Here is a 45,011-nt window from a genome sequence, read left to right on the forward strand (position 1 = left end):
GCGATCGATGACGTGGTCAGGGCCGTGGACCCGGAAACCGGCGAGGAGGGGGCCCGCCCGGTCACCGCATTGATCACCGGTGTCGGAAACAAGAAGCTCGTCGAGATCAGCGTCGACTCGGACCGGGACAGCAGGGCCGGCGGCACCCTGACCGCCACTGACGGGCACCCGTTCTGGGTCGACAACCGGCGGGAATGGCTGAGCGCGGAGGCCCTGCGGCCAGGCGACGTGTTGTTGAATCCTGACGGAGTTCGCGTCAGCGTGATCGCGGTCGTCGCGTACGGAGCTGCCGCGACCGTCCACAACCTCACCGTCGACGACATCCACACTTTCCTCGTACGAGCCGGCGATGACCCGGTCCTCGTCCACAACTGCGGGGGCAAGCATCGTGCCAAGGGAAAGTCGAGTCAGGCCGCAGACTACGAGCCGACTCACGGCCGGGATCTGCGCAGTCACGGGGCACCGAGTCTCGCTATGCGACTGCTGCCCCCCTGGGTGCGCGCAGGGCTCAACGGAGCTGTCGAGGGCGCCTCGGAGGTCTACGACAGGAGCACCTACAACAAGCTCGTGGCTTGGCTGCCCTCCAACCATTGGTCCAAGCAGGCGGCGGAGTACGGAGGTCGGGCCTATTACGCGGCCCGCACCGCGAAGAAGAGCTATCAGGCTGCCGGTGGGGGCTACGCTGCACACCGCAAGCCCAAGGTCTACCGCGGGACGCACCGTTACGCACCGCAGCATCGGGTCACGTACAACCCGTTGAAGATGACGGGTATCTAGCCACGGCCGGCCAGCCAACCAGGCACTTGATCAGGGTGCGGGGGACGGGGGGATCGTGACCGTCACGATCGGCGGTGGCCTCTACGCGGTGCTACGTCGCGCCGCAGGCGAGGCTGCCCGGCTCAAGCAGGTCAGCGTCGGCACCGACGACCTCCTCTTCGCGCTGCTGGGTCGGTATCCGCGGCTGCGTCCGGCGGTTCCGGTACGGGCACAACCGCGGGAGCCGGCGGCCTCGGATGCCACGGACGACGTGTCCGGGCTGTCGGTCGAGGTCTCGTTCGAGCTGGTTCGAGCGCTGCGCGAGGCGTACTGGCGCTCATTCGGGTGGCCGGGTCCGGCCGCTGACCGACTCGCCGGAGCAGTGGGGTGGGAGCTCGAGGCAGGGGCCGTGCTACGGATGGCCGCTCAACTGGCCCTACACCGTCGGGCTCGGTGGGTGGGCAGCGACCACCTGCTGGAGACGCTTCTGGAGGGGCCTGGTGACCGGGCTCAACGTTACGTCGACCTGGATCGTCTGATCCCTGGTCGGCTCGACGACGCGGTGGCACAGACCTGGCCCCACGGTGACCAGGAGCCGCCGTGGTTGGGGTTGGCGACACCACTGCAGCAGCTCGGGGTGCTCACCAGGCCCGAAACCGAGGCCGTGCGGCGCGGGCGGCTCGCGACGCGCCTGATCTCCTCGGCCAGCCGGTTGCTCAGCCAGACTACGCCCGCCCTTGGCTGGTTGGAGTTGGAGGCGGTGGCTGAGACGGTACGTGTCGGACACGACAGGACCTCACCGGCCCATCTGATCCTGGCCGTGTTGGTGCTGGAGGAAGAGATGCGCGCTGGGGAGCTGCGTCCAGCAGGGCCCTCCGGCGGCGCGAACGAAGCCCTGCTCGATCAAGTTGGGCTCACACGGCAGGAAGCAGGTCTTGTCGTGGCGGCGGCGAGGTACGGAGGGGAGTTCGCCGGCCCACAAGCCAAGCGGGCCTGGCGCACCGACCGGACCAACCCGCCGTGGACGGTGGCGGCGGCCCGGATCGCCGAGCGTGCGCGTGAGCTGAGCACACTCGGCGCCCGACTGCCGGCCGGCAGCATCCACCTGCTGCACGCTGCGCTGACCGACCCGGACGAGGAGGCCCGGCGGTTGCTCTTTGAGCTGGGCGTAGACCCGTCCGTGGTTCGCGACCTGGCGGCTCGCCGTCTCGGCCTGGTCGAACCTTGAGCCTGCCCGCGCGTGTCGCTAGCGATCGGACGTGGTTTCGAGGTTCGCGTCGCGTGGTGCGGGAAGTGCCGGCGTGGTGGGCCAGGGGATCTCGGGTGCGCGGTGGAAGGTGATCCCGGCCGTTGCCCAGCGCGGGCCCTGGCCGGCCAGGCGGTCGCGGAAGTCGACCCAGTCGTGGCGTGCCCGGGGTGACCAGCCCAACTCGGCGATGGCCGGGAGGCGGGGCAGGAGCAGCAGTTCGATGTCGGCCAGCGAGGTGACCGATTCGGTCCAGAGCGGGGCCTCCACACCGAGAACCGCCTCGGTGGGTACGCCGGCGACGTGCGTGCCCGGATCCCAGTCGTACGCCTTCCGCACGTCGATGAGGCCGGCCCAGTCGTGCCCGATCGGGGTGTCCGAGGCGTACTTCATGTCCAGGTAGGCGTGGTTGCCGGGGGAGACGATCAGCCGAGCGCCCCGGCGGACGGCGTCGACGGTGGTGGGGTCTTCGCCGTTCGTGCCCCACCACTGCAGAACCCGCCCGTCGAGGTGGGCGGCCGGCGCGAGCTGGTGCCAGCCGACGACGGTCTTGCCGAGGTCGGCCACGATGCGCTGGACCCGCTCGACGAAGCCGGTGTAGACCTCGCCCTTGACCTTGAACGCCTCGTCGCCGCCGATGTGCAGCCAGGGGCCGGGGGTGAGCGCGGCCACCTCGCCCAGCACGTCGGCGACGAAGTCGTACGTGCGCTCGTCGGCGGGGTCGACGTAGCTGAAGCCGACCTCGGTGCCGGTGTACGGCGGCGGGGCGATCTTGTCCGGTGCCAGCTCCGGGTACGCGACCAGCGCGGAGTTGGTGTGCCCCGGGAGGTCGATCTCCGGGACGACGGTGATGTGGCGGGCTGCCGCGTAGGCGACGATCCGCGCGTACTCGGCCTTCGTGTAGTGCCCGCCGGGGCCGCCGCCGACCTCGGTCGTGCCGCCGATGCTGGTCAGCTTGGGCCAGGAGTCGACGGTGATCCGCCAGCCCTGGTCGTCGGTGAGGTGCAGGTGCAGGTGGTTGAGCTTGTATCGGGCCAGGTGGTCGACCACCCGCAGCACGTCCTCGACGGCGAAGAAGTGCCGGGCGACGTCGAGCATCGCGCCCCGGTAGGGGAACCGGGGTGCGTCGGTGATGGTCCCGCCGGGCAGCACCCACCGTTCGGTGACCGGAGTGGGGCTCTCGATCGCCGCTGGCAACAGTTGGCGCAGTGTCTGTACGCCGTGATGGAGGCCGGCGGCGGTGGTTGCGGTGACGTTCACCCCGTCGGTGGCGATGTCGAGGCGGTAGCCCTCCGCGCCGAGGTCGGTGCGGTCGTCGAGCACCAGCGCGATGCCACCGGCGGGCTCCGGCGTGGTGGCGTCGGTGACCGGCAGCGGGTAGCCGGTGGCCGGGCGCAGGAGCTGGGCGAGCTGCTCGGCGACCGCCAACGCGGCGGGGTCGGCGCTGGACACGATGACGGCTTCGGCGTGCAGCGCCCAGTCGGCGGTCGGGTCCGGCTGGACCTGCTGTGGGGCGGGCACGACATCGGTCAGCCGGTGGGGGGCGGCCGGGGCCAGCAACGCGCCCGCGGTCTGCTCGGCCGTGCGGGCCAGCGTGGCCGCGTCCGGCTCTCCCGTCGACCGGGGCGCGGGGACGGGGGTGGGGCCGGGGGAGGAGGTGGTCGACACGGCGGCGACTCCGGGGGTGTATTCGCGTCGGTTATGGCAAAAGTGAGGTTCACCGGCTGGCGTGGCGTCAAGCGTACGACGCTCGGCCGGGATGCGTGATGGTGCGCATGGAAGCGTTCCCAAAAACCGGTACGAACACGGATAGTCGTGATAGCTGTGCCAATTGTCACCGAACGGTCCCAGGTCACTCGATGGTCGCTTAACCTTCGCCCACCGATCGACGTCGACCCCGGGATTACCGGCGGTCCGTCCCGGGGAAGAAGAAAACTGAACCTTCGTTAAGTGTCAGTCCGGCGCGTGTGTTGTGGAGGCTCTGGTGGCAGCGCAAGAGACCGTCGATCACAAGTACGTCTACGACTTCTCCGAGGGCAACAAGGAGCTCAAGGAGTTGCTCGGCGGCAAGGGGGCGAACCTCGCCGAGATGACCAACCTGGGCCTTCCCGTTCCGCCCGGCTTCACCATCACCACCGAGGCGTGCCAGGCGTACCTCGCCACCGGACGGGAGCCGGCCGGGCTCGCCGACCAGATCGAGGCGCACCTGGAGTCGCTGGAGCGCGCGATGGGCAAGCGCCTCGGTGACCCGCAGGACCCACTGCTGGTCTCCGTCCGCTCCGGTGCCAAGTTTTCCATGCCCGGCATGATGGAGACCGTCCTCAACGTCGGCCTCAACGACCAGAGCGTCGACGGACTCGCAGCCCAGGCCGGCAACAACGAGCGGTTCGCCTGGGACTCCTACCGGCGACTGATCCAGATGTTCGGCAAGACCGTCTGCGAGGTGCCGGGTGAGGAGTTCGAGCACGCGCTCGACGAGGCCAAGAACGCCAAGGGCACCCACAACGACCTGGATCTCGACGCCGACGACCTGCGTGGGCTGGTCGACGCGTACAAGAAGATCTTTTTGAAGCACACCGGCCGGGAGTTCCCGCAGCAGCCGCGCGAACAGCTCGACCTGGCCATCCGGGCGGTCTTCGAGTCGTGGAACGCCGAGCGCGCCGTGCTCTACCGCCGCCAGGAGCGCATCCCGGCCGAGCTGGGCACCGCGGTCAACGTGGTGACGATGGTCTTCGGCAACCTCGGGCCCGACTCCGGCACCGGTGTCGCGTTCACCCGTGACCCGGCCAGCGGCGCGCAGGGCATCTACGGCGACTACCTGGCCAACGCCCAGGGCGAGGACGTGGTCGCCGGCATCCGCAACACGGTGCCGTTGCAGGAGCTGGAGCAGCTCGACAAGGCGTCCTACGACGAGCTGCTCGGGATCATGGCCCGGCTGGAGGAGCACTACCGGGATCTCTGCGACATCGAGTTCACCATCGAACGCGGCAAGCTGTGGATGTTGCAGACCCGGGTCGGCAAGCGCACCGCCGCCGCCGCGTTCGTCATCGCCGGGCAGCTCGTCGACGAGGGCCTGATCGACCTGGACGAGGCGCTGCACCGGGTCAACGGCGCGCAACTGGCCCAGCTGATGTTCCCGCGCTTCCAACTCGACCACGAGTTCCAGCCGGTCGCCACGGGCATCGGCGCGTCGCCGGGTGCGGCGTCCGGCACTGTGGTCTTCACTTCCGCCCGGGCCGTCGAGCTGGCCGCCGAGGGGAAGTCGGTGATCCTGGTGCGCCGGGAGACCAACCCGGACGACCTCAACGGCATGATCGCCGCGAAGGGCATCCTCACCTCGCGCGGCGGCAAGACCAGTCACGCCGCGGTGGTGGCCCGGGGCATGGGCAAGACCTGCGTCTCCGGTGCCGACGAGATCGAGGTGAACGTGCCGGCGAAGCGGTTCACGGTCGCCGGCCAGACCGTCGCCGAGGGCGATGTGGTGTCCATCGACGGCACCACCGGCAAGGTTTACCTCGGCGAGGTGCCGGTCATGCCCTCCGAGGTCGTGCAGTACTTCGAGGGCAGCCTCGACCCCGAGCACGTCGACAACGCGCTGGTCCGGGCCGTACACCGGATCATGACGCACGCCGACGGCAAGCGGCGGCTGGCGGTCCGCACGAACGCCGACACCGGCGCGGACGCCGCCCGGGCCCGGCGCTTCGGCGCCGAGGGCATCGGGTTGTGCCGCACCGAGCACATGTTCCTCGGTGACCGACGGGAGCTGGTCGAGCGGCTGATCCTGGCCCGGGCTCCGGGTGAGCGGGAGGCGGCGCTGGCGGCGCTGCTGCCGTTGCAGCGGGCCGACTTCGAGGAGATCTTCCGCGAGATGGACGGCCTGCCGGTCACCGTCCGGCTCATCGACCCGCCGTTGCACGAGTTCCTGCCGCCGTTGGAGCAGCTCGCCGTCAACGTGGCGGTCGCGCAGGAACGCGGCGAGGACGTGGCCAAGGAGGAGGCGCTGCTGGCCGCCGTCCGGCGGATGCACGAGGAGAACCCGATGCTCGGGCTGCGGGGCGTACGCCTCGGCCTGGTCATCCCCGGCCTGTTCGCGATGCAGGTCCGCGCCATCGCCGAGGCGGCCGTCGCGGTCACCCGGGCGGGTGGCACCGCCTGCCCGGAGATCATGGTGCCGCTGGTCGGTGCGGTGCAGGAGTTGGAGACGGTTCGCGCCGAGGCCGAGAAGATCATCGCCGAGGTGGTCGGGGAGAGCGGGGTCGAGGTGCTGATCGGCACCATGATCGAGGTGCCCCGGGCGGCCCTGACCGCCGGGCAGATCGCCGAGGCCGCCGAGTTCTTCTCCTTCGGCACCAACGACCTGACCCAGATGGGCTGGGGCTTCTCCCGCGACGACGTCGAGGGCGCGTTCTTCTGGCGCTACCTGGAGTTGGGCATCTTCGGCATCTCGCCGTTCGAGTCGATCGACCGGGACGGTGTCGGCCGGTTGGTGCGGATCGCCGCCGAGGAGGGCCGGGCCGCCCGCCCCGGCCTCAAGCTCGGTGTCTGCGGTGAGCACGGCGGTGACCCGGATTCGGTGCACTTCTTCCACGAGGTCGGCCTGGACTACGTGTCCTGTTCGCCGTTCCGGGTGCCGGTGGCTCGGCTGGAGGCCGGTCGGGCGGTCGTGGAGACCGGCGGGTCGGACAGCCGCTGACGCACGCCGGCGGCGGCCCGGTCACCCGGCCGCCGCCGGCGCTCAGATCGGCGGACGACGCCAGGTCGGTCGGGACGATCGGCGCAACTGCGCCGGCAGGGTCGCCATCGGGGTACGCGTGGCCAGCGGGGCGTGCGCGTCCGGTACGGCTGTCGCGCCGATGCCCCCGCCGCGAATGTCCAGGAACGACCCTGCCCGACGGGCCACCGCCCGCGCCTCCGCGTGCAGCGCCTCCAGGTCGTCCGCCGCCGATGCGGTGACGAGGGTCAGCAGGGCGCTGCGCCCGGCCGGGTAGGTGACCACGCAGCCCGCTGTGGTGCACACGACCGATTCCCGGAACTCACCACGCCGGACGGTGTCGGCGACCCGGTGCCCGAGCCCGAAACTCGCGGCGGCGAGCGCGGCGAGGTGGGTGGCGTCGGTGCTCGGTAGGTCGCTGGAGATGAGCAGGCCGTCGGTGCCCGCGAGCACCGTGCCGGCGATGTCGGGTCGGCGCTGGCGCAGCCCGCGTAGCTCCGGTCCCACCACCGTGTCTGCGTCCACGAGCGTTACCCCTCACCGGTTGGCTCTGCGTGTCAGTCGGCTCGTCACGTTCCGCGCTGGGAACGCTACCGGTGGCGACTTCCGTCCGCGAGACCGTAACCCTCGGCGATCGGTCGGCAACTGGGGGCCAATCGGTGGTTGTGTGCCGTTCGTCGATGCGTCGTGAGCGGGTCGGGCAGTGGTGGCGGGCGTAACCTTGGCTCGCTCGCACACGGCCGATTGGGCGCCGCGTCGAACGGGAAGAGGTGACTGCATGACGAGTGTCTGGGAGAGCCTGACTGTCGACGCCCGCGATCCGGCCCGACTGGCCCGTTGGTGGGCCGAGGCGCTCGGCTATCAGGTCGTCACCGAGAAGCCCGACGAGGTGGAGATCCGCCGGTCCGCCGACCGCCTGCCCGGCCTGGTCTTCGTGCCGGTGACGGAGGGCAAGGAGCGCAAGAACCGGCTGCACCTCGACCTGCGCCCCGCCGATCTGGAGGCTGAGGTCGAGCGCCTGGTCGACATGGGCGCCCGACACGTCGACATCGGCCAGGGCGACGTCGAGTGGACGGTGCTGGCCGACCCCGAGGGCAACGAGTTCTGCGTCCTGCGTGGGAAGTGAGCCGGGGGCGGCGGAAGCCCGGTTGGTCGAGGAGCCGCCCAAGGACACCGGGCATCGCCGGTCGCCGTACGAGCGCGACCGGGCCCGGGTGCTGCACTCGGCGGCGTTTCGCCGGCTGGCCACCAAGACCCAGGTGCACACCGCGGGCACCGACGACTTCCTGCGTACGCGGCTGACCCACTCGTTGGAGGTGGCCCAGATCGCCCGGGAGATGGGTTCCCGGCTGGGCTGCGACCCGGACGTGGTGGACGTCGCGGGGCTCGCGCACGACCTCGGGCACCCGCCGTTCGGGCACAACGGCGAGGCCGCGCTGGATCTGCTCGCCACGCCGTGCGGCGGCTTCGAGGGCAACGCGCAGACCCTGCGGGTGTTGACCCGCCTGGAGGCGAAGGTGCTCGCCCCGGACGGCTCGTCCGCCGGGCTGAACCTGACCCGGGCGTCGCTGGACGCGATCGGCAAGTACCCCTGGCCGCGCCGGCCGGGGGAGCGCAAGTTCGGGGTGTACGCCGACGACGCGGCCGTCTTCGACTGGATCCGGGCCGGCGCACCCGGCGACCGGCGGTGCCTGGAGGCCCAGGTGATGGACTGGGCCGACGACGTCGCGTACTCGGTGCACGACGTGGAGGACGGCATCCACGGTGGTTATGTCACGTTGCACCCGCTGCTCACCGACCCCGACGAGCGGGCGGCGCTCTGCGCCGACGTGGCCGCCGCCTACTCCGGGGAGTCGGCGGCGGACCTGGCCGAGGTGCTCGTCGATCTGCTGGCCGGTCCGCTGCTCGCCCCGCTCGCCGGCTACGACGGCAGCCATCGCGCGCAGGTCGCGTTGAAGGCCACCACCAGCGGGGTGACCGGGCTGTTCGTGTCCGCGGCGGTGGCGGCGACGGAGGAGCGCTTCGGTCCGGGCCCGCACCGCCGCTACGCCGCCGACCTGGTGGTGCCCCGCCTGGTGCGGGCGCAGTGCGCGCTGCTCAAGGGCATCGCGTTGCGGTACGTGATGCGTCGCAGCGGCTTCCGGGGCCGCTACGAGCGGCAGCGGACGATGCTCGCGGAGTTGGTCGCCGCGCTGGTCCGGCGTGCCCCGGAGGGGCTCGACCCGATCTTCGTCCCGCTGTGGCGGGCCGCCCCGGACGACCGGGCCAGACTGCGGGTGGTGATCGACCAGGTCGCCTCGCTCACCGACCCGGCGGCGGTGACCTGGCACACCCGCCTGGTCGGCAAGGGGACACCCCCGGCCGACCACCAGCCAACTTAGGCTAACCTAACCGACATGACGGAACGCCCCAGGAACGTCACCTCGGCCCGGGTGCTGCGCACCGAGCGGCCCACCCCGCACCTGATCCGGCTCGTCCTCGGTGGGGACGAACTGGTCGGCCTACCGGTGGGCGAGTTCACCGACCACTACATCAAGGTGGTGTTCCCGCAGCCGAACGTCGCGTACCCGCAGCCGTTGGACCTCGCCGCGATCCGCCGGGACCTGCCCCGGGAGCAGTGGCCCCGGCTGCGCGCGTACACGGTGCGGCGCTGGGATCCGCTGGCCGGGGAGCTGACCGTCGACGTGGTGCACCACGGCGACGAGGGGTTGGCCGGCCCGTGGGCCGCCGCGCTGCGTCCCGGCGATCCGGTGCACTTCGTCGGCCCCGGCGGCGCGTACGCCCCGGACCCGGACGCGGACTGGCACCTGCTGGTCGGTGACGAGAGCGCCCTGCCGGCGATCGCCGCCGCGCTGGAGCGCCTTCCGCTGGGCGCCCCGGCCCACGTCTTCGTGGAGATCGCCGACCCGGCGGAGGAGCAGAAGCTGCTCAGCCCGGGGGCGGTCGAGGTGACCTGGCTGCACCGCGGCGGACGCCCGGTGGGCGAGGCGCTGGTCGCGGCGGTCCGCGCGTTGGAGTTCCCGGGTGGCCAGGTGCACGCGTTCGTGCACGGTGAGGCCGCCTTTGTCCGGGAGTTGCGCCGGCTGTTGCGCGGCGAGCGGGGCGTACCCCTCGACCGGCTCTCCATCTCCGGTTACTGGCGGCGCGGCATGGACGACGAGGGCTGGCGTTCCACCAAGGCCGACTGGAACCAGCAGGTGGCGGCCGAGGAGACGAGCGTCGCCGAGCCGGCCGGGGTGGCCTGAGCGCCGCTCATCCCTCGGGCGTCTGGTTCGCCTGGCCGGCCTTGGCCAGTCGTCGGCTGACCAGGACGGCGTACCCGACGACGGCCAGGGAGAGCAGCGACAGCATCAGCCTCGGCTGGTGCACCCTCGCGGTGATCAGCGAGACCGAGACCACCCCGTAGACGGCGATCGCCAGCCGGGCGCGGCTCGGCCGGGCCCAGAGCCAGTAGAGGGCGAGCCCGCAGAGCGTCCAGATCACCATCGACGCGCCGAGTAGCAGCCGCAACTCCAACGGCAGGTGGTTGGCGTTGTCGTCGACCAGCCGGACCACCTGCCCGAGCGACCAGCCGAGCAGCAGCAGCGCACCGCCCAGCGGAATGTGCAGGTAGCTGTACGCCTGGCCGCCGCGTAGCCGGGGCTGGAGCAGGCGGGTGGTGACGAAGGTGGTGTAGACCCACCAGACGGCCGCCGGGATCAGGAAGGCCAACGCGGCGGTGAGGATCATGTGGGGCGGGGGATGGTCCGGCACGGCGAAGAGCAGGCTGGCCAGCGCGCTACCCAGCACGATGATGGTGAACTGCCCGATCCGTTCCGGCAGGTGCCTGTTGTCCACCGGCCAGCGGTTGAGCCACCGCGCCCCGACCCAGGGCGTCGCCAGTTCGATCAGCATCGCGACGATCCACAGGACGGGCCGCAGCTCGGTGGGCACGATCAGCGACACCAACCAGATCAACCAGCCCGACCCGAAGCCGATCAGGTAGATGGTCGTCACCATCCGGGCCATCGGGCTGGTGGAACGGGCACGTAGGTACAGCAGGAGCAGCACACCCCGCACGATCAGGTACCCGATGGGCAGGAGGACGCTCTCCGGAACCTCGTCGACCCCGAGCGTCATCGCGCCCGCGCCCACGAGCGCGACGAGCACCAGCACCCGGTGCAGCGCGTCGTCCGGGTCGAACCGGGTGTCGTAGTAGACCTGTCCCATCCAGGCCCACTGGATCACCACGAAGAGCCCGGTCACGGCCAGTACGTCGGTCGGTGACGGGCTCGGCTCGTCACCCAGCCGCGCCACCACCGCCGCCAGCGCGTACACGAAGATGAGGTCGAGGAAGAGCTCCAGCCAGGTGGCGTGGCGGTGTCCGGCCTCGTCCGCACCCGGGGTCTGATCGGGTAGCCCGACCCGGCCGGCCAGCCATCTCGGCAGGCGGGGGGCTTGGCTGCGTACCCGGCGCATCTGGTCATGGTCCCCGCGCGGACCCGGCCGGCGGGCCGGAACCGCCCAGCCGGTAGCGGCCGCCGCCACACCGGCGTCCCCCGGCCGGCGTGTCGTCGGTCCGGCAGGGCAGGATGTACGGCGAGGGGGTGGCGCATGGCTGGGCGGATCCGGGACGAGGACATCGCACTGGTCCGGGAACGCACCTCGATCGGGGATGTGATCTCCGAGACGGTCACCCTGAAGTCCGCCGGCGGCGGCAACCTCAAGGGCCTGTGCCCGTTCCACGACGAGAAGAGTCCGTCGTTCAACGTGTCCCCGGCCCGCAACGTCTGGTACTGCTTCGGCTGCGGGGCCGGCGGGGACGCGATCAAGTTCCTGATGGACGCCGACCATCTCAGCTTCGTGGAGTCCGTCGAGCGGCTGGCCGGTCGTGCCGGCATCCAACTGCGCTACATCGAGGACGACAAGGGCGCCCCGCGCCCCCGACCACAGCAGGGCCAGCGGCAGCGCCTGGTCGCCGCGCACGCCGCCGCCGTCGAGTTCTACAGCGCGCAACTGAGCACCGCCGGCGCGCGGCCGGCACGGGAGTTCCTGGCCCGCCGGGGCTTCGACCGGGCCGCCGCCGAGCGCTACGGCTGTGGATTCGCGCCGGAGGGGTGGGACCCGCTCACCAAGCACCTGCGCCAGCAGGGCTTCACCCACCAGGAGCTGGTCACCGCCGGGCTGTCCCGGGAGGCCCGGTCGGGCTCGCTGATCGACCGGTTCCGCCGCCGGCTGCTCTGGCCGATCCGCGACCTGGCCGGCGACGTGATCGGTTTCGGCGCGCGCAAGCTCTTCGACGACGACGACGGCCCGAAGTACCTGAACACCCCCGAGACGCCGATCTACAAGAAGTCGCAGGTGCTCTACGGCATCGACCAGGCCAAGCGGGAGATCGCCAAGCAGGGTCGGGCGGTGATCGTCGAGGGTTACACCGACGTGATGGCCTGCCACCTGGCCGGGGTGACCACCGCGGTGGCGACCTGCGGCACCGCCTTCGCCGCGGACCACATCTCCGTCCTGCGCCGGCTCCTGTTCGACAGCGACGAGGTGGCCGGCGAGATCATCTTCACCTTCGACGGTGACGCCGCCGGGCAGAAGGCCGCGCTGCGCGCCTTCGAAGACGACCAGCGCTTCGTCGGGCGCACGTTCATCGCGGTCAGCCCCGACAACATGGACCCGTGCGACCTGCGGCTGGCCAAGGGCGACCTGGCGGTCCGTGACCTGGTCGCCCGCCGCGAGCCGCTCGTCGACTTCGCGCTGCGGCACGTGATCAGCCGCTTCGACCTGGACACCGTCGACGGCCGGGTCGAGGCGATGCGCCACGCCGCGCCGCTGGTCGCGCGCCTGAAGGACCGGGAGAAACGCCCGGAGTACGTCCGCAAGCTCGCCATGGACCTCGGCATGGAGATCGAGCCGGTGCAGCGGGCGGTGCTCGCCGCCGGCAACACCGCGCCGTCCGGCACCCGCGAGGCCACCCCCGCCGCCCGGCCGACCCCGGCCCGCCCCGAACCGGCGGTGGACAGCCCGCAGTCGATGGTCGAGCGGGAGGCGCTCAAACTCGCCCTCCAGCAACCGGTCCTGGCCGGGCCGATGTTCGACACGGTCGAGGCCACCGAATACCGCCACCCGGTGCACGTCGCGGTGCGTACGGCCATCGCGGCGGCCGGTGGTGCCGCGTCGGCGACCGGCGGCGCGGTCTGGATCGAGTCGGTCCGCGACGCCTGCGACGACCTGGCGGCCGCGGCGCTGGTCGGTGAGTTGGCCGTCGAACCACTGCGGATCGACGGCGAACCGGACCCGCGCTACGTGTCGATCACCATGGCCCGCGTGCAGTTCGGGTCGGTGACCGCCCGGGTCCGCGACCTCAAGTCACGCATCCAGCGGATCAACCCGGTCAACAACAAGGACGAGTACTTCGCCGCGTTCGGTGAGCTGCTGTCCCTGGAGCAGCACGCCCGGGCGTTGCGCGAGCAGGCTGCGGGAGGCCTCTAGATGGGACTGTTCAGCCGCAAGCCGAAGCTGCCGCCGGCCGACCGGCCGCCGCTGGACGCTGACGAGCGGGTGCTCGCCTGGGCCGCAGCCGGAAACGGCGAGGGCGACGGGGTGGTGGTCGCCACCAATCTCGGGTTGTGGCTGCCCGGTCGAGGGCACCGGTTCGGTTGGCACACCATCCTCAAGGCGGTCTGGTCCGGCCGGGAGTTGACGGTCACCCCCGCCGAGCCCGTCGTCGAGCGCGACGGCTACACCGTGGTCGCCGACGGGCCGGCCGAGACGTACCTGCTGCTCGACCCGGGGGAGTTGCCGCACCAGGTGCGGGCCCGGGTGACCCGTTCGGTCGCGTACACCGAGCACCAGCCGGTGCCCGGCGGCGCGGCGCGGGTCGCGGCCCGACGCGTGGCCGGGGTCGACGGTCTGACCTGGACGGTCCGACTCGACCCCGGCACCCCGACCGACGACGAGGCCGTGCTCGCCGACACCGACCGGCTGGTCGGTGTGGCCCGCGCCGCCACCGCGCCGGCCGACGGCTGACCGGTCGGGTCAGTTCGCGCCCAGGTCCTTCAACGCCTTCTCGGCGCCCCGGTGCAGCGGCACCGGCAGCGTCCTGCGGGCCTTTTCCAGCGAGATCCCCTTGGCCGCCGGGTTGGCCTGGGCCAGAGCGTCGCGCTTGTCGAACACCGTCTTGGTGATCGCGCAGGCCACGTTGGCGTCCAGGTCCTTGCGGACCAGCAGCACGTTGGGTACGACGATGGTCGGGGTGTCGCTCGCCGTCTTGTACGCGTCCCGGCCGATCGTGCCTTCCTGGTAGCCGGGGCTCAGCGCGGTCATCTTCGGCAGCAACGGTGCGATGTCGACGAACTTCACCGAGCCCCCGGCCGTGGTGAACAGGTCGGTGATGCCACCGGTCGGCAGACCACCGGACCAGAAGAAGCCGTCGACGCTGCCGTCCTTGATCCCCTCGACAGTCTTGGTGAGGTCCAGTCGCTGCGCCCGGATGTCCTTCGCCGGGTCCAGACCGGCGGCCTGCAACAGCCGGTTCGCGATCACCTCCGTGCCGGACTTCGGTGAGCCGGTGGAGATCCGCTTGCCGCGCATGTCGGCCACCGAGGTTATCTGCGAGTCGTTGCGGACCACCACCTGGGTGTAGTTGTCGTAGATGCGGGTCAGCGCCTGCACCGGCTGTGGCGCGGTGAAGCTGCCCGTGCCCTCCACCGCGTTGACCGCCGTGTCGAACAGTGAGAACGCCACGTCGTACTGGCCACCGACCAGTTGCTCGACGTTCTGCACCGAGGCGCCGGTCTCGGCGGCGGTGCCGGTGAGCTTGCCGCCGGTGGCCCCGGACAACTGCCCGGCCAGAGCGTTGCCGACCACGTAGTAGACGCCCGTCGCGTTGCCGGTGGCGATGCCCACGCGGGTCTCCTTGGTCACTTCGCAGGTGACCTCGCTGGCCGTGTCGTCGGTGGCCGCGCCGCCCTGCTGACCTCCGCAACCCGCGACGAGGGCGAGCACGCCCAGGCCCGCCGCGAGCCGTACGTCGATTCGTCTCACAGTTGTTCCTCCACAGGATCGGACGATGAACGGCTGGCGGATCCGCGTCGGACGAGGACACCCACCGCCGCCACGGCGGCCAGCGCCGTGCCGACCGTGACCGGCACGGGTTCGAGCCAGAGCAATGTGACGCCGGCGAGCGCGCCCAGCACCCGCTCCGGCACGCCGGCCGGGCCCACACCGGGCAGCCAACCGCCGGCGGCGACGGCGAGCACCGCCACGCTGAGCGCGGTGACGCCGGCGGCGAAGGCGATCCGTTGGACGCCACCGATGCCGAGCAGACCGAGCCCGGCCGGCGTGATGACGAACGCGATCGGGGTCAGGTAGGCCGGCAGCGCGTACCGCAGGGTCTGCCACATGGTCGGCACCAGCCGGCCGCCGGTGACCGCGGCGGCGGCCACCGCGGCGAGCGCGGTCGGTGGGGACACCTCGGACAGCACCGCGAAGTAGAAGACGAACATCGCCGCCGCCGGCGCGGTGACGCCCAGGTCGAGCAGGGCCGGACCGACGATCACCCAACCGATCACGAACGACGCGGTGACCGGCACGGCCAGGCCCAGCAGGCTGAGCGCGACGGCGGCGAGCAGCGCGGTGAGCACCAGCACCAGGGTCGGGTCCGACGTGGCCGCCTGCGCCCCGCCGATCAGCAACGCTGCCGCCTGCGGGCCGAGGCCGGTCTTCGTGGTGGTCGCCGTGATGATGCCGGCGGCGGCGCAGACCGCGGTGACGGCGAGGACGCCGCGTACGCCGGTGACGAGCGCGGTCACCAGCCGGCCCGGGGTGAGTCGATGCGTGCGGTCCAGGTAGGAGAGCACGACGGCGAGGACGATGGCGAACACGACGGCGCGCGTCGCGGACAAACCGATGGCGAGGAACACGATGATGGCGATCAGGGAGGCGAAGTGGTAGCCGAACCGGGCCAGCAGCCGCCAGGGCGAGCCGACGTCGATCACCACCGGGCGTACGCCGGAGCGGCGGGCGTCGATCTCCACGGCGAGCAGGATGCCGAGGTAGTAGAGCACCGTCGGCACCGTTGCCCAGCCCAGCACCTGGAGGTACGACACGCCCAGGTACTCGGCGATGATGAACGCCGCCGCACCCAGGGTCGGCGGGGAGAGGATGGCGCCCACCCCGGCCGCGGCCAACATGCCGCCGGCCCGCTCCGGCGGGTAGCCGGCGCGGCGCAGCAGCGGCCAGGTGACCGCGCCGATGCTCACCGTCGTCGCCGCGCCGGAGCCGGAGACGGTGCCGAGCAGAAAACCCGAGGCCACCGCCGTCCGGCCGGCGGCGGTCCGGGAACGTCGGAACGCCGCGGCCGACAACTCGACGAAGAACCGCCCGGCCCCGGACAACTCCAGCACCGCGCCGTAGATGGTGAACAGCACGATGTACGAGGCGGCCACGTCGAGCGGCGTGCCGTAGAACCCGCTGTCGGAGTTGTAGAACGCGTCGACCAGTTGACTGAAGTCGAGCCCGGCGTGCGCGACCGGCCAGGACTGCGGCAACAACCCGCCGTAGTAGCCGTAGCCGAGGAACAGCAGGCAGACCGCCGGCAGGATCCAACCGGTGGCACGTCGGCACGCTTCGAGCAGCAGGAGCAGCAGGACGGTGCCCAGCACCAGATCCGTCGCCGCCAGCAGACCCTGCCGATCGAGGAACGCGTTGTAGCCGCCGCCACCGCTGCCGATCCGGATCGGCAGGACGGGGTAGAGGCAGGCCGCAACCGCCAGGGCGCTCAACGCCCAGTCGGTCACCGTGGGCCGCGTCGACGCGGGTGCCGGGACGCGGCTGTCGCTGTCGCTCCCGGTGGCCTCGGCCCGGTTGGCGCGTGGTCGTCGGGCGCGTGGTCGTCGGGCGCGTAGGCGGGCCGGCAGTCGCAGCTCGGCCGGGTAGGCGAGGAAGACCAGCGGGAGTACGCCGGCCAGGAAGATGATCAGGTAATACTTGCTGCCCTGCGACAGGGGGCGGAACACCTGCCACAGGGCGAGAGCGCCGACCGCCAGCGCCGCCCCGGTGAGGAGCAGACCCGCCGGCCCGGAGAGCACCCGCCCTGGTTTCTCGTCCTCGAACTGGGCGGCCAGGTCCCGAGTCGCCTGCTCGGCGACGCTCGGCTCGGTCGGCTCGGTCGGGTCGCTCGGGCCGCTCGGGTCGGTCGGGTCGCTCGGCTCGGTCGGCTCGGCGTCAGGTCGCGGTCGGGGCGGCCCGGCGGGGCTCGCTGCGGGCCCCTCAACGGAGGAGTTGGCTGGTAGGGCACGTGACTGGGAACCATCGGGCGAGCTGATGGGCGGCACAAAAGGACGATACACGTCGATTGGCTGACGGGTGGGGCATCGATCGGCGTTTCGCCGTCGGTGGTCCGGAAACCGGGGTGATCGGCCGGCCGCCGGCGAATAAATGCGTGCAGGGGTGTCGGACCGGGCGGTTAGGGTCGGGCGGTGACTGCGGGGCGACCACTGATTCAGGCTCGTGGGCTGGTGAAGCGGTTCGGCGATTTCACCGCCGTGGACGGCATCGACGTCGAGGTTCGCCCGGGTGAGGCGTTCGGCTTCCTCGGGCCCAACGGCGCGGGCAAGTCGTCCACCATGCGGATGATCGGCTGCATCTCCCCACCGAGCGCGGGTGAGCTGCGCATCCTCGACCTGGATCCGGTGGCTGACGGGCCGGCCATCCGGGCGCGCCTCGGGGTCTGCCCCCAGCTGGACAATCTCGATCCGGAGCTGACCGTCCGGGAAAACCTGACCGTCTACGCCCGCTACTTCGGCATCTCCCGCCGGGCGGCCCGGGAGCGCGCCGCCGAGTTGCTCGACTTCGTCCAGCTCACCGAGCGGGCCGACAGCAAGGTCGAGCCGCTGTCCGGTGGCATGAAGCGTCGACTGACCATCGCCCGCGCGCTGGTGAACGATCCGGAGATCGTGCTGCTCGACGAGCCGACCACCGGGCTCGACCCGCAGGCCCGGCACCTGGTGTGGGAGCGGCTGTTCCGGCTCAAGCGGCAGGGCGTCACGTTGGTGCTCACCACCCACTACATGGACGAGGCCGAGCAGCTCTGTGACCGGCTGGTGGTGATGGACGGCGGCCGGATCGTCGCGGAGGGCTCGCCCCGCGCGTTGATCGAGCAGCACTCGACCCGTGAGGTGGTCGAGCTGCGCTTCGCCGCCGAGTCACAGGAGCCCTTCGCTGGCAAGCTCGACGGGCTGGGGGAGCGGGTCGAGGTGTTGCCCGACCGGGTCCTGCTCTACGTGCCCGACGGCGACGCGGCGGTCACCGAGGTCACCGCGCTGGGGCTCCAGCCGGCTAACGTGCTGGTCCGGCGCAGTGGCCTGGAGGATGTCTTCCTGCACCTGACCGGCCGCACCCTGGTCGACTGATCCACTCGGTTTCCTGCAAGTCGGGGTCATACGGCGGCTTTGACACCGCGACTTCCTGAAACCCGAGTCGATCACGCACCGGCCAGGACCGTAGGGTGACGGCCGTCTGTCGTTCCCCGGGGGAGTTTCATGTCTGATCTGGTCACCGCCAACCGACGTCAGGCCGGGCTGACCGCCCTCTACCTGGGCATCTTCGCGATGGTCTGGTTCAGTGTGCCGGCGGCGGAGCAGCCGCTGCGTGCCCTGCTCGTGGTGGGCAGCATCGCCGCACTGCTCACCGCAGTGCTGGGCGGTGTGCTGGCCTCCCGACTGCGGCGGGCCGGCAGCCCTCGGGACCGGGCCGCCGACCGCCCGTACCTGCTCATCGTCGTGGCCGAGTTCGTCGCCGCCGGCCTGGGTGCCGCCGTGCTGGTCGCCGCCAACTGGTCCGAGTACGTGTCGGTGCTGGTCTGCCTGGTGGTCGGTCTGCACTTCTTCCCGCTCGCCCCGCTCCTGCGGGATCCGTTGCTTCGTCCGCTCGGTGCCGCGCTGTGCCTGGTGGCGGTGGCGGGCCTCGTCACCGGCCTCGCCTCGGCGGTCTCCGCCGGTCTGGTGGTCGGCGTCGGCGCGGGCGTGCTGCTGCTCGCTTACGCCGTGCAGGCGTTGATCCGCGGCTACCGGCCGGCCTGACCGGCACAGCTCGCCGAGGTCGGGGCCGCCCGCCCGTCGACACCTCGGCTCGGCCCACTGAGCAGCCGGTCCGACCACGATTCAACCGTCCGATCGTTGGCAGCTCAGCAGCAACCGTTCCGGCGTGTCGAGCTGCTGAGCTGCCAACGATGACCGCTCAACGGGCTCTGGCCCAGGTGAGGAACCGATCGGTCAACCGGTCCTGACCGGCCTGGCCGGCGAGGTCCCCGGCCGCCTCGTACAGCAACGTGGCGAGGAACATGAGCAGGCCGATCCGGTCCTCGCGGTACTCGCCGAGCAGCGCCAGCCGGGCCGGTGAGCAGGGCCACGCCGCGCCGCAGACCCGGCAACGCCAGGACGGGCGTGCCGCGACGTGTGGGCGGTACCGGGGCATCACAGCCTGCCGCCGTCGTGAGCCGGCCAGGTGAGTCGCACGGGGGAGAACCTCCATCGGGTGGGTGGGGAGCGCCCCGGATCGGGGGTCACGGGGCGCTCCCGGCCTGGTTCCGCCCGCCGTCTGGATCCCGTGAGCGGTTCCGCTGCGTGACAGTCTGCTGAGGCCCCGACTACTGTGGGAGGTTCCGCACGCCGACGACCAGCGCGTACGGCAATCGGCCCGGCACGGTACGGGAATGTACGGAGGGTGTCCGTGGAGAGTTCGTCCATGCTGGAGCACTTCGCCGAGGAGCTGCGGCTGGCCCGGGCCGCCAACGGGATGTCACAGGCCGCGCTGGCCGAGACGTTGAGCTATTCCGGGGCGTTGGTCGCCAAGGTGGAGACATCCGAGCGCCGCCCGAGTCTGGACTTCGCCCGCCGGTGTGACGCCGTGTTCGCAGCCGACGGCCGGTTCGAGCGCATCCAGCGACGGATCAGCCGGGAGGCGGTGGTGCCGTGGTTCCGCGACTGGGCCGGCATCGAGCAGGAAACCACAGCGCTGCGCTCGTTCGAGCCGCTGTGCGTGCCGGGCCTCTTGCAAACCGAGGGGTACGCCCGCGCGCTACTGGCCGGCGGCGGCTTGTTCGCGGCGGACGAGGTCGAGCAGCAGGTGGCAACCCGGCTGGACCGTCAGAGACTGCTCACCCGAGACCGGCCTCCGCTGCTCACTGCCGTGATCGACGAGCACGTGCTGCGCCGATGTGTTGGTGGGCCGGACGTCATGCGCGAGCAGATTCAGCACCTCGTGAAGGTTGGCACGGCGTTCCCGAGGGTCCGGATCCAGGTAGTGCCGACTCCCGCCGGTGCTTACGCTGGCCTCGGAGGGCCTTTCGTGATCGCAAGCTCGTCGCAGGGGGAGGACCTTGTCTACCTCGCTGGACAGCGTCACGGGCAGGTCATCGACCGGGCCGACTACGTCCGTCAGATGGTCGAGGTATGGGAGTCGATCCGCGGTGAGGCACTAACGCACGGGCAATCTCTCGATCTCATGGCGGAAGTGGCGGAGACATGGATTTAACCGGTGCCCGGTGGCGCAAGAGCATTCGTAGTGGCCCAGATGGCGGCAACTGTGTAGAGGTTGCCGGCAACCTGCCTGGGGTGGTGGCCGTCCGGGACTCCAAGGACCCGACCGGCCCCGTGCTGGTCTTCGCGCCCGACACGTGGCGCGCGTTCGTCGGGTCCGACGCCGTCCGCCGCTAGTTGGTGCGGTGATCACGAACCCACCCCGCTCTCCAGGAAGTCGGGGTGTTGGGGCGGCTCTGACACCGCAACTTCCTGAAAACCGGGGTGGATCAACGGGCGGGATCAGCGGAGGCCCAGGGGGACGCGGCGAAACCCGGGCGACACGTCGGCGGGGTCGTCGTAGGGTGACCGGCGGTCTGTCGTACCCGATGGGTAGACAGGTCGTGGTGGTCGGCGCGGTGGGCGGGGTGATCGGGTGAGTGCGACGGGATCGGCGCGGTTTCCCTGGGTGCCGGCGTATGCGGTGTTCGAGCACTACCTGGTGGGTCTGCGGCGCACCTGGCGGGCCGGGGTGTTCTCGTCGTTCCTGCTGCCGCTGCTGACCGTCGTCGGGTTCGGGCTGGGCGTCGGCGCCTACATCGACCAGGGCGTCGGCGGGGTGCGTTACCTCGACTGGTTGGTCCCCGGGCTGATCGCCTCGACCGCGCTCCAGGTGACGGTCGGCGACTCGACCTGGCCGGTGTTCAGTAACTTCCAGTGGGTCAGGACCTACTTCGCGCAGGGCGCGTCGCCGCTGCGGGTGGGTGACATCGTGGCCGGGCACCTGGCCTTCGTGCTGTTCCGGGTGCTCACCACGATTGTGGCGTTCCTGCTGGTCACCGGCCTGTTCGGGGCGTTGCTGTCGCCGTGGGCGGTGGCCACCCTGCCGGTGGTCGCCCTGCTCGCGCTGGCCGTCGCCGCGCCGACCTTCGCGTACTCCGCGTCGGTGTCGGGCGACAACTGGCTGGCGATGCTGTTCCGGTTCGCGGTCATCCCGATGACGCTCTTCGCCGGGGTGTTCTTCCCGGTCGAGTCGTTGCCCGACGCGCTGCGCTGGCTGGCGTACGCGACGCCGCTGTGGCACGCCGTCGACCTGTGCCGCGCGGCCACGCTCGGCGTAGCCCCACAGTGGTCGGTCGTGGGGCACCTGCTCTACCTGGCCGCCTGGGCGGTCGCCGGCTGGTTGCTGGCGGTGCGCGCGTTCCGTCGCAAGCTCGTCGTCTGAGCAGCGGCTCGTCTTCCCGACAGCAAGCAGAGAGGGTGTCGTGGTCACGCTGATCCTGCCCCGCCTGGTCGACGTCTCCGCCGCGTCCCGGCGGTCGGCGTCGGTGGTCGGGCGCAACGTCGCGGCGTTGAAGCCGGCCTACTGGCTGCTGTTGCTCTCCGGCTTCGTGGAGCCGCTGCTCTACCTGCTCTCCATCGGGGTAGGCGTCGGTGCGCTGGTCGGCGATCTGCCGCTGCCCGACGGGCGGCTGGTCGCGTACGCCGCGTTCGTGGCTCCGGCGATGCTCGCCTCCTCGGCGATGACCGGGGCGCTCTCGGAAACGACCTTCAACTTCTTCGGCAAGATGAAATACATGAAGCTGTACGACGGGATGATCGCCACCCCGGTACGGCCGTTCGAGATCGCCGTGGGCGAGTTGGCGTGGGCGATGCTGCGGGGCAGCGCCTACTCGGCCGCGTTCCTCGGGGTGATGGTCGCGCTGGACCTGACCAGCGTCACCCGGGCGTTGACCGCTCTCCCGGCGGCGGTGCTTGTCGGTTTCGCGTTCGGGGCACTCGGCATGACGATCTCCACCTTCATGCGCAGTTGGCAGGATTTCGACCTGATGGCCTCCGCGCAGTTCACGCTCTTCCTCTTCTCCGGCACCTTCGTACCGGCGCAGGCCTATCCGCCGCTGCTGCACTGGCTCGTCGAGGTCACCCCGCTGTACCGGTCGGTGCACCTGATCCGAGGGGTCACGCTGGGCAGCGGTGGCTGGGTCTGGCTGCTCGACGTGCTCTACCTGCTGGCGATGATGGCGTTCGGCCTGCTGGTGGCCTCGCGCCGGATGGCGAGGTTGCTCTACAGGTAGGGGTTATCCGCGCCCGTCGACGGGGCATGTCCGGAGGTGACACCGCCGACGAAGAGCCGGAGGTGACACCGCCGACGAAGAGGAGGGGCGATGGCCTCGAACGAGTCTTCCGCCCAGCGGGAGCGTGACCGTGATCCCGCCACCACACCGGTCGGGCCCGACGCCGGGCCGGACAGCCCGACCGACCTGCCCGGCAGCGGCTGGAAGGCGGCGCTGCGGCGGACGATCACCGAATTCCAGGACGACAGCCTGACCGACTGGGCGGCCGCGCTCACCTATTACGGGGTGCTGTCGATCTTCCCCGGCCTGCTGGTGCTGATCTCGATCCTCGGTCTGCTCGGCGAGAGCGCCACCGAAGGCGTCAAGGACACCGTCAACCAGGCGGTGCCGAACGACAGCATTCAGCAGATCATCACGGACGCGATCGGCGTCGCGGACAAGAACGGCGGCCTGGCCAGCATCGCGGCGATCATCGGTCTGTTGGCCGCGTTCTGGTCCGCGTCCGGTTACGTCGGCGCGTTCATGCGCGCGTCCAACACCATCTACGACGTGCCGGAGGGCCGGCCGATCTGGAAGACGCTGCCCATCCGGGCCGGCGTGACAGCGGTGATCGGCGTGCTGCTGCTGGTCTGCGCGGTGATCGTGGTCTTCACCGGCCGCCTCGCCGAGGCGGTGGGCGACGTGATCGGGCTCGGCTCGACGGCGGTCGCGGTCTGGGACATCGCCAAGTGGCCGGTGCTGCTGATCCTGGTCAGTCTGATGTTCGCGATTCTCTACTGGGCCTCACCGAACGCGCGACACGGAGGCTTCCGCTGGGTCAGCCCGGGCGGAGTGCTGGCCGTGGTGATCTGGTTGGTGATCTCCGGCCTGTTCGCCTTCTACGTGAGCAACTTCGGTTCGTACGACAAGACGTACGGGACCCTCGCTGGGGTGATCGTCTTCCTGGTCTGGCTCTGGCTGAGCAACATCGCGATCCTGCTCGGGGCGGAGTTCGACGCGGAGTTGGAGCGTGGCCGGGCCATCGCGGCCGGCCACTCGGTGGACGACGAGCCGTACGTGGAGCTGCGCGACGACCGCAAGCTCAAGAAGAAGCGCAACCAGCGCGGTGCGGCCGGTTGAGGCGACGCGTCAGTGGCTGTCGGACCCATCACGGGTCCGACAGCCACTGACGACCATTGTCAGGAGTTGAGCGTCAGCTACAGGCGGTGGTGAGGCACCAGCCGTTAAGCGTGACCACCTGGAGGTCGTTCACCTTGTGCCAGCCGGGGTAATACTTGTTACCCACGCTGTCGTAGTAAATGTATCCGCTCGGCACCTGGAAACCGTCAGTGTCCCGGAATTCGTAGTAGTACCTCGAATCGGATGCGCTGCCCTGGCCGGCTGGAAGCCACATCGTCTTGCTGTTGGTCGGCCAGTTTCCCGAAAGTTTGATGGATCGGCCGAGGCGGTTCTTCACCTCGCCGCAGAAAATCCCCGCGGTGCAGTTTCCGAGGGTGCCGAAGTCGCCCTCGGCAGTGCTGGAAGCAGCCTGCCGGACGGGTGCCGCAGCGGCAATGCCCACGTCAGAGCTGGTCGAGGACGGTGCCGCCTGGGCTGCCGATGGTGAGAACAGCGCGACGAACGCTACTGCGGACATGGCCGCGATAAAGCGCGTCGGTCGTTTCATTGGGGTCCTTCCCGTCGGGGTATTCGGGCACGACAGAACGGAAGGTCATCGCGATTGGAGAATTGCGGTGCGCGACTCGCCCCGTAGCTGTCGATGCTCAGGAACGTTAACGACCATGTAGACGACTGTCAACGTCCCTTCCAATTATGGCGACGTCGCAGTCGTTGATTTGGCGTGTCGCGGGCACCCGCCTCGGTCGCGTAATCGCTGCTTGAGCGCCTCGGTGCCGACGTACCGATGGCCATCGATGGAGATTCGCGCTCGCCCGTCGGGCACTCCCGGAGCCCGGCGGCGCGGCGGCGCGGTCGGGGCGTCTCGGCGCTCGCCGCACCCGCTCGGCGGGCGTCGGTGCGGCGGGGTGCGCAGCGAAACCGATCCATCCCGTCGCAAGCGCGACCGAAACTTCTGTCCGTTTGAGCAAAAGTTAGCGTCGGAACAGCCGAAGCTCTGGACAGGCGATCCGACCGCTCCTACTGTGTCGGACACAACACACCGACATTGCGTCGATGTGAACGCTGCCAATGAAGAGGGGGCCCGGGTGCGCACCGTCGACCCCCTGCACGTGCGCCTGTTACGGCTGCTCCGCGACGAGGGCGCTGTCTCCCGGGCCGAGCTGGGCGACCGGCTCCAGATGCCCCGACCGCGCATGCTGGCCGAGCTGGATCGTCTGGTGGCGTTGGGTTACGTGGCCGAGGCCGGGCTGGCCGCATCCCGAGGCGGGCGTCGCTCGACTCTGGTCGAGCTGAACCCGAAGCTGCGCTTCGCCGCCGTCGACCTCGGCGCCAGTTCGATGGACGTCGAGGTGGTCAACGGCCGCCTCGAACCGGTGGCCCACTACGCCGAGGCGGCCGACATTCGCAACGGCCCGAAGGTGACCCTGCAACGGGTCAACGAACTGCTGCACAAGGCCCGGGTCGACGGCGCGTACGAGCGACTGGACGCCGTCGGCGTCGGCGTGCCCGGCCCGGTCAGCTTCCGCGACGGCGTGCCGGTTTCCCCACCGATCATGCCGGGCTGGGACCGGTTCCCGGTGCGTGAGCTGCTCAGCCGGGAGCACGGTTGCCCGGCGGTGGTCGACAACGACGTCAACATCATGGCGATCGGCGAACGGCACGGCGGGGTCGCCCACTCGGTGGACGACTTCCTCTTCGTGAAGATCGGCACCGGCATCGGGTGCGGCATCTACCTCGCCGGCGAGGTCTACCGGGGCACCGACGGCTGTGCCGGCGACATCGGCCACATCCAGGTCGACTCGCACGGCCCGATGTGCTCCTGCGGCAACGTCGGTTGCCTGGAGGCGCTGTTCAGCGGTGCCGCGCTGGCCAAGGACGCCGCAGCCGCCGCCCGCAGTGGGACGTCACCGGCGCTGGCCGAGCGGCTGGCGCTGCGCGGTGTCGTCACCGCGCTGGACGTCGCCGAGGGCGCCGTCGAGGGCGACGTGACCTGCATCCAGCTGATCCGGGACGGCGGACGGCGGGTCGGCGGAGTGCTCGCCGGTCTGGTCAGCTTCACCAACCCGTCGATGATCGTGATCGGTGGCGGGCTGGCCCAGTTGGGCCACATCCTGCTGGCCGAGATTCGCAGTGTGGTCTACCGGCGCTCACTGCCGTTGGCCACCGGCAACCTTCCCGTCGTCCTGTCCGAGCTGGGCAGCCGTGCCGGCGTCACCGGCGCGGCGGTGCTGGCGAGCGACGTCGCCTTCGGGGAAGCCGCATGAAGCTGTTCGAGATTCCGTCGTGAGCGAGGAGGAGACTGTGGCTCTGCCCGAGGATGACCCCGCCACCGCGTCGGCCGAGGCCGTCGCCGAGGCGCCGCTGGTCGAGGCTCCCGCCGACACCGTCGCGGGCGAGGTGGTCCTGCGCCTCACCGATCTGGTGAAGACCTTCCCCGGCGTACGCGCGCTCGACGGCGTGCAGCTGGAGGTGCGTGCCGGCGAGGTGCACTGCCTGCTCGGGCAGAACGGCGCCGGCAAGTCCACCCTCATCAAGGTGCTGGCCGGGGTCCACCAACCGGATTCCGGGCTGGTGGAGTGGCGCGGCGAGCCGGCAACGTTCGCCAACCCGCAGGCCGCCATGAAGGCGGGCATCGCCACGATCTACCAGGAGCTCGACCTCGTCGAGGATCTGTCGGTGGCGGAGAACGCGTTCCTCGGGCACGAGTACCGCAGCTTCGGTTTCGTCCGGCGCGGCCGGATGGCCCGGCACACCCGCCAGATCCTCAGCCGGCTCGGCCACGGTGAGATCCCGCCGAATCGGATGGTCCGCTCCCTGCCGGCGGCCGGCAAGCAGATCGTCAGCATGGCGCGGGCGCTGTCGCACGAGGCCCGACTGATCATCATGGACGAGCCGAGCGCGGTGCTCGCCCACGACGAGGTCGGCAACCTGTTCCGGATCATCCGGGAGCTGACCGCGCAGGGCATCGCCGTCATCTACATCTCCCACCGCATGGAGGAGATCCGCGAGATCGGCGACCGGGTCACGGTGCTCAAGGACGGGCGCACCACGGCGGCGAACCTGCCGGCGCGCGACACCCCGACCCGCGACCTGGTGAGCCGGATGACCGGCCGCACCATCGAGTACGTCTTCCCGGACCGGCCGGCCGACGACCCCGCCGGCGCCGACCTGCTCCAGGTGCAGGGGTTGACCCGCACTGGCGAGTTCGCCGACGTGTCGCTGAACGTGCGTGCCGGGGAGATCGTGGGCATCGCGGGTCTGGTCGGCTCCGGTCGTTCCGAACTGCTGGAGACGATCTACGGTGCCCGCCTCCCGGAGGCCGGCACGGTGCAGATGGACGGGAAGGTTCTGCGGCCCGGCGTCGGCGCCGCGGTTCGCGCCGGGATGGGAATGGCCCCGGAGGAGCGCAAGAGTCAGGCGCTGCTGCTCGGCGAGCCGATCTACCGCAACGTCACGCTGGCCACCTTCGGCCGGTACGCGCGCCTCGGCTTCACCAACGCCGCCAAGGAACGTGCCGAGGCGGACCGGATCGCGGAGACCCTGGAGCTGCGGCCCCGGGACGTCGACCGGCCGGTACGAACGCTGTCCGGCGGTAACCAGCAGAAGGTGGTGGTCGGGCGTTGGCTGCTCGGCGGCACCAAGTTGCTGCTTCTCGACGAGCCGACCCGAGGCGTGGACGTGGGCGCCCGGGCCGAGCTCTACCAGGTCATCCGGGAATTGGCCGCTCAGGGCGTGGGGGTGCTGCTGGTCTCCAGCGAGGTGCCCGAGGTGCTGGGTCTGGCCGACCGGGTGCTGGTGATGCGGGAAGGGCGGGTCGTCCGCGAAGCCGCGGCCGGCGAACTCGACGAGAACACTGTGCTTGACCTCGTGATGGCGGGGTCCTTGATGGAAGGCGCACCGGCATGAGCGACGCGACTCCCACTCCCACCGCGACACCGGAGCGCCCGCAGCTTCCGGCGCAGTCGCCTCCGGTGGATCCGGCGGAGACGGCGGTGGCCAGCGACAAAGCAGGATCCGGGGGCAAGCTCTCCTGGTGGCGGGGTGACGGTGGCGACGGCGCCAAGCGCAACCTCGGCCTGATCGGGGTGCTGGCCGCGCTCATCGTGGTCGGCGCGGTCACCAAGCCCGACCTGTACGGCGACCCGAACTGGGTCTGGAACAACGTCCTGGCCATCCTCCAGTTGGCCTCGGTCGTCGGCGTGGTCACGGTCGGCATGACCTTCGTGATCATCGGCGGTGGCATCGACCTGTCGGTCGGCGCGATCGTCGCGCTCGCCGGGGTCTGGTGCACCACAGTGGCCACCCAGAGCTACGGCGCCGCCGGCATGATCTTCACCGCCCTCGCGGTCGGCGTCTGCGTCGGCCTCGTCAACGGTGTGCTCATCTCGTACGGCCGGCTGGTTCCCTTCATCGCGACGCTCGCGATGCTGGTGGCCGCGCGAGGGCTCGCGGCCTCCATCTCCAACAAGCAGACCCAGGTGTCGAGCAGCACCTTCATCAACGACATCGCCGCGCGCAAGATCATCGGTATCCCGATCCTGGTCTACATCCTCGGCGCGGTGGTGCTGGCCGGCTGGGTGGTGCTCAACCGCACGACCTTCGGCCGGCGGACCATCGCCGTCGGCGGTAACCCGGAGGCGGCCCGGCTGGCCGGTATCAACGTCCGGCGGCACACCATGCTGCTCTACGCGCTCTCCGGTCTGTGCTGTGGTATCGCCGCCATCATGCTCACCTCGCAGGCGACCTCGGCGCAGGCGGCGATGGCCAACCTGTACGAGTTGGACGCGATCGCCGCGGCGATCATCGGTGGGACGCTGCTCAGCGGCGGCCGGGGCACGATCGTCGGCTCGCTGCTCGGCGTCATCATCTTCGCCACCATCACGAACCTCTTCGCCATCAACGGCCTCTCCATCGAGGCGCAGAACATGGTCAAGGGCGGCATCATCGTCGCCGCCGTCCTGGTCCAGCAGTTCCAGTTCAAGTCCGTCACTCGGCTCCTCGCGCGGAACAGGGTCACCACCGCAACCTGACGCACCGCACCGTAGTCCTGGCGACGTCGAGAACCTTCGACGGTGGCCGGGCCTCGCACACCCTCGATAAGTCACATCCCGCTCCCAGGAGGTCATTCATGACCCAGCACAGTCGCGACCTGTCGCGCCGCCGGTTGCTCTTCGGTGGAGCCGCAGTGGGCGCTGCCACCCTCCTCACTGCCTGCACCAGCAACGAGACCCCGGCCGCCAGCACCCAGACCAAGGCCGCCGGAAACAGTGAGGGCAACAACGCCCCGGGCAAGAAGGTCGTCATCGGCTTCTCCGCCCCGGCCGCCGACCACGGCTGGATGGGCGCGATCCACGCCAACGCCAAGGCCCAGGCCGCGGCCTACTCGGACGTGGAGTTCAAGGAGGTCGACGGTGGGTCGAACTCCGAGGCCCAGCGCTCCACGCTCGGCACCCTGATCGCCCAGAAGCCGGACATCATCGTCGTGCTGCCGCACGACGGCAAGGAGGTCAACGCCGTTGCCCTCCAGGCCATGCAGGCGGGCATCCCGATCGTGAACCTCGACCGGGCGTTCCCCGACGCGCTGGCCTCGCGGCTGGTCATCAAGGGCGACAACTACGGCATGGGCGTCTCGGCCGGTCACTTCATCGGCAAGATGCTCAAGGACAAGGGCGTCGCCAACCCGGTCATCGGTGAGATCGCCGGCCTGGAGATCCCGCTGACCGTCGAGCGCAGCGAAGGCTTCAAGGCCGCCCTGGCGACCTACGGGTTCACGGTGCGCAACCGTCGCTCGGCCGAGTTCACCTCGGACAGCGGCCAGCGTGAGGCCTCGCAGCTGCTCCAGGCGCTGCCGAAGATCGACGCCATCTGGAACCACGACGACGACCAGGGCATCGGTGTGCTCGCGGCCATCAAGCAGGCCAACCGGTCGGAGTTCTTCATGGTCGGCGGCGCGGGCTCCAAGCTCGCGATCGACGCGATCAAGGCCGACAACACCGTGCTGAAGGCCACTGTCACCTACAACCCGTCGATGGCCTCCTCGGCGGTCTCGCTCGCGCGGCTCATCGCGCAGGGTCGGGGCCTGGGCGACCTGACGGAGCTGCAGGTGCCCAAGGAAGTGACCCTGGCCTCGGAGACGATCACCAAGGAGAACGCGAGCAGCTACGACAAGCTCGGGTTCTGACATACCGGGGGGAGACCCACCTTGTCCACGACAGACAAAGAACTGCGGGTCGGCATGGTCGGCTACGCGTTCATGGGCGCCGCGCACTCACAGGCGTGGCGCACCGTGAACCGCGTGTTCGACCTGCCGACGCGGGCCCGGATGGCGTTGATCTGCGGCCGAGACACAGCGAAGGTGGCGGACGCCGCCGACACACTCGGCTGGGACGCGTACACCACCGACTGGCGTGACCTGATCAACCGGGATGACATCGACGTCGTCGACATCTGCACACCGGGCGACAGTCACGCCGAGATCGCTCTCGCCGCGTTGGCCGCGGGCAAGCACGTCCTGTGCGAGAAGCCGTTGGCCAACTCGGTGGAGGAGGCACGGGCGATGACCGCTGCGGCGGACGTCGCCCGGGCCGCCGGAGTGCGGTCGATGTGCGGGTTCAACTACCGCCGGGTCCCCGCGGTCACGATGATGCGCCAGTTGGTCGCCGACGGACGGCTCGGGGTGATTCGACACGTCCGTGCCACGTACCTGCAGGACTGGATCGTGGACCCGCAGTTCCCGCTGGTCTGGCGGTTGCAGAAGGACAGGGCGGGCTCCGGCGCGCTCGGTGACATCGGTGCGCACATCATCGACCTGACCCAGTTCGTCACGGGTCAGCGGATCAGCGGCGTCAGCGCGGTCACCGAGACGTTCGTCAAGGAGCGGCCGTTGCCCGCCGAGTCGAGCGGTCTGGCGGCCTCGGTGGACGGCCACGCGGCGCCCACCGGGACGGTCACCGTCGACGACGCCGCGGTCTTCGTGGCGCGACTCGACGGTGGCGCCCTGGCCACGTACGAGGCGAGTCGCTTCGCGACCGGCCGGAAGAACGCGCTGCGCGTCGAGATCAACGGTTCGCTGGGCAGTGTGGTCTTCGACCTGGAGCGGCTCAACGAGCTGGAGTTCTACGACGCGACCCGTCCGGCCGTGGAGCAGGGCTTCAACCGCATCCTGGTGACCGAGGGCGAGCACCCGTACATGTCGGCGTGGTGGCCTCCGGGCCACATCATCGGCTACGAGCACTCGTTCACGCACGAGATGCGCGATTTCATCGAGGCGGTCGCCACCGGTGTCGACCCGACTCCCTCCTTCGCCGACGCGTTGCAGGTCCAGCTGGTGCTGGACGCGGTGGCCCGGTCGGCGGAGCTCGGCTCCTCGTGGGCCGAGGTGGAACCGACGCTGACCGCGGCGGCTGTCTGACCATCGACCATCCGCGACGGCGGTGTCCGCACCGCCATCGCCCGACCGGCTTTCCGGAGCCGACCGGCGAGGGACCAGCCACGGATTGCGCCCCGTGGCCGGGACAGAGGTCGGCTTCGGAGAGCGTGCAGCCGGGCCCCACGGCCCGGTGGCGCACGAGCAGGACGGTCGTCCGGTGCGACCGGACCGGGATTCCCCGGCCGCACCGGAGGACCGCCACCACCGGTGACCTCCGGAGGACCTGAATGACACCGCCCGCCGCCGCCCCCGCCCCTACCGCATCCGCTCGCCGATTCCCGGCGGGTAGTGGTTCGGTCGGTGTTCCGGTGGGCGCGGCGGCCTGAGACGCCCGGCCGGGGCACACCAGTGCCCCGACCGGCCGGATGCGGGGGAGGCAGGGTCGAGACGCCGACCCGACCCTGCCTACCAGCCCCGTCTGCTCGCACCACCCGGGATCCGGTCCGGCGTCGTCGCCGCCGACGCCGACGTCGGAAGCCGGTGCTGTTCCGGTGCGGGGCGAGCGGACGGGGCCCACTCCACCCGGCCCGAAACTTTTCCGAAACCGGGCCGTATCTTTCCGAAACATATTCTGATATTCCTATATTTAGCGGTACCGACGGTTCCTCGGAAATGGGGAAGGAGCACCATGCGAACAGGTGTCTGGCTGGTAGGAGCGCGCGGTTCCGTCGCGACCACCAGCATCGTCGGGGGGCTCGCGCTGCGGGCCGGCCTGGCCGGGCCCACCGGCTGCGTCACCGAGCTTCCCGAGCTGCGCGGCCCGGCCCTGCCGGCCTTCACCGACCTGGTCTTCGGCGGACACGACCTGGCCACCACTCCGCTGTGCAAGCGCGCCGAGGCCCTCGCGGACGCCGGTGTCATCCCCTGGCGGCTGGTCGCCGCGCTCCGCGACGAGCTGGGCGTGGTCGAGCAGGAGCTGCGCCCCGCACCGGTCGGCGACACCCAGGCCGAGCGGGCCGAAGCCGTGGTCCGCGACCTGACCAGCTTCCGCGAGCGGCACGAGCTGGACCGGGTGGTGGTGGTCAACGTCTCCGCCACCGAGCCGGCTCCCGGACCGCACCCCGCGCACGCCGACCCGGCCGCGCTCCGCGCCGCCCTCGACGGTCCGGACGAGGTGCTGCCGGTCAGCTCTCTCTACGCGTACGCCGCGGTCCTCGCCGGCTGCCCGTACGTCGACTTCACCCCGTCCACCGGGCTGCGGCTGCCGGCGCTGGCCGCGCTGGCCGAGGAGGCCCGACTGCCGTACGCCGGGCACGACGGCAAGACCGGGGAGACCCTGGTCAAGTCGGTGCTCGCGCCGATGTTCGCGATGCGCAACCTGGCAGTGGGCTCCTGGTCCGGGGTCAACCTGCTCGGCGGTGGCGACGGCGCCACCCTCGCCGACCCGGCCGCGAACGCGGCGAAGGTGCAGAGCAAGCAGCGGGTGCTCGGCGAGACGCTGGGCTACGTCCCGCAGGGCGGCACCCGCATCGAGTACGTCGAGGAGCTGGGCGACTTCAAGACCGCCTGGGACCTGATCACCTTCAGCGGATTCCTCGGCACCGGCATGCGGATGGAGTTCACCTGGCACGGTTGCGACTCGGCGCTGGCCGCGCCGCTGGTCCTCGACCTGGCCCGACTCACCGCCGCCGCGCACGCCGCCGGGCAGGTGGGGCCGCTGGCCGACCTGGGCTTCTTCTTCAAGGACCCGTTGGGCACGCCCACCCACTCACTGGGCGAGCAGTGGGCCCGGCTGACCGCCTTCACCCGGCAACTGCACGACGGGAGCGACGGTGATCATGACAACGTTGGCTGATCTCGCCGAGCTGGTCCGGGCGCCGGCCGCGCTCTCGGTGCCCGGCGACGTGATCGCCGGGGCCGCGGCGGCGGGCGCGCTGAGCCCGCGTACCCCCGCCCTGGCCGGCGCGTCGGTGCTGCTCTACTGGGCCGGCATGGCCGCCAACGACTGGTCCGACCGGGGTCTGGACGCCGAGGAACGGCCCGAGCGGCCGATCCCGAGCGGGCGGGTCACGCCGGCCGCCGCGGTCGGTCTCGCGGCGGGCCTCACGGCCGCCGGCGTGGGCCTGGCCGCCGCCGTGGGCGGCCGCCGCGCCGCCGCGCTCGCCGTGCCGCTGGCCGCCACCATCTGGGGGTACGACCTGCTGGCCAAGAACACCGCGGCGGGCCCGGCCGTGATGGCCGCCTGCCGCGGGCTGGACGTGCTGCTCGGCGCGTCCGGTGGCCGGATGAGCCGGGCGTTGCCGGCGGCAGCCACCGTCGCCGCGCACACCTGGACGGTCACCGCGCTGTCCCGCCGCGAGGTCACCGGCGCCGACGCCACCCTGCCGATGCGCACTCTCGCCGGCACCGCGTTGGTCGCCACCAGTGCCGTCGTCGCCGTGCCGGGCGCCCGGCACGCAGCCCGGCGAACCGCGAAGCCCGCCGGGGCCACCGACCGGGCCGAGACCGTCGACGAGACCGGCGGGCGCGCCGGGCGGAGCCGTTCGGCCACGATCGCGGCGCTGCTGCCCGCGGTGCTGGCCGGGTGGTACGCCGCCCGCTACGGCGCGGCCCAGGCCGAGGTTGTCCGGGACCCGTCGGCCGGGCGGGTCCGCGCGGCCGTCGGCGCCGGGATCACCGGGCTGCCGGCCCTCCAGGGAGCGCTCACCGCACGCGGTGGCGCAGGTCTGCTCGGGGTGGCCGTCGCGGCGGCCGCGCCGCTGGGTCGACGGCTGGCCCGGAAGGTCTCCCCGACATGAGCGTTCCCGAGCCACGGCCCGGTGCGCCGGCCGCCGACGCCACCACGCTGCGCCTCGGGTACGGCACCAACGGGTTCGCCAACCACCGCCTCGACGACGCGCTCGCCGTCATCGCCGACCTCGGCTACGACGGGGTGGCGCTCACCCTGGACCATGACCACCTGGACCCGTTCGCGCCCGGGCTCACCCGCCGGGTCGCCGCTGTCGGTCGACGGTTGGAGTCGCTGGGCCTGGCGGTGGTCATCGAGACCGGCGCCCGCTATCTGCTCGACCCGTGGCAGAAGCACGCCCCGACGTTGCTGCACGACGACCCGACCCGGCGGATCGAGTTCCTGCGCCGGGCCGTGCGGATCGGCGCCGACCTGGGCGCGGAGGCGGTCTCGTTCTGGGCCGGTGTCCGACCCGAGTCGGTGTCACCGCAGTGCGCCTGGGACCGGCTGGTGGCCGGCTGCGCCACAGTGGTCGACGCGGCCGACACCGCGGAGGTCACCCTCGGCTTCGAACCGGAGCCGGGCATGCTGGTGCAGGACATCGCCGACTGGCGTCGGCTGCACGCCGCACTGGACAACCCGGCCCGCTTCGGCATCACCCTCGACATCGGTCACTGTCGGTGCCTGGAGCCCTGGCCGGTGCCGCAGTGCGTCGCCGAGGTGGCTGACCACCTGGTCAACGTGCAGATCGACGACATGCGCCGGGGCGTGCACGAGCACCTGGAGTTCGGCGTCGGCGAGATCGACTTTCCGCCGGTGCTGGCCGCGCTGCGCGACGCCGGCTACCGCGGTCTGGTCGCCGTGGAGCTGCCCCGGGACTCGCACGCCGCACCGGCGGTGGCCGGCCGGTCGATCGAGTTCCTGCGGGCCGCCGCACTGGCCGGCCGCACGAAGGACGAACTGCCGGCAGACATTCCTGGAGTGCCTGCGTAGCAACATGGGGAGGAGACGGGATGACACCGGATTCACTGCGGGCCGCGCTGGGAGGCGTACCCGATCCCGACTGGCTGGACACGGCGCTGCGCCGGGTCACCACCGAGCCCACCGCGATCACCCGGCTCTTTCCCGCCGTCGGCCGACGCTGCGGGCGGGCCGCGCTGCCCGACGCCCCCGGCTGGACCGCCGACGACGCGGCCCGGGTGCTGCTGCTCACCAGCCTGCCCGGCGAGCACGCGGCGTACGCCGAGCGCCTCTACCAGCACGGTGACGCGGCCGAACGACGAGCAGTGCTGCGCGCCCTGCCGCTGCTGCCGATCGGCGCCGACGCGGTCCCGTTGCTGCACGACGCGATCCGGACCAACGACACCCGGTTGGTCGCCGCCGCGCTCGGCCCCTACGCCCGGCACCTCGACCAGGCCGCCTGGCGGCAGGCGGTGCTCAAGTGCGTGTTCAGCGGCGTACCCCTGGCCGGGGTGGCCGACCTGGACTCCCGGGCCGACAGCGAGCTGACCGCCATGCTCGCCGCGCTGGCCGCGGAACGACACGCCGCCGGCCGTGACCTGCCCGCCGACGCCACCGACCTGCTCGACCGGCTCACCGCCGCACTGCCCCGGGAGGCGTGAATGCGCATCTTCGACCCCCACATCCACATGACCTCACGCACCACCGACGACTACGAACGGATGGCCGCCGCCGGAGTGCGCGCGCTGGTGGAGCCGGCGTTCTGGCTGGGTCAGCCGCGCACCAGCGCCGCCTCGTTCACCGACTACTTCGACTCGCTGATCGGCTGGGAGCCGTTCCGGGCCGCGCAGTTCGGGGTGCGCCACTTCGCCACCATCGCGTTGAACCCCAAGGAGGCCAACGACCCGCGCTGCCGGCCGGTCCTCGACCTGCTGCCCCGCTACCTGGACAAGGACGCGGTGGTGGCGGTCGGCGAGATCGGGTACGACTCGATGACGCCCGAGGAGGACGAGGCGTTCGCGGCGCAGCTCGCCCTCGCGGTGGCGTACGAGCTGCCGGCGCTGGTGCACACCCCGCACCGGGACAAGGCGCGCGGCTGTGAGCGGACGCTCGCCGTGGTCGCCGAGTCCGGCATCGAGGCGGGGCGGGTGGTGGTCGACCACCTCAACGAGGTGACGGTGAAGCTGGTCCGCGACAGTGGCTGCTGGCTGGGTTTCTCCATCTACCCGGACACCAAGATGACGCCGCAGCGGATGGTGGAGTTGCTGCGGGAGTACGGCACGGAACGGATGCTGGTCAACTCGGCAGCCGACTGGGGGCGCTCCGATCCGCTGCTGACCCGAGCCACCGGCGAGGCGATGCTCGCCGCCGGCTTCAGCGACGACGACGTCGACAAGGTGCTGTGGCGAAACCCGGTGGAGTTCTACGGGCAGTCGGGGCGACTCGACCTCAGCGACCTGGACGCCGCCGCCGCCGTCGACCCGCAGACCGGCAACTCGATCCTGCGGGGCGGCAGCTGATGCGGCTGCGACATGCCGGCGGTGAGACCGTCCACCTGGGCTACTGCACCAACGTGCACCCGGCCGAGGATCTCGCCGGGATCCTCGGTCAACTGGACACCTACGCGGTGCCGGTCCGCGAGGCGCTCGGCAGCGACCTGCTCGGGCTCGGCCTGTGGCTGGCCGCCCCGGTCGCCGCCGAGCTGGCCGCCGACCAGACGCTACGCCGCCGGTTGCGCACCGAGCTGGACGCGCGTGGCCTGGAGGTGGTCACCCTCAACGGCTTCCCGTACGCGGCCTTCCAGGCCCCGGTGGTCAAGCAGGACGTGTACCACCCGGACTGGACCACCGAGCAGCGCCTGACCTACACCCTGGACCTGGCCCGGGTCCTCGCCGACCTGCTGCCCGACGACGCCGCCCGGGGTTCGATCTCCACGCTGCCGCTGGCCTGGCGTCAACCGTGGGACACCGATCGGGCGGACGCGGCCCGACGCCGACTGGACCAGCTCGCCGCCGGCCTGGCCGACGTGCAGCGCGACACCGGCCGTGAGGTGCGCGTCGCCTTCGAGCCCGAGCCCGGCTGCGTGGTGGAGAGCACCGGTCAGGCGGCCGCGCTGCTGTCCGGGATGGACACCGAACGGCTGGGTGTCTGCGTCGACCTCGCCCACCTGGCCTGCGCCTGGGAGGAGCCGGCCGAGGCGCTGGACCGACTGCGGGCGGCCGGACTGCCGGTGGTGAAGGTGCAGGTGTCGGCCGCCGTCGAGGCCGCCGACCCGGCCCGCGACGCCGAGGCGTTGCGCCGCTGGGTGGAGCCGCGCTTCCTGCACCAGACCCGGGGCGCCGGTTGCGCCGGTCTGGCCGACCCGGCTGAGCCGACGTACGCGGCCGACGACCTGGACGAGGCGTTGGACCGGGCGCTGCCCGGGCCGTGGCGGGTGCACTACCACGTGCCGTTGCACGCCCCACCCGAGGAGCCGCTCGGCTCGACCCTGCCGGTGCTCCGCGCAGCCCTGAGAGCGCTCTTCGACGGCCCGACCGCCGGCTGCGACCACCTCGACGTCGAGACGTACACCTGGGGGGTGCTGCCGGCCGCACGACGGCCCGGCACCGACGGAGAGCTGTCCGCCGGCATCGCCGCGGAGCTGGCCTTCGCCCGGGACGAACTGGTCGGCCTCGGCCTGACCGCAGAGCGAACCGTGAGCATGGGAGTGACGCGATGAGCCGGCGACTGGTGGTCCTCGACGTGGTGGGGTTGACACCCCGACTACTGGCCCACATGCCTCGACTGCGCGGGGTGGCCGACGGCGGCTTCCGGGCCGAGCTGGGCACCGTGCTGCCCGCCGTGACCTGCTCGGTGCAGTCCACCTTCCTCACCGGCGAACAGCCCAGCGGGCACGGGATCGTCGGCAACGGGTGGTATTTCCGGGAGCTGGGCGAGGTGTTGCTGTGGCGGCAGCACAACGCGCTGGTCGGCGGGGACAAGCTCTGGCAGGCCGCCCGCCGGGCCGAGCCCGGCTACACGGTGGCCAACGTCTGCTGGTGGTACGCCATGGGCGCCGACGTCAACTGGACGGTGACGCCACGCCCGGTCTACTACGCCGACGGGCGCAAGGAACCGGACTGCTACACCGACCCGCCGGAGCTGCACGACGCGCTCACCGGGCGGCTGGGCACCTTCCCGCTGTTCACCTACTGGGGGCCGACCGCCGGGTTGCCGTCGTCGAAGTGGATCTGCGAGGCGGCCGAGCAGATCCTCGCCGACGTGTCACCCGACCTGACCCTGGTCTACGTCCCGCACCTGGACTACGACCTGCAACGCTTCGGCCCCTCGTCGGCCCAGGCGGCCGCGGCGGCAGCCGAGCTGGACGCGGTGCTCGGCCCGCTGCTGGACGCCGCCCGGGCCCGGGACGCCACAGTGGTGGTGCTGTCGGAGTACGGCATCACCGACGTGTCCCGGCCGGTGGACGTCAACCGGTTGCTGCGCGCTGAGGGCCTGTTGCGGGTGCACACCCAGGCGGGCATGGAGTACCTCGACCCGTGGACGTCGAAGGCGTTCGCCGTCGCCGACCACCAGATCGCGCACGTCTACGTCAAGGATCCGGCCGACGTGCCGGCGGTGGCGAAGCTCTGCGCCGGCCTGCCCGGGGTGGCCGAGGTGCTCGACGCCGAGGGCAAGGCCGCGCACGGGCTCGACCATCCGCGCGCCGGTGAGCTGGTGCTGGTGGCCGAGCCGGACGCCTGGTTCACCTACTACTACTGGCTGGACGACGCCAACGCACCGGACTTCGCCCGGCTGGTGGAGATCCACCGCAAGCCCGGCTACGACCCGGCGGAGTTGTTCTTCGACCCGGCCAACCCCGGTGCCGCGAAGGCTCGGGCCGGGGTCGCCCTGGCCCGCAAGAAGCTCGGCATGCGGTACCTGATGAGCGCTGTCGGCCTCGACGCCGGTGCGCAAGCGGTGCGGGGCTCGCACGGGCGGCTGCCGGACGACCCGGCCGACGGCCCGGTGCTGCTCTGCTCCGACCCGACCGCGGCCCGGGACAAGATCGCGGCGACCGAGGTCAAGGCGCTGCTGCTGGAGCTGGCCGGATTAGGCGTCGACGGTGCGAGTGGCTCGGGGGAGCGGACATGACGGTCACCGTCGCGCCCACCGACGCCAGTGAACTGCGGGCACGCTTCGACGCGGAGTTGGCCGGTTTCCTCAGCCGGCAGGGCCCGGACTGGCCGGACGGGGCGCCGCGGGGCGTGTTCACCGCGCTGCAACGGTTCGTGCTGGCCGGTGGCAAGCGGTTACGGCCGCTCTTCTGCTACTGGGGTTGGCGCGGCGCGGGAGCGCCCGACGGCACCCCGATCGTGGTGGCCGCGGCGGCCCTGGAGCTGTTCCACGCGTTCGCGCTGATCCACGACGACATCCTGGACGGCAGCGACCGCCGCCGGGGTGAGCCGTCGGTGCACCGGCTCTTCGCCGACCTGCACGCCCGCTCGTCGTGGCGCGGTGACCCCGAGGCGTACGGCCGCAACACCGCGCTGCTCTGCGGGGACCTCTGCGCGGCCTGGTCGGATCAGATGTTCCACGAGTGCGGTCTGAGCACCGAGCAGGTGCACCGGGGGTACGGCGTGTTCGCGCTGATGCGTACCGAGGTGATCGCGGGGGAGTACCTGGACCTGGTCTCCGGGGTGGGCGACGGCTCGGTGGCCAGCGCGCTCACCGTGATCCGGATGAAGGCAGCCCGCTACACGGTCACCCGGCCGTTGCAGATCGGTGCGGCCCTGGCCGGCGCGGGGCCGGAGCTGATCGCCGCGTTGGGCGAGTTCGGTGACCCGCTGGGTGACGCGTTCCAGCTCCGCGACGACGTCCTGGGCGTCTTCGGTGACCCGGCGGTGACCGGCAAGTCGGTCCTGGACGACCTGCGTGAGGGCAAGCCCACGGTCATGATGGCGCTGGCCCGCAGCGCCGCCGACCGGCCGCAGACCGTCCGGTTGCGGGAGCTGTTCGGCAACCCGGCGTTGGACGCCGAGGGCGCGGCGGAACTGCGCGAGATCATCGAGGCGACCGGCGCGCGGGAGCGGATCGAGCAGATGATCCGGGTCCGGACCGAGGCGGCGCTCGCCGCCCTGCGCAACGCCGTGGTGGCCGACGAGGCCCGCGCGGCCCTGGTTGCGCTGGCCGGGCAGGCGATCGACCGACGCGCCTGACCGGCGACTTTCGATCAAATCGACAAAAGTTGATGCTGAACTGCCGGAAGGTATGGACACATCGACACGTGCGACTTAGTGTCGTGACCAACACGAACATGTTTCGTCAGGGTGAACCGGCGGCGCGGTAACCCATCGACCCCTCACCACCGCTACGGCATCCGGCGCGACGGCGCGCGCCCGGCCTGGCAGTCACACGTCAGGAAGGGACAGCACAGATGTCAATGAAAGACGCTCCCCGACAACGGTCCCGACGATGGTTCTCCGCCGGATCCGCGCTGCTGCTGGCGGTCGCCGCCGGCACCGTCACCGTCGCCGCCGGCTCGGCCCCCGCCCAGGCACACACGATCGTCGCCAGCGACTTCCAGCAGGTCGAGTTGGCTCGCGGCGTGACCGACATGGGTGAGCCGATGTCGCTGGCAGTGCTGCCGGACCGCTCGGTCCTGCACACCGCCCGCAACGGCACCCTGCGCCGTACCGACGCCAACGGCACCACCTCGGTGATCGGCACCGTCTCGGTCTACACGCACGACGAGGAGGGGTTGCAGGGCGTCGGGATCGACCCGGGCTTCGCCAGCAACCGCCAGATCTACCTCTACTACGCCCCGCCGCTCTCCACCCCCGGCGGCGACGCGCCGGCCACCGGCACCGACTTCTCGGCCTTCGACGGCGTCAACCGGCTCTCCCGGTTCACCCTCAACTCGGACTTCACGCTCAACCAGTCCAGCAAGGTCGACGTGCTCGACGTCCCGGCCAGCCGGGGCGTGTGCTGCCACGTCGGCGGTGACATCGACTTCGACGCCGCCGGCAACCTCTACCTGTCCACCGGCGACGACACGAACCCGTTCGAGTCGTCCGGCTACTCGCCCCTGGACGAGCGGACCAACCGCAACCCCGCGTACGACGCGCAGCGCAGCGCCGGCAACACCAACGACCTGCGCGGCAAGATCCTGCGGATCAAGGTGAACGCCAACGGCACCTACTCCATCCCGTCGGGCAACCTCTTCGCCCCCGGCACCGCCAGGACCCGGCCGGAGATCTACGCGATGGGGTTCCGCAACCCGTTCCGGATCAGCGTGGACAAGGCCACCGGCGTGGTCTACGTCGGTGACTACGGGCCGGACGCCGGCTCCACCAGCTCCACCCGCGGACCGTCCGGGCAGGTGGAGTTCAACCGGGTCGCGGCACCGGGCAACTACGGCTGGCCGTACTGCACCGGCACCAACACCAGCACCGAGACGTACAACGAGTTCGACTTCGCGACCAGCGCCAGCGGCGCGAAGTACAACTGCACCGGCGGGCCGACCAACAACTCGTTCCGCAACACCGGCCTGACCACCCTGCCGCCGGCCCAACCGGCCTGGATCCGGTACGCCGGTGACGCCGGCACCCCGACCGAGTTCGGCGGCGGCTCCGAGTCGCCGATGGGCGGCCCGGTCTACCGGTACAACGCCTCGTCGACCTCCACCACCAAGTTCCCGCAGTCGTTCGACGGGCAGTTCTTCGCCACCGAGTTCGGCCGGGGCTGGATCAAGCCGATCCACGTCAACTCCGACGGCTCCCGGGGCACCATCGACACCTTCCCCTGGGTCGGCAAGCAGGTGATGGACTCGGCGTTCGGCCCGGACGGCGCCTACTACGTCCTCGACTACGGCACCGGTTACTTCAACGGTGACGCCAACTCCGCGCTCTACCGCTTCGACTACGTCGGCGGCGGCAACCGGGCGCCCACCGCGAAGGCCAGCGCCAACCGCACCTCCGGCGCGGCCCCGCTCGCTGTGACGTTCTCCTCGGCCGGCTCGTCCGACCCCGAGGGCGGCACGTTGACCTACGCCTGGGCGTTCGGTGACGGCACCACCTCGACCGCCGCGAACCCGACGAAGACCTACAGCGCCAACGGCACCTACACCGCCACGCTGACCGTGCGGGACCCGCAGGGCGCCACCGGCAGCAGCAGCGTGCAGATCAGCGTCGGCAACACCGCGCCCACCGTCACGATCAACAACCCGGGCAACGGTCAGCTGTTCGGCTTCGGCGACACGGTGCCGTACAGCATCACGGTGACCGACCCGGAGGACGGCACCATCGACTGCACGAAGGTCAAGATGACCTACGTGCTCGGCCACGACCAGCACGGGCACCAGATCACCTCGAAGACCGGCTGCTCCGGCTCGATCACCATCCCGGTCGACGGTGAGCACGACGACGCGGCGAACATCTTCGCGATCTTCGACGCCGAGTACACCGACGCCGGAGGGCTGACCACGCACACCCAGCACACGCTGCCGCCGCGGCACCGCCAGGCCGAGTTCTACGGCACCTCGTCGGGGATCAACGTGTTCAGCAAGACCCCGGCCGAGGGTGGCAAGACCGTCGGCGACATCAACAACGGCGACTGGATCGCGTTCCAGCCGTACCGGCTGGGCAACGTGACCTCGTTCAACGCCCGGGTCTCCTCGGCGGGCGCCGGCGGCACCCTCCAGGTGCGGGCCGGCTCGGCCACCGGCACCGTGCTCGGCTCGGCCACGGTCCCGGTGACCGGCGGCTGGGAAACCTTCACCACCGTCACCGGGACGATCAGCAACCCGCCCACCGGCACGACCACGCTCTACCTGACCTTCGCCGGGTCGGGCACCGGGGCGCTCTACGACCTGGACGCCTTCACCTTCGTCACCGGGACGCCCCCGGCCGGTGGGGCCGGGCCGATCAAGGGTCTTGCCGGCAAGTGCCTGGACGTGCGCAACGCCGCCACCGCCGACGGCACGCAGATCCAGATCTACACCTGCAACGGCAGCGCGGCGCAGACCTGGGCCGTGACGCCGAACTCGACGATCAAGTCGTTGGGCAAGTGTCTGGACGTCGCGGCTGCCGGCACCGCCGACGGCACGAAGATCCAGCTCTACACCTGCAACGGGACCGCCGCACAGAACTGGGTGGCCCAGGCCGACGGCACCCTGCGTAGCCCGGCGTCCGGCAAGTGCCTCGACGTCTCCGGCAACAACTCCGCCGACAGCACCGCGGTCCACCTCTGGACCTGCGTCAGCGGTGCCGCCAACCAAAAGTGGATCCTGCCCTGAGCTGACAGGTGGGGGCCCCTCGGCACGCCTAGTGTGAGGCGAGGGGCCCCTCCTAACCGCAGTTAGGAGAGCGATATGCGCAGACGTCTGCGACCCGTCCTCGGTGCGGCCATGGCCGCACTCGCCGTCATCGCCTGCACCACCCCGGCCACCCCGGCCAGCGCCGCCGACGCCCCGTACGACGTGCTGGTCTTCTCCAAGACCGCCGGTTTCCGGCACGACGCGATCCCGGTCGGCATCCAGACCATCCGGGACCTGGGCGCGGCGAACAACTTCACGGTCACCGCGACCGAGGACGCCGCCGCGTTCACCACCAGCAACCTCAACCAGTACGAGGCCGTCGTCTTCCTCAACACCACCGGCGACGTGCTCAACGCCAGCCAGCAGACCGCCTTCGAGTCGTACATCGGCTCGGGCCGCGGATACGTGGGTGTGCACGCCGCAGCCGACACCGAGTACGACTGGCCGTTCTACGGCAACCTGGTGGGCGCGTTGTTCAACTCGCACCCGGCGATCCAGCAGGCCAACATCAAGGTGGAGGACCGGGGTCACGCGGCGACCGGCCACCTGCCGCAGACCTGGACCCGCACCGACGAGTGGTACAACTACCGGACCAACCCCCGGTCGACCGCGCACGTGCTCGCCACGCTCGACGAGTCGTCGTACTCCGGTGGCGGAATGGGTGCCGACCACCCGCTGAGCTGGTGCAAGAGCTACAGCGGCGGTCGGTCCTTCTACACCGGCGCGGGGCACACCCAGGCGTCGTACGCCGAGGCGGGGTTCCGCAACCACCTGCTCGGCGGCATCCGGTACGCCTCCGGCCGGAGCAAGGCCGACTGCCGGCCCGAGACCGGCTACACCCCGCTGTACAACGGCTCGACGGCCGGTTGGTCACAGGCCGGCCCGGGCAGCTTCACCAACACCGACGCCACCCTGACCTCCGTCGGCGGCATGGGGCTGTTCTGGTACAACGCGAAGCAGTTCACCAACTACTCGCTCAAGCTGGACTGGAAGCTCGCCGGGGACGACAACTCCGGCATCTTCATCGGTTTCCCGCCGTCGAGTGACCCCTGGTCGGCGATCGACAACGGCTACGAGGTCCAGATCGACGCCACCGACGCCGCGGACCGCACCACCGGGGCGGTCTACACCTTCAAGTCCGCCGACATCGCCGCCCGCGACGCGGCGCTCAACGCGCCGGGGGAGTGGAACACGTACGAGTTGCTGGTCGAGGGCGAGCGGCTACAGGTCTTCCTCAACGGCGTGAAGATCAACGACTTCACCAACACCAACCCGGTACGGTCGCTGGCCGGCCACATCGGCATCCAGAACCACGGCACCGGTGACGACGCCTACTTCCGCAACATCCGGATCAAGGAGCTGGGCGGCACCCCGCCGCCGACCGGCAACACCACGATCCAGGCCGAGGCGTTCAGCTCCGCCAACGGGGTCTCCGCGTTCACCAAGGCGGGCGCGAACGGTGGGCAGACCCTCGGCTACATCGAGCCGGGCGACTGGGCCGCGTACAACGGGGTCAACCTGGCCGGGGTCACCTCGTTCACCGCCCGGGTCGTCTCCGGCGGCGCGGGCGGCACCATCCAGGTGCGCACCGGCTCGGCCACCGGCCCGGTGCTCGGCTCGGTGGCGGTGCCCAACACCGGTAGCTGGGACACCTACGCCAACGTCACCACCACGCTGTCCAACGTCCCGTCCAGCACCCAGAACCTCTACCTCACCTTCACCGGTAGCGGCACGGGGCTCTTCGACCTGGACGACTTCACCCTGGTCAAGGGCACGAGCAGCACCGGGGTGGGCCCGATCAAGGGTCTGGCCAGCAAGTGTCTGGACGTGCGCAACGGCGGCACCGCCGACGGCACCCAGATCCAGCTCTACACCTGCAACGGCAGCGCCTCGCAGACCTGGACCGTGACGCCGAACTCGACGATCAGGGCGCTCGGCAAGTGCCTGGACGTCAACGGCAGCGGCACCGCCAACGGCACCAAGATCCAGCTCTGGACCTGCAACGGCAGCGGGGCGCAGAACTGGGCGGCTGCGTCCGACGGCACCCTGCGCAACCCGTCGTCGGGCAAGTGCCTCGACGTCTCCGGCAACAACTCTGCCGACAGCACCCCCGTACACCTCTGGACCTGCCTCAACGCAGCCAACCAGAAGTGGATCCTGCCCTAACCAGGTAACCCCTGGAGGGCCGACGGCGTCGCCGGCCTAGGCACCCGGCCGCCGCCGCGGGCGCGGTCAGTCCTGCAACTGCCGGC

At 71.0% G+C, this 45,011-nt stretch carries 36 protein-coding genes and 1 pseudogene (1 of these 37 running past the window's edge); 30 read left to right on the plus strand and 7 right to left on the minus strand.

Features of this window, described 5'->3' with window-relative positions:
* Positions 1-777, plus strand: partial view of a polymorphic toxin-type HINT domain-containing protein gene (locus AB0877_RS25455; RefSeq protein ID WP_366611980.1) — the end only. The gene continues 5,886 nt to the left of window position 1, outside the view; only the last 777 of its 6,663 coding nucleotides appear in the window; its start codon lies beyond the left edge, outside the window; the stop codon is at positions 775-777.
* A 55-nt stretch (positions 778-832) separates the two neighbouring features.
* Positions 833-1,984 carry a Clp protease N-terminal domain-containing protein gene (locus tag AB0877_RS25460; protein WP_366611982.1) on the plus strand — a complete coding sequence of 384 codons (1,152 nt, stop codon included), beginning with the start codon at positions 833-835 and terminating at the stop codon, positions 1,982-1,984.
* A gap of 18 nt (positions 1,985-2,002) precedes the next feature.
* Here AB0877_RS25460 and AB0877_RS25465 read toward each other — a convergent pair whose 3' ends face one another.
* Positions 2,003-3,670 carry a beta-N-acetylhexosaminidase gene (locus AB0877_RS25465; protein WP_366611984.1) on the minus strand — a complete coding sequence of 556 codons (1,668 nt, stop codon included), beginning with the start codon at positions 3,668-3,670 and terminating at the stop codon, positions 2,003-2,005.
* A 316-nt stretch (positions 3,671-3,986) separates the two neighbouring features.
* Between AB0877_RS25465 and ppdK the strand changes: the two genes are divergently transcribed.
* On the plus strand, positions 3,987-6,695 hold the full coding sequence (ppdK, locus tag AB0877_RS25470; RefSeq protein ID WP_366611986.1) for a pyruvate, phosphate dikinase: 2,709 nt from the start codon (positions 3,987-3,989) through the stop codon (positions 6,693-6,695).
* Positions 6,696-6,737: 42 nt separating this feature from the next.
* On the opposite strand, the gene AB0877_RS25475 is transcribed toward ppdK, so the two are convergent.
* Entirely contained in the window at positions 6,738-7,238 is a 501-nt protein-coding gene (locus tag AB0877_RS25475) for a roadblock/LC7 domain-containing protein (RefSeq protein ID WP_366611988.1), read from the minus strand.
* 253 nt (positions 7,239-7,491) lie between these two features.
* On the opposite strand from AB0877_RS25475, the gene AB0877_RS25480 reads away from it, so the two are divergent.
* The 3 genes from AB0877_RS25480 to AB0877_RS25490 are packed head-to-tail and all read left to right on the plus strand — an operon-like array spanning position 7,492 to position 9,958.
* On the plus strand, positions 7,492-7,839 hold the full coding sequence (locus tag AB0877_RS25480) for a VOC family protein (protein WP_366611990.1): 348 nt from the start codon (positions 7,492-7,494) through the stop codon (positions 7,837-7,839).
* A complete protein-coding gene (locus AB0877_RS25485) occupies positions 7,829-9,094 on the plus strand; it encodes a deoxyguanosinetriphosphate triphosphohydrolase (RefSeq protein ID WP_366611992.1) in 1,266 nt (421 codons plus the stop codon). The genes AB0877_RS25480 and AB0877_RS25485 overlap by 11 nt, the downstream gene beginning before the upstream one ends.
* Positions 9,095-9,109: 15 nt before the next feature.
* Complete coding sequence (locus tag AB0877_RS25490) at positions 9,110-9,958, plus strand: siderophore-interacting protein (RefSeq protein WP_366611994.1); 849 nt, start codon at positions 9,110-9,112, stop codon at positions 9,956-9,958.
* A 7-nt stretch (positions 9,959-9,965) separates the two neighbouring features.
* Here the strand turns inward: AB0877_RS25490 and AB0877_RS25495 are convergent, their stop codons facing one another.
* Entirely contained in the window at positions 9,966-11,171 is a 1,206-nt protein-coding gene (locus tag AB0877_RS25495) for a low temperature requirement protein A (RefSeq protein WP_366611996.1), read from the minus strand.
* Between the two features lie 113 nt (positions 11,172-11,284).
* Here AB0877_RS25495 and dnaG point away from each other — a divergent pair.
* Together dnaG and AB0877_RS25505 are read left to right on the plus strand one after the other, a co-directional pair.
* A pseudogene (dnaG, locus tag AB0877_RS25500) lies at positions 11,285-13,187 on the plus strand (DNA primase).
* Positions 13,188-13,724, plus strand: a complete 537-nt coding sequence (locus AB0877_RS25505) for a hypothetical protein (protein ID WP_366611998.1) — start codon at positions 13,188-13,190, stop codon at positions 13,722-13,724.
* 9 nt (positions 13,725-13,733) lie between these two features.
* Here the strand turns inward: AB0877_RS25505 and AB0877_RS25510 are convergent, their stop codons facing one another.
* Both AB0877_RS25510 and AB0877_RS25515 read right to left on the minus strand, forming a co-directional pair.
* The gene (locus AB0877_RS25510; protein ID WP_366611999.1) at positions 13,734-14,741 is read right to left on the minus strand and encodes a TAXI family TRAP transporter solute-binding subunit; all 1,008 of its coding nucleotides are present in this window, start codon (positions 14,739-14,741) and stop codon (positions 13,734-13,736) included.
* The gene (locus tag AB0877_RS25515; protein ID WP_366612001.1) at positions 14,738-17,032 is read right to left on the minus strand and encodes a TRAP transporter fused permease subunit; all 2,295 of its coding nucleotides are present in this window, start codon (positions 17,030-17,032) and stop codon (positions 14,738-14,740) included. The genes AB0877_RS25510 and AB0877_RS25515 overlap by 4 nt, the downstream gene beginning before the upstream one ends.
* Positions 17,033-17,176: 144 nt before the next feature.
* Here AB0877_RS25515 and AB0877_RS25520 point away from each other — a divergent pair, with 144 nt between their 5' ends.
* Together AB0877_RS25520 and AB0877_RS25525 are read left to right on the plus strand one after the other, a co-directional pair.
* Positions 17,177-18,109: an ABC transporter ATP-binding protein gene (locus tag AB0877_RS25520; protein ID WP_366612003.1), complete on the plus strand. Its 933-nt coding sequence runs from the start codon at positions 17,177-17,179 to the stop codon at positions 18,107-18,109.
* Between the two features lie 129 nt (positions 18,110-18,238).
* Positions 18,239-18,778 carry a hypothetical protein gene (locus tag AB0877_RS25525; RefSeq protein WP_366612004.1) on the plus strand — a complete coding sequence of 180 codons (540 nt, stop codon included), beginning with the start codon at positions 18,239-18,241 and terminating at the stop codon, positions 18,776-18,778.
* Between the two features lie 157 nt (positions 18,779-18,935).
* Here the strand turns inward: AB0877_RS25525 and AB0877_RS25530 are convergent, their stop codons facing one another.
* Positions 18,936-19,172, minus strand: coding sequence for a flavin reductase (locus AB0877_RS25530; RefSeq protein ID WP_366612006.1), 237 nt, complete (start codon positions 19,170-19,172; stop codon positions 18,936-18,938).
* 270 nt (positions 19,173-19,442) lie between these two features.
* Between AB0877_RS25530 and AB0877_RS25535 the strand changes: the two genes are divergently transcribed.
* The 5 genes from AB0877_RS25535 (at position 19,443) to AB0877_RS25555 (ending at position 23,409) form a co-directional block, all read left to right on the plus strand.
* Positions 19,443-20,231 (plus strand): helix-turn-helix transcriptional regulator, encoded by a 789-nt coding sequence (locus AB0877_RS25535; RefSeq protein WP_366612007.1) that lies wholly within the window; start codon positions 19,443-19,445, stop codon positions 20,229-20,231.
* On the plus strand, positions 20,222-20,413 hold the full coding sequence (locus tag AB0877_RS25540; protein ID WP_366612008.1) for a DUF397 domain-containing protein: 192 nt from the start codon (positions 20,222-20,224) through the stop codon (positions 20,411-20,413). The genes AB0877_RS25535 and AB0877_RS25540 overlap by 10 nt, the downstream gene beginning before the upstream one ends.
* A 238-nt stretch (positions 20,414-20,651) precedes the next feature.
* Entirely contained in the window at positions 20,652-21,440 is a 789-nt protein-coding gene (locus tag AB0877_RS25545) for an ABC transporter permease (RefSeq protein WP_366612010.1), read from the plus strand.
* 40 nt (positions 21,441-21,480) lie between these two features.
* Positions 21,481-22,290: an ABC transporter permease gene (locus tag AB0877_RS25550; RefSeq protein WP_366612011.1), complete on the plus strand. Its 810-nt coding sequence runs from the start codon at positions 21,481-21,483 to the stop codon at positions 22,288-22,290.
* Positions 22,291-22,380: 90 nt separating this feature from the next.
* Complete coding sequence (locus AB0877_RS25555; protein ID WP_366612013.1) at positions 22,381-23,409, plus strand: YihY/virulence factor BrkB family protein; 1,029 nt, start codon at positions 22,381-22,383, stop codon at positions 23,407-23,409.
* Between the two features lie 73 nt (positions 23,410-23,482).
* Here the strand turns inward: AB0877_RS25555 and AB0877_RS25560 are convergent, their stop codons facing one another.
* Entirely contained in the window at positions 23,483-23,956 is a 474-nt protein-coding gene (locus AB0877_RS25560) for a hypothetical protein (RefSeq protein ID WP_366612015.1), read from the minus strand.
* Positions 23,957-24,494: 538 nt separating this feature from the next.
* Between AB0877_RS25560 and AB0877_RS25565 the strand changes: the two genes are divergently transcribed.
* The 15 genes from AB0877_RS25565 to AB0877_RS25635 all read left to right on the plus strand — a co-directional run bounded on the left by AB0877_RS25565 (position 24,495) and on the right by AB0877_RS25635 (position 44,925).
* Positions 24,495-25,673, plus strand: coding sequence for an ROK family protein (locus AB0877_RS25565; RefSeq protein WP_366612016.1), 1,179 nt, complete (start codon positions 24,495-24,497; stop codon positions 25,671-25,673).
* Positions 25,674-25,806: 133 nt separating this feature from the next.
* Positions 25,807-27,315 (plus strand): sugar ABC transporter ATP-binding protein, encoded by a 1,509-nt coding sequence (locus AB0877_RS25570; RefSeq protein ID WP_366612039.1) that lies wholly within the window; start codon positions 25,807-25,809, stop codon positions 27,313-27,315.
* Positions 27,312-28,439, plus strand: coding sequence for an ABC transporter permease (locus tag AB0877_RS25575; protein ID WP_366612017.1), 1,128 nt, complete (start codon positions 27,312-27,314; stop codon positions 28,437-28,439). Before AB0877_RS25570 ends, AB0877_RS25575 begins: the two co-directional genes overlap by 4 nt.
* 98 nt (positions 28,440-28,537) lie before the next feature.
* Positions 28,538-29,590, plus strand: a complete 1,053-nt coding sequence (locus AB0877_RS25580) for a substrate-binding domain-containing protein (RefSeq protein ID WP_366612018.1) — start codon at positions 28,538-28,540, stop codon at positions 29,588-29,590.
* A 21-nt stretch (positions 29,591-29,611) separates the two neighbouring features.
* Positions 29,612-30,820, plus strand: coding sequence for a Gfo/Idh/MocA family oxidoreductase (locus AB0877_RS25585; protein WP_366612020.1), 1,209 nt, complete (start codon positions 29,612-29,614; stop codon positions 30,818-30,820).
* A gap of 646 nt (positions 30,821-31,466) precedes the next feature.
* Positions 31,467-32,633: an inositol-3-phosphate synthase gene (locus tag AB0877_RS25590; RefSeq protein WP_366612022.1), complete on the plus strand. Its 1,167-nt coding sequence runs from the start codon at positions 31,467-31,469 to the stop codon at positions 32,631-32,633.
* A complete protein-coding gene (locus AB0877_RS25595) occupies positions 32,617-33,576 on the plus strand; it encodes an SCO3242 family prenyltransferase (protein WP_366612023.1) in 960 nt (319 codons plus the stop codon). The genes AB0877_RS25590 and AB0877_RS25595 overlap by 17 nt, the downstream gene beginning before the upstream one ends.
* Positions 33,573-34,499, plus strand: coding sequence for a sugar phosphate isomerase/epimerase family protein (locus AB0877_RS25600; protein WP_366612024.1), 927 nt, complete (start codon positions 33,573-33,575; stop codon positions 34,497-34,499). The genes AB0877_RS25595 and AB0877_RS25600 overlap by 4 nt, the downstream gene beginning before the upstream one ends.
* 20 nt (positions 34,500-34,519) lie before the next feature.
* Positions 34,520-35,128 (plus strand): EboA domain-containing protein, encoded by a 609-nt coding sequence (locus AB0877_RS25605; RefSeq protein ID WP_355009792.1) that lies wholly within the window; start codon positions 34,520-34,522, stop codon positions 35,126-35,128.
* A complete protein-coding gene (locus AB0877_RS25610; protein ID WP_366612027.1) occupies positions 35,129-35,986 on the plus strand; it encodes a TatD family hydrolase in 858 nt (285 codons plus the stop codon).
* A complete protein-coding gene (gene eboE, locus AB0877_RS25615) occupies positions 35,986-37,185 on the plus strand; it encodes a metabolite traffic protein EboE (protein ID WP_366612029.1) in 1,200 nt (399 codons plus the stop codon). The genes AB0877_RS25610 and eboE overlap by 1 nt, the downstream gene beginning before the upstream one ends.
* Positions 37,182-38,597 carry a nucleotide pyrophosphatase/phosphodiesterase family protein gene (locus tag AB0877_RS25620; RefSeq protein WP_366612031.1) on the plus strand — a complete coding sequence of 472 codons (1,416 nt, stop codon included), beginning with the start codon at positions 37,182-37,184 and terminating at the stop codon, positions 38,595-38,597. Before eboE ends, AB0877_RS25620 begins: the two co-directional genes overlap by 4 nt.
* A complete protein-coding gene (locus AB0877_RS25625) occupies positions 38,594-39,661 on the plus strand; it encodes a polyprenyl synthetase family protein (protein WP_366612032.1) in 1,068 nt (355 codons plus the stop codon). Before AB0877_RS25620 ends, AB0877_RS25625 begins: the two co-directional genes overlap by 4 nt.
* A 218-nt stretch (positions 39,662-39,879) precedes the next feature.
* Positions 39,880-42,738, plus strand: coding sequence for a PQQ-dependent sugar dehydrogenase (locus AB0877_RS25630; protein ID WP_366612033.1), 2,859 nt, complete (start codon positions 39,880-39,882; stop codon positions 42,736-42,738).
* A 75-nt stretch (positions 42,739-42,813) separates the two neighbouring features.
* Complete coding sequence (locus tag AB0877_RS25635) at positions 42,814-44,925, plus strand: ThuA domain-containing protein (RefSeq protein WP_366612034.1); 2,112 nt, start codon at positions 42,814-42,816, stop codon at positions 44,923-44,925.
* Positions 44,926-45,011: the final 86 nt, after the last annotated feature.

The organism is Micromonospora sp. NPDC047644 (genome assembly GCF_040704315.1).
Taxonomy (GTDB): domain Bacteria; phylum Actinomycetota; class Actinomycetes; order Mycobacteriales; family Micromonosporaceae; genus Micromonospora.

Bases quoted from the DNA above. Each gene is read 5' to 3' on its own strand.
- AB0877_RS25525 (WP_366612004.1), top strand. From the start codon at position 18,239: ATGTCTGATCTGGTCACCGCCAACCGACGTCAGGCCGGGCTGACCGCC.
- AB0877_RS25605 (WP_355009792.1), top strand. From the start codon at position 34,520: ATGACACCGGATTCACTGCGGGCCGCGCTGGGAGGCGTACCCGATCCC.
- AB0877_RS25495 (WP_366611996.1), bottom strand. From the start codon at position 11,171: ATGCGCCGGGTACGCAGCCAAGCCCCCCGCCTGCCGAGATGGCTGGCC.
- AB0877_RS25580 (WP_366612018.1), top strand. From the start codon at position 28,538: ATGACCCAGCACAGTCGCGACCTGTCGCGCCGCCGGTTGCTCTTCGGT.
- AB0877_RS25635 (WP_366612034.1), top strand. From the start codon at position 42,814: ATGCGCAGACGTCTGCGACCCGTCCTCGGTGCGGCCATGGCCGCACTC.
- AB0877_RS25620 (WP_366612031.1), top strand. From the start codon at position 37,182: ATGAGCCGGCGACTGGTGGTCCTCGACGTGGTGGGGTTGACACCCCGA.
- AB0877_RS25530 (WP_366612006.1), bottom strand. From the start codon at position 19,172: ATGCCCCGGTACCGCCCACACGTCGCGGCACGCCCGTCCTGGCGTTGC.
- AB0877_RS25575 (WP_366612017.1), top strand. From the start codon at position 27,312: ATGAGCGACGCGACTCCCACTCCCACCGCGACACCGGAGCGCCCGCAG.
- AB0877_RS25610 (WP_366612027.1), top strand. From the start codon at position 35,129: ATGCGCATCTTCGACCCCCACATCCACATGACCTCACGCACCACCGAC.
- AB0877_RS25595 (WP_366612023.1), top strand. From the start codon at position 32,617: ATGACAACGTTGGCTGATCTCGCCGAGCTGGTCCGGGCGCCGGCCGCG.
- AB0877_RS25590 (WP_366612022.1), top strand. From the start codon at position 31,467: ATGCGAACAGGTGTCTGGCTGGTAGGAGCGCGCGGTTCCGTCGCGACC.
- AB0877_RS25535 (WP_366612007.1), top strand. From the start codon at position 19,443: ATGCTGGAGCACTTCGCCGAGGAGCTGCGGCTGGCCCGGGCCGCCAAC.
- eboE (WP_366612029.1), top strand. From the start codon at position 35,986: ATGCGGCTGCGACATGCCGGCGGTGAGACCGTCCACCTGGGCTACTGC.
- AB0877_RS25505 (WP_366611998.1), top strand. From the start codon at position 13,188: ATGGGACTGTTCAGCCGCAAGCCGAAGCTGCCGCCGGCCGACCGGCCG.
- AB0877_RS25480 (WP_366611990.1), top strand. From the start codon at position 7,492: ATGACGAGTGTCTGGGAGAGCCTGACTGTCGACGCCCGCGATCCGGCC.
- AB0877_RS25625 (WP_366612032.1), top strand. From the start codon at position 38,594: ATGACGGTCACCGTCGCGCCCACCGACGCCAGTGAACTGCGGGCACGC.
- AB0877_RS25490 (WP_366611994.1), top strand. From the start codon at position 9,110: ATGACGGAACGCCCCAGGAACGTCACCTCGGCCCGGGTGCTGCGCACC.
- AB0877_RS25600 (WP_366612024.1), top strand. From the start codon at position 33,573: ATGAGCGTTCCCGAGCCACGGCCCGGTGCGCCGGCCGCCGACGCCACC.
- AB0877_RS25630 (WP_366612033.1), top strand. From the start codon at position 39,880: ATGTCAATGAAAGACGCTCCCCGACAACGGTCCCGACGATGGTTCTCC.
- AB0877_RS25555 (WP_366612013.1), top strand. From the start codon at position 22,381: ATGGCCTCGAACGAGTCTTCCGCCCAGCGGGAGCGTGACCGTGATCCC.
- AB0877_RS25540 (WP_366612008.1), top strand. From the start codon at position 20,222: ATGGATTTAACCGGTGCCCGGTGGCGCAAGAGCATTCGTAGTGGCCCA.
- AB0877_RS25560 (WP_366612015.1), bottom strand. From the start codon at position 23,956: ATGAAACGACCGACGCGCTTTATCGCGGCCATGTCCGCAGTAGCGTTC.